At 35.0% G+C, this 50,821-nt stretch carries 47 protein-coding genes and 1 other annotated feature; of the genes, 7 read left to right on the top strand and 40 right to left on the bottom strand.

Annotation, left to right across the window (positions count from 1 at the left end; translation table 11 throughout):
• Window positions 1-455 (top strand): transposase (locus ACFOZZ_RS12435; RefSeq protein ID WP_376815342.1); only part of this gene is annotated, 455 nt, incomplete at its 5' end.
• A 325-nt stretch (window positions 456-780) separates the two neighbouring features.
• Here ACFOZZ_RS12435 and ACFOZZ_RS12430 read toward each other — a convergent pair.
• On the bottom strand, window positions 781-1,107 hold the full coding sequence (locus ACFOZZ_RS12430; RefSeq protein WP_376815341.1) for a cyclic-di-AMP receptor: 327 nt from the start codon (window positions 1,105-1,107) through the stop codon (window positions 781-783).
• A 98-nt stretch (window positions 1,108-1,205) separates the two neighbouring features.
• Here ACFOZZ_RS12430 and ACFOZZ_RS12425 point away from each other — a divergent pair, with 98 nt between their 5' ends.
• Window positions 1,206-2,207, top strand: a complete 1,002-nt coding sequence (locus ACFOZZ_RS12425) for an A/G-specific adenine glycosylase (protein ID WP_278780718.1) — start codon at window positions 1,206-1,208, stop codon at window positions 2,205-2,207.
• A 16-nt stretch (window positions 2,208-2,223) separates the two neighbouring features.
• Here ACFOZZ_RS12425 and ACFOZZ_RS12420 read toward each other — a convergent pair whose 3' ends face one another.
• From ACFOZZ_RS12420 to gmk, 21 genes are all read right to left on the bottom strand, one after another.
• Complete coding sequence (locus tag ACFOZZ_RS12420; RefSeq protein ID WP_055234563.1) at window positions 2,224-3,165, bottom strand: PhoH family protein; 942 nt, start codon at window positions 3,163-3,165, stop codon at window positions 2,224-2,226.
• A gap of 57 nt (window positions 3,166-3,222) precedes the next feature.
• Window positions 3,223-3,408: a 30S ribosomal protein S21 gene (gene rpsU, locus ACFOZZ_RS12415; RefSeq protein WP_055234561.1), complete on the bottom strand. Its 186-nt coding sequence runs from the start codon at window positions 3,406-3,408 to the stop codon at window positions 3,223-3,225.
• Window positions 3,409-3,519: 111 nt separating this feature from the next.
• Window positions 3,520-4,998, bottom strand: coding sequence for a UDP-N-acetylmuramoyl-L-alanyl-D-glutamate--2,6-diaminopimelate ligase (locus ACFOZZ_RS12410; protein ID WP_055234560.1), 1,479 nt, complete (start codon window positions 4,996-4,998; stop codon window positions 3,520-3,522).
• Complete coding sequence (mtaB, locus tag ACFOZZ_RS12405; RefSeq protein WP_376815340.1) at window positions 4,985-6,292, bottom strand: tRNA (N(6)-L-threonylcarbamoyladenosine(37)-C(2))-methylthiotransferase MtaB; 1,308 nt, start codon at window positions 6,290-6,292, stop codon at window positions 4,985-4,987. Before mtaB ends, ACFOZZ_RS12410 begins: the two co-directional genes overlap by 14 nt.
• A 4-nt stretch (window positions 6,293-6,296) precedes the next feature.
• A complete protein-coding gene (locus ACFOZZ_RS12400) occupies window positions 6,297-7,070 on the bottom strand; it encodes a hypothetical protein (RefSeq protein WP_055234556.1) in 774 nt (257 codons plus the stop codon).
• 1 nt (window position 7,071) lies between these two features.
• A complete protein-coding gene (locus ACFOZZ_RS12395) occupies window positions 7,072-7,806 on the bottom strand; it encodes an RsmE family RNA methyltransferase (protein WP_055289835.1) in 735 nt (244 codons plus the stop codon).
• A gap of 97 nt (window positions 7,807-7,903) precedes the next feature.
• Complete coding sequence (clpB, locus tag ACFOZZ_RS12390; protein WP_055289837.1) at window positions 7,904-10,471, bottom strand: ATP-dependent chaperone ClpB; 2,568 nt, start codon at window positions 10,469-10,471, stop codon at window positions 7,904-7,906.
• A gap of 164 nt (window positions 10,472-10,635) precedes the next feature.
• Window positions 10,636-11,841 carry an ATP-binding protein gene (locus ACFOZZ_RS12385; protein WP_055289134.1) on the bottom strand — a complete coding sequence of 402 codons (1,206 nt, stop codon included), beginning with the start codon at window positions 11,839-11,841 and terminating at the stop codon, window positions 10,636-10,638.
• A 22-nt stretch (window positions 11,842-11,863) separates the two neighbouring features.
• Window positions 11,864-12,073 carry a helix-turn-helix domain-containing protein gene (locus tag ACFOZZ_RS12380; protein WP_279078931.1) on the bottom strand — a complete coding sequence of 70 codons (210 nt, stop codon included), beginning with the start codon at window positions 12,071-12,073 and terminating at the stop codon, window positions 11,864-11,866.
• A 216-nt stretch (window positions 12,074-12,289) separates the two neighbouring features.
• Window positions 12,290-13,672 (bottom strand): transglutaminase-like domain-containing protein, encoded by a 1,383-nt coding sequence (locus ACFOZZ_RS12375; RefSeq protein ID WP_376815339.1) that lies wholly within the window; start codon window positions 13,670-13,672, stop codon window positions 12,290-12,292.
• Between the two features lie 623 nt (window positions 13,673-14,295).
• Entirely contained in the window at window positions 14,296-15,024 is a 729-nt protein-coding gene (locus tag ACFOZZ_RS12370; protein ID WP_278780360.1) for a GTP pyrophosphokinase, read from the bottom strand.
• Window positions 15,025-15,090: 66 nt separating this feature from the next.
• Window positions 15,091-16,449: an MATE family efflux transporter gene (locus tag ACFOZZ_RS12365; protein ID WP_286696856.1), complete on the bottom strand. Its 1,359-nt coding sequence runs from the start codon at window positions 16,447-16,449 to the stop codon at window positions 15,091-15,093.
• Window position 16,450: 1 nt separating this feature from the next.
• Complete coding sequence (locus ACFOZZ_RS12360; protein WP_006505128.1) at window positions 16,451-17,050, bottom strand: thiamine diphosphokinase; 600 nt, start codon at window positions 17,048-17,050, stop codon at window positions 16,451-16,453.
• Window positions 17,047-17,691, bottom strand: a complete 645-nt coding sequence (rpe, locus tag ACFOZZ_RS12355; RefSeq protein WP_055234631.1) for a ribulose-phosphate 3-epimerase — start codon at window positions 17,689-17,691, stop codon at window positions 17,047-17,049. Before rpe ends, ACFOZZ_RS12360 begins: the two co-directional genes overlap by 4 nt.
• Window positions 17,684-18,550 carry a ribosome small subunit-dependent GTPase A gene (gene rsgA / locus ACFOZZ_RS12350; RefSeq protein ID WP_055234633.1) on the bottom strand — a complete coding sequence of 289 codons (867 nt, stop codon included), beginning with the start codon at window positions 18,548-18,550 and terminating at the stop codon, window positions 17,684-17,686. Before rsgA ends, rpe begins: the two co-directional genes overlap by 8 nt.
• 8 nt (window positions 18,551-18,558) lie before the next feature.
• Entirely contained in the window at window positions 18,559-20,361 is a 1,803-nt protein-coding gene (gene pknB, locus ACFOZZ_RS12345) for a Stk1 family PASTA domain-containing Ser/Thr kinase (RefSeq protein ID WP_270468253.1), read from the bottom strand.
• Between the two features lies 1 nt (window position 20,362).
• Complete coding sequence (locus ACFOZZ_RS12340; protein ID WP_055233558.1) at window positions 20,363-21,091, bottom strand: Stp1/IreP family PP2C-type Ser/Thr phosphatase; 729 nt, start codon at window positions 21,089-21,091, stop codon at window positions 20,363-20,365.
• 1 nt (window position 21,092) lies between these two features.
• On the bottom strand, window positions 21,093-22,121 hold the full coding sequence (rlmN, locus tag ACFOZZ_RS12335) for a 23S rRNA (adenine(2503)-C(2))-methyltransferase RlmN (RefSeq protein ID WP_055233559.1): 1,029 nt from the start codon (window positions 22,119-22,121) through the stop codon (window positions 21,093-21,095).
• Window positions 22,121-23,410 carry a 16S rRNA (cytosine(967)-C(5))-methyltransferase RsmB gene (gene rsmB / locus ACFOZZ_RS12330; RefSeq protein ID WP_329967536.1) on the bottom strand — a complete coding sequence of 430 codons (1,290 nt, stop codon included), beginning with the start codon at window positions 23,408-23,410 and terminating at the stop codon, window positions 22,121-22,123. The genes rlmN and rsmB overlap by 1 nt, the downstream gene beginning before the upstream one ends.
• Window positions 23,367-25,553 (bottom strand): replication restart helicase PriA, encoded by a 2,187-nt coding sequence (gene priA, locus ACFOZZ_RS12325; RefSeq protein ID WP_278860344.1) that lies wholly within the window; start codon window positions 25,551-25,553, stop codon window positions 23,367-23,369. The genes rsmB and priA overlap by 44 nt, the downstream gene beginning before the upstream one ends.
• A gap of 38 nt (window positions 25,554-25,591) precedes the next feature.
• A complete protein-coding gene (gmk, locus tag ACFOZZ_RS12320) occupies window positions 25,592-26,155 on the bottom strand; it encodes a guanylate kinase (protein ID WP_006505120.1) in 564 nt (187 codons plus the stop codon).
• Window positions 26,156-26,246: 91 nt separating this feature from the next.
• Here gmk and ACFOZZ_RS12315 point away from each other — a divergent pair, with 91 nt between their 5' ends.
• Together ACFOZZ_RS12315 and pgeF are read left to right on the top strand one after the other, a co-directional pair.
• Window positions 26,247-27,887, top strand: a complete 1,641-nt coding sequence (locus tag ACFOZZ_RS12315) for an Rqc2 family fibronectin-binding protein (RefSeq protein WP_278780352.1) — start codon at window positions 26,247-26,249, stop codon at window positions 27,885-27,887.
• The gene (gene pgeF / locus ACFOZZ_RS12310; protein ID WP_376815338.1) at window positions 27,884-28,645 is read left to right on the top strand and encodes a peptidoglycan editing factor PgeF; all 762 of its coding nucleotides are present in this window, start codon (window positions 27,884-27,886) and stop codon (window positions 28,643-28,645) included. Before ACFOZZ_RS12315 ends, pgeF begins: the two co-directional genes overlap by 4 nt.
• Before the next feature lie 32 nt (window positions 28,646-28,677).
• Here pgeF and ACFOZZ_RS12305 read toward each other — a convergent pair whose 3' ends face one another.
• The 8 genes from ACFOZZ_RS12305 to ACFOZZ_RS12270 form a co-directional block, all read right to left on the bottom strand.
• Complete coding sequence (locus ACFOZZ_RS12305) at window positions 28,678-30,150, bottom strand: NAD(P)H-hydrate dehydratase (protein ID WP_279148099.1); 1,473 nt, start codon at window positions 30,148-30,150, stop codon at window positions 28,678-28,680.
• Between the two features lie 67 nt (window positions 30,151-30,217).
• Entirely contained in the window at window positions 30,218-31,657 is a 1,440-nt protein-coding gene (locus ACFOZZ_RS12300) for an NlpC/P60 family protein (protein WP_278780348.1), read from the bottom strand.
• 193 nt (window positions 31,658-31,850) lie between these two features.
• Window positions 31,851-32,558 (bottom strand): ABC transporter ATP-binding protein, encoded by a 708-nt coding sequence (locus tag ACFOZZ_RS12295; protein ID WP_147556433.1) that lies wholly within the window; start codon window positions 32,556-32,558, stop codon window positions 31,851-31,853.
• Between the two features lie 2 nt (window positions 32,559-32,560).
• Window positions 32,561-33,337, bottom strand: coding sequence for an ABC transporter ATP-binding protein (locus tag ACFOZZ_RS12290; RefSeq protein ID WP_376815337.1), 777 nt, complete (start codon window positions 33,335-33,337; stop codon window positions 32,561-32,563).
• On the bottom strand, window positions 33,334-34,281 hold the full coding sequence (locus tag ACFOZZ_RS12285) for a branched-chain amino acid ABC transporter permease (protein ID WP_055289149.1): 948 nt from the start codon (window positions 34,279-34,281) through the stop codon (window positions 33,334-33,336). The genes ACFOZZ_RS12290 and ACFOZZ_RS12285 overlap by 4 nt, the downstream gene beginning before the upstream one ends.
• Window positions 34,282-34,284: 3 nt before the next feature.
• Window positions 34,285-35,154 carry an ABC transporter permease subunit gene (locus ACFOZZ_RS12280; protein WP_147556437.1) on the bottom strand — a complete coding sequence of 290 codons (870 nt, stop codon included), beginning with the start codon at window positions 35,152-35,154 and terminating at the stop codon, window positions 34,285-34,287.
• Window positions 35,155-35,218: 64 nt separating this feature from the next.
• Window positions 35,219-36,361: an ABC transporter substrate-binding protein gene (locus ACFOZZ_RS12275; RefSeq protein ID WP_278780344.1), complete on the bottom strand. Its 1,143-nt coding sequence runs from the start codon at window positions 36,359-36,361 to the stop codon at window positions 35,219-35,221.
• A gap of 124 nt (window positions 36,362-36,485) precedes the next feature.
• Window positions 36,486-37,598: an NAD(P)/FAD-dependent oxidoreductase gene (locus ACFOZZ_RS12270; protein ID WP_376815336.1), complete on the bottom strand. Its 1,113-nt coding sequence runs from the start codon at window positions 37,596-37,598 to the stop codon at window positions 36,486-36,488.
• Between the two features lie 117 nt (window positions 37,599-37,715).
• Between ACFOZZ_RS12270 and ACFOZZ_RS12265 the strand changes: the two genes are divergently transcribed.
• Window positions 37,716-38,456 carry a YebC/PmpR family DNA-binding transcriptional regulator gene (locus tag ACFOZZ_RS12265; protein ID WP_055233565.1) on the top strand — a complete coding sequence of 247 codons (741 nt, stop codon included), beginning with the start codon at window positions 37,716-37,718 and terminating at the stop codon, window positions 38,454-38,456.
• A gap of 57 nt (window positions 38,457-38,513) precedes the next feature.
• On the opposite strand, the gene ACFOZZ_RS12260 is transcribed toward ACFOZZ_RS12265, so the two are convergent.
• From ACFOZZ_RS12260 to ACFOZZ_RS12245, 4 genes are all read right to left on the bottom strand, one after another.
• The gene (locus tag ACFOZZ_RS12260) at window positions 38,514-39,692 is read right to left on the bottom strand and encodes an NAD(P)-dependent malic enzyme (RefSeq protein WP_055289154.1); all 1,179 of its coding nucleotides are present in this window, start codon (window positions 39,690-39,692) and stop codon (window positions 38,514-38,516) included.
• Between the two features lie 89 nt (window positions 39,693-39,781).
• A complete protein-coding gene (locus ACFOZZ_RS12255) occupies window positions 39,782-40,717 on the bottom strand; it encodes a type I phosphomannose isomerase catalytic subunit (RefSeq protein WP_376815335.1) in 936 nt (311 codons plus the stop codon).
• A gap of 83 nt (window positions 40,718-40,800) precedes the next feature.
• The gene (locus ACFOZZ_RS12250) at window positions 40,801-41,235 is read right to left on the bottom strand and encodes a DUF523 domain-containing protein (RefSeq protein WP_278860739.1); all 435 of its coding nucleotides are present in this window, start codon (window positions 41,233-41,235) and stop codon (window positions 40,801-40,803) included.
• A complete protein-coding gene (locus tag ACFOZZ_RS12245) occupies window positions 41,219-41,872 on the bottom strand; it encodes an HAD family hydrolase (protein WP_278780336.1) in 654 nt (217 codons plus the stop codon). The genes ACFOZZ_RS12250 and ACFOZZ_RS12245 overlap by 17 nt, the downstream gene beginning before the upstream one ends.
• Window positions 41,873-41,987: 115 nt before the next feature.
• Here ACFOZZ_RS12245 and ACFOZZ_RS12240 point away from each other — a divergent pair, with 115 nt between their 5' ends.
• Entirely contained in the window at window positions 41,988-42,182 is a 195-nt protein-coding gene (locus ACFOZZ_RS12240) for a hypothetical protein (protein ID WP_055233568.1), read from the top strand.
• Window positions 42,183-42,302: 120 nt separating this feature from the next.
• Entirely contained in the window at window positions 42,303-42,851 is a 549-nt protein-coding gene (locus ACFOZZ_RS12235; RefSeq protein WP_376815334.1) for a hypothetical protein, read from the top strand.
• Between the two features lie 248 nt (window positions 42,852-43,099).
• Here the strand turns inward: ACFOZZ_RS12235 and ileS are convergent, their stop codons facing one another.
• From ileS to ACFOZZ_RS12205, 6 genes are all read right to left on the bottom strand, one after another.
• Complete coding sequence (ileS, locus tag ACFOZZ_RS12230) at window positions 43,100-45,859, bottom strand: isoleucine--tRNA ligase (RefSeq protein ID WP_279068763.1); 2,760 nt, start codon at window positions 45,857-45,859, stop codon at window positions 43,100-43,102.
• Between the two features lie 35 nt (window positions 45,860-45,894).
• Window positions 45,895-46,095, bottom strand: a binding site (T-box leader).
• Window positions 46,054-46,518, bottom strand: a complete 465-nt coding sequence (locus tag ACFOZZ_RS12225; protein WP_006505100.1) for a DivIVA domain-containing protein — start codon at window positions 46,516-46,518, stop codon at window positions 46,054-46,056. (Overlaps the previous feature by 42 nt.)
• A 10-nt stretch (window positions 46,519-46,528) precedes the next feature.
• A complete protein-coding gene (locus ACFOZZ_RS12220) occupies window positions 46,529-47,275 on the bottom strand; it encodes an RNA-binding protein (RefSeq protein ID WP_376815333.1) in 747 nt (248 codons plus the stop codon).
• Between the two features lie 34 nt (window positions 47,276-47,309).
• Complete coding sequence (locus tag ACFOZZ_RS12215; RefSeq protein ID WP_055233572.1) at window positions 47,310-47,738, bottom strand: cell division protein SepF; 429 nt, start codon at window positions 47,736-47,738, stop codon at window positions 47,310-47,312.
• A gap of 41 nt (window positions 47,739-47,779) precedes the next feature.
• A complete protein-coding gene (locus tag ACFOZZ_RS12210; RefSeq protein ID WP_376815332.1) occupies window positions 47,780-48,721 on the bottom strand; it encodes a 3'-5' exoribonuclease YhaM family protein in 942 nt (313 codons plus the stop codon).
• Window positions 48,714-50,684 carry a glycosyltransferase gene (locus tag ACFOZZ_RS12205; protein ID WP_376815331.1) on the bottom strand — a complete coding sequence of 657 codons (1,971 nt, stop codon included), beginning with the start codon at window positions 50,682-50,684 and terminating at the stop codon, window positions 48,714-48,716. The genes ACFOZZ_RS12210 and ACFOZZ_RS12205 overlap by 8 nt, the downstream gene beginning before the upstream one ends.
• Between the last annotated feature and the right edge of the window lie 137 nt (window positions 50,685-50,821).

Raw genomic sequence — 50,821 nt, 5'->3', positions numbered from 1 at the left:
AAAAGGCTAGAATTCGAATCGTTCAGAAACATATGGAATATCTAGATTCTCTACTTGATGAAATACAGCATCATATCGACTTGATGGTTGCCAACTACGAAGAATACATACAGCTTCTTTGTACAATACCAGGAATCAATAGAAAATCTGCTATTACCATTATCTCTGAAATCGGCACTGATATGTCTCAGTGGTCCTCTCATCGCAAACTTGCTGCATGGGCTGGATTAGCTCCTGGATGTAATGAATCAGCCGGCAAAAAGAAATCAGTTAAGATTTCAAAAGCTGGTGTTTATCTTAAGCCTTGCCTTGTTCAGGTTGCACATGCTGCCGTAAAAGATAAGAACTGCGATTACTACGCAGACAAATTTAACAAGATAACTAAAAGGCGCGGTAAGAAACAGCTATCATTGCGATTGCGAGAAAAATACTTATTGCTGTCTATCACCTTTTAAAAACTGGTGAAGTATTTAACCCAACAGATATGGCAGATGTTGAAACAACAAAGAAGCAACGAATCGAATACGTAAAAAACAATTTACGAAATGCCTTCAATCAGCTCAGCCGCACTGGCTTGTCTGAAGCAGAGATTCTACAACTCATCAGAAAAGAATCTACGAACTCACCTCAAATAGAATAGCCATCCATTTGGGGAAAGGGGCTTTATGCACTTTTTTAGGGTAAAATTTGTTTTCTCTTTCAATTTTTATTCAGATTAATCACCTGTTGACTATATTAAAGTAAAAAGGATGGTTTGACCATCCTTTTTTTTCTCAATTATTAGATTTTCTCGAAACGATCAACATCAACTACAAATACTGTAGCACCACCAACAAGTACATCTACCATGATTGGTGTAAAGAATTCACCCATTTCTGTAGGTGGAACTGTAGGTTCTTTTTCGACACGCTTCTTGGCATTTGCTTTAATGATTTTAATTGCGCCATCTACCTTATCATCATTTGTTCCTACGAAGAATGTTGTATTTCCCTTCTTCAAGAAGCCTCCTGAAGTGGCTAATTTTGTAACAAAGAAACCACCTTCAGTTAAAGCGCTCTGAACAGTTGAACTATCATCATTATTCACAATCGCAATTATCAGTTTCATACTATTGACCTCCTAATAAGAATTAGTTTGTACCTATATTCTAGCATATTTGAAGACAAAAATACACCTATAATATATAATGACTCATGGTGATTTAAATGAATATACAAGAAGAATTAATAAACTGGTACAAAGAGAATAAACGTGTTCTCCCTTTTAGAGATATAGACGACCCTTATAAGATATGGGTGAGTGAAATCATGCTGCAGCAGACAACCGTCACTGCAGTGATTCCCTACTACAATCGCTTTATAGAAAGATTTCCAGATGTTAAAACTCTATCTGATGCCTCAATAGAAGAAGTCTATAAATACTGGGAGGGATTAGGCTATTATCGTCGCGCATTACATCTTCATAAGAGCGCACAGATGATTGAGAATCATTTTCCTAAGGATTATGAAGATATTCTCTCACTTGTTGGTGTAGGCCCCTATACCGCAAGTGCTATTATGAGTTTTGCCTATCATAAACCTTATATTGCAGTTGATGGGAATGCTTTAAGAGTATTGAGCAGATTATATGCGATAGAGGATAATATTGCCTCAAACAAGACTGTAAAGAAAATTACGGAGATAGGAAATAAGCTCGTCGTTGGTTATGATTCAGCTCAAATTAATCAAGGTATTATGGATTTAGCGAATGCAATCTGTCTCCCTGTTCATCCTCATTGTGAAGAGTGTCCACTTCAAGGTCATTGTCAGGCTTATTCAACAAATAAGCAGGAAGTTCTTCCTATCAACATCAAGAAAGTAAATAAGAAGAGTATCTCTTATATTACAGGTATAGTTGTTTATGAAGATGAAGTCATGCTTATTAAAAATAAAAATGGTTTACTAGAAAATATGTATTTACTCCCGCAATATGAGGTGGAGAGTCCTTATTCCTTTATAGAGGCATTTAAAGAAGATTATGGCATAGAATTAGAAGTATTATCTCATTTAAAGGATTTTAAGCATGTGTTCACCCATCGTACATGGTATATGCATGTTTATATTTTTAGAGCGAATAAGCACTCAATAAATTTCTATACAAATAAAGAGCAGGAGGAAATCACAATTCCTACTGCTCATAAGAAAATACTGAAATATTATAAAGACTGATCAGAAACAATCAGTCTTATTTGTTCATATCGTATTTTTCAATAATTCTAGCAACAACCGGATGTCGAACAACATCAAGTGCTGTTAAGTAAACAAAAGAGATTCCTTTAACACCCTCTAGGATCTTCATGGCGTGCTTTAAGCCATTTGTTGTCTGTTTAGGTAAGTCAATCTGTGTAATATCCCCTGTAATACACATCTTAGAATTGAAGCCAAGACGTGTTAAGAACATCTTCATCTGATTGTCTGTTGTATTTTGCGCTTCATCTAGAATAACATAAGCATCTTCTAGTGTACGACCACGCATATAAGCAAGTGGTGCAATTTCAATAATACCCTTTTCAATCAGTTTTTCTGTATTTTCTGCACCTAACATATCATAAAGTGCATCATAAAGAGGTCTTAGATAAGGATCAATCTTTTCTTTTAAGTCCCCTGGAAGGAATCCAAGATTCTCTCCTGCTTCTACGGCAGGTCTAGTTAAAATGATTTTCTGTACTTCATGATTCTTTAATGCCTGTACAGCAAATACAACAGATAAATATGTTTTACCAGTTCCAGCTGGACCAATCGCAAATACAACATCATGATCCTTTAAGGCATGATAATATTCTAATTGACCCATAGTCTTAGGATAGATGATCTTACCATGGCTTGTACGCGCAATATGAATATCAAAAAGTGAATCCATTTCATCAAGTTTTCCATTGCGTCCTAATTTAATAGCATATACAACATCTCTTTTAGAAATACGTACATCTTTCTTAGTCAGTTTGAGAAGTACATGAATTACTTTTTCTAGTGTTGGATCACTATGATCAAGATAAATATCTGTACCACGTACATTGATTGCATTTTCAAACTCATCTTCTAATAATGCGATATTTTCATCATGCGGACCACATAACAATTGCATGGCATCTAAACTGTATCCATTCAACTGAATTACCTTTTCCATAAAATCATCCTTTCATTGAAAAAAAGAAGAGTCAGATGACTCTTCTAAAAATAAATCTTATCTATGACGTTTCTTCTGGTTCTTTCTAGCTGCTTCTGATTTCATTTTTCTCTTTAAACCAGGTTTAACATAGAATTCTCTTTTACGAGCTTCAGCAAGGGTTCCTGTTCTAGAAACTTGTCTCTTAAAACGACGTAAAGCATCATCTAAAGATTCATTTTCTCTTACTACTGTCTTTGCCATTGAACTTTCCCCCCTTTACCGCTAAATTCGAATATGATTATACACAATGATTTTAAATAATGCAAGTCTTTTTTGACTTTTATTCATGTAATTTGATAACTCATTTTAAATCTATAATTCTTCTTCCAATTCCTGATTATATAACTGTTTCGCATACTCCTGTGCAATGAATTTATCTCCAGGATAAGGTGTGTTACCTACCAGAGATGTCATGAACTGTTCATGACCTTTTCCTAGGATAAGAATAACATCTCCTGCACAGGCTGCATCAATAGCCTGCTGAATAGCAAAACGACGATTGGTGATGATAACAGAAATTGGATCTACAATCTGTTCTTGAATCTGCTCACAGATTCCTTCAATATCATCATCTCTTTCATCCTGCTCTGTCAAAATGACATAATCACAGTACTTATTAGCCAAAGCACCAATCTTGCTTCTTTTATGAATATCTTTACGACCTGGTGCACCAAATACCGCAATTAAATGACCATTTCCCTTTACACCATGTACAAACTTAAATACTTCTTCAAAGTTATGTGCATGCTGGCAATAGTCTACAATAATATGGAAAGGCTGTTTAACAGGTACAACCTCCATACGCCCTTCTACTGGCTGAATATATTTAATCGCATTGACTATTTCTTCAGGTGTCATCTCTAAGGCATAAAGTGTTGTTAATATTGCAAGTGTATTTGAAATATTAAAAGGTGCAATGATTGGAACTTCTACATGAAATAAACGATTCTTAATACATATATCAAATGTTGAATGATCAATAAAGTATTCAATATTACGAGCCATAATATCTGCTTTATGATGAATACCATAGCTTAAGATTTTTGCATGTTCTGACAAATCTTTATAATTCATTGAAAGAAAATGATTAAAACGCACTTCATCTGCGTTTAAGATAGCATAACCACCTTCTTTTAATAATCTAAAGAGTTTTTCATAAGAAACCATCAGATTATCAATCGTACCATGAAATTCCATGTGTTCTTCATAAGCGTTTGTAAAAACCACAATACTGAAATTAACAGAATCAACACGCTTTAAAGCTAAACCATGAGACGATACTTCAAGAGTAAAGCCTTTTACATTCTCCTTAACCATGTTGTAGAAATTACGATGAAGGCAGATTGGGTCAGGCGTTGTTCCTGTCATCTGCATCATAGTGGCTCCATATTCTATGCCGTTATTTCCTACATAGCCCATCTTTAAATAACGACCTAATAAGCGTGCAACAACACGGGCCACTACCGTTTTGCCACTTGTACCTGTTACTCCAATACCTGTCATCTTATAAGAGGGATGATCATAGAAAAGATCTGCCACACGATTGAGTTCATCTAGAACATCAGGTACTTGAATATAGACAATACCCTGGTAATAACGACGCAATGGTTTAGAATGGACAATACATTTAGCTCCTTGGAAAATAGCATCATCCACATATTTATGACCATCTGTCACAAGTCCTTCAATACAAAAGAAGATAGAATCTTTTCTTACATAACGAGAATCGCTATGTATAGATTCAATCTTCAAATCACTTTCAACTTTAAAAAGCTCATTAAGCCTCTTCACTAGAAACCACCCCGATTAAATCATAACCTCGATGATCTGTTACTTTCACTTTATAAATATGTCCTTCTTTTAAAGAAGTATCTGCCACAAGAACCTTTAAGTAATTAGATGCATGACCAACCATATAGCCATCTTTTTCTTCTTCAATCAATACTTCTAGTTCCTTATTCATTTCAGATAATGCGAATTCAGTTTTTAATTCATCAGATAACTGTAATAGTCTTCTAACACGTTCTTTCTTAACGTCACCTGGGACCTGACTTGGCATACCGTCTGCAGGTGTGCCTTTTCTTCTTGAATAAGGGAAAACATGCAACTGATTGAAATGAAGCTTCTTGATCCAGTTATATGTATCTGCAAAGTCTTCTTCTGTTTCTCCTGGGAATCCTACAATAACATCTGTTGTAATAGAGATTCCTGGTAATGCTTCCTTTAATTCAAAATATTTCTTTTCAAATTCAGCTGTATTATAATGTCTTGCCATTCTTCTTAAAATAGAATCTGTGCCAGACTGAATTGGAATATGAAGATGATCAACAATAATAGGACTCTTTCCAATAAGTTCGATAATCTCATCACTGACCTGACTCATTTCAATAGAAGAAATACGTAATCTCTTCAATCCCTTAATCTTAGTTGTCAAATCTACCAATAGGTCATAAAAAGAATAATTCTCTAAATCCACACCATAACCTGCTGTATGAATACCAGTTAATACGATTTCTACAAATCCTCTGTCTACTAATTCCTGAGCCTGTCTTAATACATCTTCCTTAGGACGAGAACGTACGCCTCCACGTGCATAAGGAATAATACAATATGTACAGAAGTTATTACAGCCATCTTGAATTTTCAAGAAAGCTCTTGTTTTATTTTCAAATGCATGAATACTTAAGTCTTCAAAACGAGACACCTTCATAACATTTTCAATTTTAACTATCTGTTTATGTGTACTCTTATATTCTTCTACAAAGTCCACAATGGATGCACGATGCTGAGTTCCTAGCACAACAGAAACACCTTCAATTCCTGTGATTTCTTCACTCGCAACCTGTGAATAACAGCCCACAACGCAGATGACTGCTTCAGGGTTTGTACGATGTGCCTTACGGATCATCTGTCTTGATTTAGAGTCTCCTGTATTTGTGACTGTACAAGTATTAATAACATATACATCTGCAGGAGATTCGAAGTCGATTGTTTTATATCCTCTCTTTTTGAATATTTCTAACATCGCCTCTGATTCATAGCTGTTTACTTTACAGCCCAATGTATGAAAAGCAACTGTTGCCATTGTCTCACTTCACTTTCTTATTTAATTTCTTATATGTATGATCACTAATCAACTGATGATCATGCATGTACTCAATGAACTGTGTATATTCACCACGTTCATAATAACTAACTAATTCTTTCGCATCTTCGATAGACACCTTATTAGAATGACGATTATCATCACCTATGACCATACGGCAGATTAATGAGAAATCTTCTTTCACAAATAAATAGATTGTCCCCAATTCTTCATAATAGTAGGCAATGTGAGATTCATTTTCATAAATCTTTTCTAAACTTGAAAAAGGTGTATCTAATAAAATAGGTCCATAATATCTATAAGCGGTATCTAATGTGATTTTTTGACTCTTTACAAATTCAGCATGCTGCTTCAATAAGAGAATCTGATAATCGTTGATATACCACCCATTAATATCAGGAGAATAGACAGGAATATAAATGTCTCTTGAACTTTCTTCATCATAAAAATGAGGGAGCGTTTCTAAAACATTCTTGAGATCATTGTTGAACATCTTTCGTTTTTCTTCATAAGTGATATATTCAAACATATCATAATGACCTGCCGCAAAAAGATCATAAGACCCTTCAATAGCATCTCTACCTTCTAACGAACGTAGGACAATTTCCATATTGAATAAATCAATTTCAGATTTGATCTTAAAACGAATATCCATTGATTCTAGTTCTTTTTTATGTTCTTCACAATAATGATACAACTTTGTCTTAGTATACTTTGTATCCCTGCTGTATTTATTAATGACTGCAATAAAGTTCATATTAATCCCCCAATTCTCTTCTATACCCAATAACACTTAGCATATATAAAGGTGCTGTTTCACTTCTTAATATACGATTACCAATAGAACATGGCACAACACCCATTGCCTGCATCTTTTCTACTTCCTGAAGATCAAAACCTCCTTCAGGTCCTACAATAATAGTAATAGAAGTATGAAGTGCATCAAGTGCTTTCGTGAAAGCACGGTGTTCACCATTCTTACTTTCTTCTTCATATGCCACAACATTAACTTCAGATAAATAATCTTCAAGCTGTGATAATTGAATAGGAGGCGTAATTTCAGGAACAATCTGTCTATGACATTGTTCACTTGCTTCCTGAGCAATACGTTCAAAACGCTCTTTTTTCTTATTAAAACGTGTTTCATCCATCTTCACAATACTTCTAGAAGCACGTAATGGAACAATACGTGTAACCCCTAGTTCTGTTGCTTTTTGAATCACAAATTCAAATTTATCACTCTTAGGTAACCCATAGACTAAAGTCACTTCAACATCCAATTCATTATCTTCCTGAAGTTCTTCCTTAATCTGTAATAAGCCCTGTTTTAAATCTATGATTTCACACAAACATACATGCTTATCTTCATCAATGCAAATAACATGTTCGCCTTTTTCCATGCGCATAACCTTAGTCATATGCTTATACATAGAATCATCAGCGATAATAATATCATTTTGTCTATAATTGTTTTTAATAAAATATCTCTGCATAGTCATCTCTCCTCTAGCATTCTAACATTTTTATGAAACATTGAAAAGACAATAGAAAAAAAAGAAGATAGAGGGGGATTCTATCTTCTTTTACACTTTATGATTCTCTCGCAACAAATCCATTATCATAATCAATGATTACATGACTATTGGCATGAATTGTACCTTTGATAATTTCTCTTGCAAGCATTGTCTCAATATGAGACTGGATATAACGCTTGATTGGACGAGCACCAAATGTTGCATCAAATGCATCCTGTGCAATTCTATTTTCAGCCGCATCAGTGACTTCTAAAGTAATCTTCTTTTCTTCTAGACGACCTTCAAGTTCATGAATAAATTTATCAATAATCTTATAAACAACACTTGAATCAAGTGAGTTGAACATAACGATTTCATCAATACGGTTTAAGAATTCAGGTTTGAAGTGCATCTTTAATTCATTATCCACTTCTTTACGTGTTTCTTCATTATTACCCTGCAACAAGTACTGAGAACCGATATTAGAAGTCATAATGATAATTGTATTCTTGAAGCTAACTACATTACCTTTAGAATCTGTTAAACGACCATCATCAAGAATCTGTAATAAGATATTGAAGACATCTGGATGGGCTTTTTCAATTTCATCTAATAAAACAATACTATATGGAGCACGTCTAACCGCTTCAGTTAACTGTCCACCTTCTTCATAACCTACATATCCTGGAGGAGCACCTAATAAACGAGAGACACTATATTTCTCCATATATTCACTCATATCGATACGTACAATATTCTTTTCGCTATCAAAGAGCTGTTCTGCTAAAGTTTTCGCTACTTCTGTCTTACCTACACCAGTAGGACCTAGGAATAAGAATGAACCAATTGGTCGGTTTTCATCATTGATACCAGCACGGCTTCTAAGTATTGCATCAGTGACCTTAGTAATTGCTTCATCCTGACCAATAACTCTCATCTTCATAATATCTTCAAGATTCAATAGTTTTTCTTTTTCTGATTCCATCAGCTTAGAAACTGGAATATTTGTCCATCTAGAGATAACTTCAGAAATAGTATCTACAGTAACTTTTTCCTGTAATAGAGCATCATCATTTTCTTTTGCCTGGTATTCTTCTATTTCTTTATTAATAGCTGGTATAGTCTGGTATTTGATCTTAGAAGCTTCTTCTAGGTTGCCCTGAGATTCAAATTGTGCCATCTGTGTTTCAAGACGAACCTTCTGATTCTTTAAGTCCTTGATATGATCGACCTGAGACTTTTCTGATTTCCACTGTTCAGTTAAGCCAGAAATCTTTTCATTTAATGAAGCAATCTTCTCTTTGATTTCTTCTAGTCTCTTTTCATTGTCTTCTGTTGAATCTTCTTTTTCAATTGAAATTCTTTCCATCTCTAGACGATTCTTATCACGTGTAATTGTATCTAATTCTTCTGGCATAGAATCAATTTCCATACGTACTGAAGCGCATGCCTCATCAATTAAATCAATGGCTTTATCTGGCAAGAAACGATCAGTAATATAACGGTCACTCATATGAGCTGCTGCGATAATCGCACTATCCTGAATCTGAACACCATGATGAGATTCAAATGGTTCCTTTAAACCTCTTAGAATCGCAATAGTATCATCAATATCAGGTTCCTGTACCAATACTTTCTGGAAACGTCTTTCTAAGGCTGCATCCTTTTCAATATACTGACGATATTCATCAAGTGTAGTTGCACCAATACAATGTAATTCACCACGGGCCAACATTGGTTTTAATAAGTTAGCCGCATCCATAGCACCATCTGTCTTACCTGCACCAACTAACTGATGGATTTCATCAATAAACATAATGATTCGTCCTTCAGATTTCTTGATTTCATTTAAAACAGCTTTTAATCTTTCTTCAAATTCACCACGATATTTAGCACCTGCCACAAGTGAACCTAAATCAAGTTCAAATAAAGTTTTATCTTTTAATGTTTCGGGTACATCGTTCTTAACTATACGCCAAGCAAGTCCTTCTACAATCGCAGTTTTACCTACACCTGGTTCACCAATTAAAATTGGATTATTCTTTGTCTTACGTGATAAGATCTGAATCACACGTCTGATTTCTTCATCACGTCCTATAACTGGATCAATCTTGCCATCTTTAACATCTTTTACAAGATCACGTCCGTATTTTTCTAATACTTCATAATTATTTTCTGGGTTTGGAGTATCCACTTTATGTCCTCCTCTCATTTCCTTAATGATTTTTTCTACTGCTTTCTTATCTAGATGATAACGAGATACAAAGTTTCGGATAAAGGTACCTTGCGAATTAAACAGTGCGAGAATAAGATGTTCTACACTCATATAGTCATCTTTATACTCTGTCTTAATTCTTTCCGCATTCGCAATCCAGCTATTCAAATCATAACTTAAGCGTAACTGATCCTGTGTGACCTGTCCCACACTCGGTTTCTTATTTATCTCATCATTGAGTAAATCCTGTACTTCTGGTATAGAAATATTGAGTTTTGTAAGTACTCGATAGAAAATACCAGAACTATCTTCTAATAATGCATACATGAGATGTTCAACATCTACAATCTGCTGATTAAGAGATAAAGCACTCTGCGCCGCACGTCCAAATGCTTCCTGCATGGCTTCTGTCCATTTTTCACTATTCATCGCAATCACTCCTTTTAGCACTCTTCTTTCTCTTGTGCTAATGCTAGTATATCACTTTTATTAGCACTGTCAATAGATGAGTGCTAATTTCTATAAAGATTTTGTGACTTGTTGTGACTACTAATTGAAAAAAGTAATTACAGTCTTAAAGCATTTTGCTTTGCTCAGTCTACAATCCCCAATAACCAGTCTCTTGCATTTATACGTCGAATTCCTTCATATTGTTCTTCTGGTTCTTCATCCATTGTTAAGATAATCTTCGGATAATGATCTCGTATTGCTTGTAATGGTCTTAATTCTCTCAAAAGTGTATTTTCATCTCGTACAGTCAGTGCTACCTGGAAATATACTGTTCCCTTTTTATTCTGTGCTACAAAATCGACTTCATATGAATCGATTTTTCCAACATACACATCATATCCTCGACGCAACAATTCCAAATAGACTATATTTTCCAGAACATGTCCTGCATCTGCCTGCCTTGAACCTAAAAGCATATACCTCATTCCAATATCAACTATATAATATTTTTCAAGAGTCTTTAAATATTGTTTTCCCTTTATATTATAACGTTTTGCCTGATATATAATATAGCTCTCGCTAAAAGCCTCCAGATATTTTCCCACCGTTTTGGTATCAATTTTTCGCCCTTCTGAGGTCATCGTATCTGCAATTTTTTTTGAGGACAATGGATTTCCTATATTATCAAACACAAATCTTAAGACACTCTTAAGCATCATGGTATCTGTGATTCTTTTCCTGTTTATAATATCCTTCACAACAATCGTATTATAGATTCCTTCCAGATAATCTCTAATCTCATCTGGCTGATTTTTTAATTCCAATGTAAACGGAAATGAACTATTCTGCAAATACTCAGCATATTTAATTCCTCTGTCATTCATGCTACCAGTACTTTCCATATATTCCTTAAAAGACAACGGCAACATTTCAATCTGAATATATCTTCCTGAAATCATAGTCGCAATCTCACTGGACAACATATATGCATTAGAACCAGTCACATAAATATCTATGTTTTTTTTAATATAAAGACTGTCCAGCACTTTCGGAAAATCTTTTACATTCTGAATTTCATCAAGAAAAATATATGTCATTTTCCCATTAATCAAACGTTCCTTTAAATATTTATATAATTTTCTGTAATCTGTCAGTTCTTCATAATCAAGATCTTCAAAATTAATAGAAATAATCTGTTCTTCCTCAACCCCATGCTCTTTTAAATAATTGCGATAAATTTCCAGAAGCATAGATTTTCCACAACGTCGTACACCTGTAACAATTTTAATCAACTGCTTATCTTTCCATGCAATCAGTTTTTCTAAATATTCTTTTCTTTCTATAATCATAATAATGCTCCCTTCGTTTTTACTAATTATATTCCAAAAATAACAAAATATTCAATAGTTTTAGGATTACATTCCAAAAACTATTGATTTTCATATCTTTTTGGGAACAAAAGTTAACTTGATAGCTGTTTCTGTGTGAATCAATATTACTCGTCTCCATATAGACAATATATCCGGCATAGTGGTCAAGGACAGCCTGTATTGCTATGGAGTCTCCCTCATATGCCTTTATAATCGTATCATAGTGTTGAGCATCACTTTATTTACTACTAAAAGACACATAATTATTCAAATTAAATGAAAAAGGCATTACAGATAATATGAACTCTTTCTATTCACATAATTTGTAATGCCTTTTTAATGTTTTGTGTGTAAAAAAGAAAAGGGAAGGAAACATTTGAACCCCTCTTCAAACATTTCTGTCCCTAAGAACGAGACTTATGATAATTTATTTTTCAATATCTTCCATAGAAATCAGTTCCTGTGATACATCCACCTGAGAGAAGCGAAGACCATGATCCTCGTACTCAAATTCTCCTCTCTGATTATCAATCGGATCGATGCGGAGCCATTTTTTCTCCGGTATGAATTCTTTTTGGATTTCAGAGTTAGCTGGCATGCGGAAAATGTCGAGATTACCAAAGTAATAGTTCCAACGCTCTTTGTCTCCTTCACGCCATGCACTTCCACCAAAGGAGACGTCTGCAAATACCCATCCATAAGGTGCTACATAGAATTGTGCCCAATCATGGCATCCTGTATAATACTTTGTTGCATATAGACCTGACTGCCAACGTGCCGGAATTCCAGACATACGGCAAAGTGTGATGAATAGTAGTGCTTGTACACCACAATCACCTTTCAGATTGATTGCACAGTATTCTGGAATACACTCAATTGTAAAATACTCTCTCATGAAAGAATACATAACTTTTGTTGTCACAAAATCATAGAATCGACGCGCCAAAATAATTGGATTTGTCTCATTTCCTGCAAGCTCATCTCTTAGTTCTCTTAAGTAAGGAGTGAATACGATATGTGGTGCCTGCTCTTTCAGACAGAAATCTGGCTGTTCTTCAGATACCTTGGCAGGATCTAACTCCACATAATTTACATGGTAATCAAATGAATAATCTACCATAAACTCCTGATTCTCTTTCAGTTCAGTTTCAAAATATACTGTTCTCTGTGGTGCATCAGCAGGTGCTATATATGTAATCTCTGGATTAGATGCGTGAATCTCTACATTAGAAACCTGCTCATATACCTTAGGAATCGGAAGATGTACACGAACCTTGCGTCCTATCTCTTCGAATTCTTTCTTAACTTTTATTGTTGAACGTATACGAGTGTGTACAGTTCTTCCACCATGTTCCTTCATGTAATGTATATTTTCGTTCAATAGCTTCTGATTCAGGTTGTTTTCTTTGTTATTCTCTGGATTTTCTACAATTACACGCTTGGCAAAGTCTGGACGTGTCTTAATTAGATTTTCATAGAATCGACGCTGAAAATGTACCTCGCCGTCCACATAAACCCAATCTGCTGCACCGATTTCTTTTAAATGATCTAACTCTTCTTTTTTGAAATCACGCAGATGGCTCGTCATGATTTCCAATGCTTCATCATAAGTAAATGGGTATTCATTTCCACCCATAACACCAATGACTTCCTGTTCAATTTCCAGACGTTTTCTAAGCGCCTGCGGAATATCCTTTTCTTTCAGAAAATAACGAATCATTTTCTGGGCTCCAGCATAATCACCATAAATTTTTAATTTCAAAATGTCCTCTGGAAGCGGAACCTTCATAAAAGATAAATCCTGATACATGAGTTATACCTCCAATTTATATTACTGTTCGTTTTCAAAACCAATGAACTAAGCTGACTTGAATAGCATATCTGTTAATGTTAAGATTGCCTCCATATTTGCACAAGTGATGTTATTTGCTGCTAAGTAATCCCCAGATCACTCTCAATCCATAATTTATTCCTGAAGTCACTAAAATCAATATCATGCACAAAGCAGAATAATCCTATTCCTCATCTACTGACAATTGAGTATGATACACATAATGCTTTCGCAAATTCCGTCTGACTTATAAGCTTTGTTTTCGAACTTCTTTTATATATTTCAAAAAACTCATCTACAATCTTTTTTCAAAATATAGTAAAAATTATAGCATGTATGCAAATAACTTGCTGTATTTTATAATACATTTTCTCGTTCTCTAATGATATCCTGAAGAAACATCATCTATCGCCTTATTACGATGTTTAGTGCACATGATAGGCTGATAATACAATAAGACCACAGAATGGTTGTTATCATTCAATTGTGTAATATCTATTACCTTATTTTTGATTATATATAATACCGCCCGACAATAAAGGCAAAATTAAATGCCGTGTTTACCGCATATTAAAGTTTCATTTCCTCCAACAAAAAAGAATCTATTCAGACTCTCCCTTATTCATCATTGAACGTATCTTCTGCATACGTTTGTCTAATTTAGCACTTTCTACTGAACAGTCATAAAGTTCCTGAGCAATAAGTTTTGCTTCATCTTCAGGAATATTCTTCTTATAGCGTAATTTATGTTCCAAACTTGCCCAGAAATCCATCGCAATAGTACGAAGCTGTACTTCTACATAAACATACTTCTTTGTCTTCTGTAAGAAGATTGGTACCTGTACAATTAAGTGTAAACTACGATAACCACTAGGTTTAGGATTTTTAATATAATCCTTCATCTCAATCAAAGTAATATCATCCTGTCTTAAGAAGCTATCTGCAAGTTCATAAATATCTTGAGGAAATGAACAAACAACTCTGACTCCTGCAATATCTCTTATATTTTCTTCTAATGATTCCATAGTCATCGGAATATTCTTGCGTCTTACTTTTCTCGCAATACTGTCATATGATTTAATACGTGACTTGATGCTTTCAATGGGATTACCATCATATTCTAAAGAATATTCCTGATCTAATACTCTAAATTTTGTTTCTATCTCCATTACCGCGCAACGATAATAGGACATTAAAAGATCAAATGGCTTTTTATTCTTATCTAATAAATCTAAGAACTCATCAGAAAGAATGCTCTGTTTCACAAATTCTTCTCTTTTTTGTTCAATGATTTTAAATCCACTTCTTTTTATATCTTCTAGGTCTCTCATATATTCATCCTTCTTTCAATCTCTATCATTATAATCTATTTCTACGAAAAAAAGAACTGAGAAACCTCAGTTCATATGTTCAAGTGCTTTCTTGAATTGTTTTCTAAACAATAATACTGTAAATGTAATCGCAAAAAGATCTGCCACTGGTTCCGCTAAGTAGACAGCCATTGTCTTATCCACAAGTAATGCTGGCATAATATAAATAAGTGGTATTAAGAGAATGAATTTTCTAGTAACTGCCACAATAACTGATGCTTTCGCATTACCTAAAGCCACAAATGTCATCTGACAGGCAATCTGAATTCCAAATAATCCTACAACTGCCATATAGATTCTAAGTGCTTTTGTGGTAAAGAGAGAGAGTTCTTGTGCATTTGTAAAGAGTCCTACAAACATCTGTGGGAAGATCTGAATCAAAATCCAGATTGCCATTGAAAAGATAAGGGAAACCTTAAGTAATAATTTAAATGTCTTTTGAACACGTTTTTTATTCTTAGCCCCATAGTTGTAACTGATAATAGGCTGTGCCCCCTGTCCCAATCCCTGTAAAGGAAGCATCGCAAACTGCATAACACTAGTCAATATAGTCATTGCGCCTACTGCTATATCTCCTCCGTATTTTAATAAAGAAGAATTAAAACAGACCTGGATGACACTTTCACTTGACTGCATCACAAAGGTAGAAAGACCTAAAGCAAGACAGGGTAAGATGACTGAGTTATCTAAAGATAAGTTTTTCTTTTTTATTTTAAGTTTTGTTTTTTTGCCAAACAGGAAACGAAGAACATAAAAACATGAACATCCCTGTGAGATGATTGTCGCAAGAGCCGCGCCTTTGACACCTAGATTGAATCCAAAGATCAAAATAGGATCGAGGATGACATTACATAATGCACCAATTACAACAGAAATCATCCCATTCTTCGCAAACCCCTGGGCCGTAATAAACATATTCATCCCCAGTGTTAATTGGACAAAAAGCGTTCCTATCGCATATATATTCATATAATCTACTGCATAAGAGATTGTATTACCACTTGCACCAAACGCAAGTAGGAAGGTACGATTTCCAAAGAATAGAATAAGTGTTAATACAATAGAGACAATAATCTGTGTAATAAAACAGTTTCCTAAAATCTTTTCTGCATGATCATGATTTCCCTGTCCCATATAAATAGAAGCACGTGGTGCCCCACCATTGCCTACTAGAGAGGCAAAGGCTGTCACAATCATAATAAGAGGCATACAGACACCAACTCCTGTTAAAGCAAGTGCACCAGTATGGGGAATATGACCAATAAACATACGGTCTACAATATTGTAAAGCATGTTGATTAATTGCGCTATGACTGTAGGTAAGGCAAGTTGTCTTAATAGTTTACCTACTGGTTCAGTTGCAAGAAAGTCTTTATTTTCAGCCATATTATCCTCCTATTCTTTGTGATTCAATAAAGATGAGATCTTCACTATTTTCTATTGTCAAAATACCATGACATTGATTAGAGATACACAACGGATCATGAGGTTCTAATGTATAACCATCAAGTGGATAATCACAATTCTTTAATGTAAGAATACAAGTCTTTTCAGTAAAGCAAGAGAAGTATTTATATTCAGTACAGTCTATCTGATGTATTCCTTTAGGCAGCAAATAGATTCTATTGATATCATCATAGAGTGTAATCTTAATATCTGGATGCTGTCTTAAATAAATGAGTACTCCTAGAAAATGATCAATACGTCCACCAATGACGCCATAAAGATCTATTTCATCATAACCTCTATTAAGTGCTTCGCTAATGGCTAGTTCTGTATCTGTTTCATCCTTGTGTGTAGGAAAGCTCAAAACTTCTAGCCCCTCAAGGTATTCTTTATGTTCTAGAGAATCAAAGTCTCCAATTGCGAATAATGGTTTAATAAATTGACGGTGCAGATGTTCCAAACCACCATCAACCGCAATATAAGGGATGTCTTTATTAAAGACATCCCCATTATTCATGCTTGCGTATAAGCCTATTTTCATTTGAGTGAATCAATAGCTTCCTGTCTATTTTCTGCCTTGAAGACATAGCTTCCAGCCACAAGAACATCTGCCCCAGCTCCACGGCATAGGTTGGCTGTATTTTCATTGATACCACCATCTACTTCAATAAGATAGCGTCTACCATTTCTAATTTCTTTTAATTCAGTAATCTTATCTAAGGCTGAAGGATTGAATGACTGACCTCCAAATCCTGGTTCAACACTCATTACAAGAACCATATCTAAATCATCTAGGAATGGTTTAACAGCTTCTACGTCAGTTCCTGGTTTAATAGAGATAGAAGCAAGACATCCTGCATCATGAATACGCTGAATAAGGACACGTGCTTCCTGCACGCTTGATACAGCTTCAATATGGAATGTAATGAGATCTGCACCTGCATTGATGAATTCATCTAAATACTGACCAGGATCAGTAATCATTAAATGAACATCAATAAACAAATCAGTGACAGCACGGACATTACTCAAGATACTATAACCAAATGAAATATTTGGTACAAAGTGTCCATCCATGACATCATAATGAATCCATGACTTTCCTCCATCATAGATTGTATCAATATCTTCTTTAAGATGCGCAAAATCAGCGGATAATACTGAAGGTGCAATTTTAACCATATCGTTTATCTTTCCTTTCTTTTACCTGCTTTAATAACTGCAGATAATCTTCATATCTTGTTTGATCTATGTCTCCTGCTTCAACAGCTTCTTTCACAGCACACTTTGGTTCACTATCATGAAGACATCCTCTAAACTTACAATGATGAGATAATTCTCTAAAATCATGATAAGTAGTCGCAAGTTCTACGGGTTCCATCTTCAGTTCCAAAGAAGAGAAGCCAGGTGTATCGGCAATATAGCCACCATACATCGGAATCAGTTCAACATGTCTTGTCGTATGTTTTCCTCTTCCTAATGCCTGTGAAATTTCATTTGTCTCAATATTCAATTCAATGTTTAAGGCATTCAAAAGACTTGATTTACCTACACCACTCTGTCCTGTCACGACTGTGACACGATTCTTTAGAAGTGGTTTGATCTCTTCAATACCCTCATTTTCTTTACTTGATACAAAATATAGATCATATGCATTGTACTTCTTTTTGATAACCGGAACAAGTTCTCTATTAAGATCTATCTTAGTAATAATGATAATTGGCTTAATCTTCTCATATTCAACCATTGCGAGGAACTGATCAAGAAGCATCTGATCAAAATCCGGTTCAGCAATAGAAAATACAAGGAGAGCTTGATCTATATTACAAATAGGAGGTCTTTCTAACTGATTATGTCTTTCATCAAGAGAAAGGATATAACCTGAACCATCCTTTTCTTCCTTGAAGCTGCAGAAGTCTCCTACAAGAGGCTTCTGTCCTCTGTTTCTAAATTTACCACGTGCCTTGCAGCTTACTACTTTTTCGCCTGTATCTACATAGTAGAATCCTGCAAGGACTTTTATAATCTGACCTTTAGGCATATCTTCTCCTATTCTGATTGTGCATTCTGACTGGCGTCATCACCATCATCATCTTCTGGTAAATCAGGCTGAGAAGGTGGTGTTGGTGGAGTAGGTTTCTTATCATAGTAATATAAGATAATTTCAGTGCCCTTGCTTGTTACCTGAGTATAAGGTGCAACAGACTGTTTAACGACTGTATTAACAGACATTGAGTTGATTGTTGCACTGTCAGTAGGTGATGGAAGAACAGATAATTTTACATTGGTGAAGCCCTGGCTTTCCAATGTTGATTTTGCAGCATTGATGTCCTGACCATAAAGTGATGGAACAGTAATAGTAACACCCTTAGAAACTGTTAAAGTGATAATCTTGCCTTTTTCATTAGGATCCTGTTTTTCTCCTTCAGAAATAGACTGTCCAATAACAATACCTGCTTTATATTCATCATCAGACTTTTCATACTTCTTCACCTTATATCCAAGCTTGGTAAGTTTCTTATAAGCTGTGTCATAAGACACACCTGTATAATCTTCCATGATAATATATTTACCCTTAGAAAGAGTTAATGTCACAGTATCACCTTTATTAATAGCATGTCCTGCTTCAGGATCTGTGGCTACTACAAGACCTTTTTCATATTTATCACTTAATTCATAGTTAACATTATCAGAAACCTTATAGCCTTTATCAATCAATAAAGCTGTTGCTTCTTTTTCAGTCTTACCTACTAAATCCATCATCATGCCATCTTTATTACCACCAAGTAAGAAGAAACCTGCCACAATCGCAAGACATACAATGACAGCACCAATCGCTGCACCAATCGCAATCTTCTTTTTCTTATCCATTGGTTCTTTCTTCTTCTCATCCTGAGGCTTGATTTCTTCAATTTCTGTCTGTGTTGTTTCAGGATCAATAGGTGCCGTTTTAGTAAAGAACTGTGAATCGCTCGCAATAATAGTTGGATCAGTATTAACCTGGTCAAAAGTAAGCTTTTCTTCAGCTAAACGTTCTAAACATGTGTCTAAATCATCTAACATATCATCCGCACACTGATAACGATTATTTGTATTCTTAGCAGTCGCTTTGATAATGATATTTTCTACTGACTGAGGAATCGCTGGATTATAAGCACGTACTGAAGGAATTTCATCACGCATATGCTTTAATGCGATATTTACTGGAGACTCACCATTAAATGGTACATCTCCTCTTAGTAATTCATAGAAGAGAACACCTAAGGCATAAATATCACTCTGTGGTGTTGCTTTTTCACCTCTTGCGATTTCTGGCGCAAGATAGTGAAGTGAGCCCATGATCGTATCAGTCTGAGTCACCTGTGATAAAGATTGGATTGAGGCAATACCGAAATCCGCAATCTTTACAATGCCAGAATCAGTGACAAGAATATTCTGAGGCTTCAGATCACGATGTACAATACCCATAGAATGTGCAAGTGCAGTAGCTGAAGCAACCTGCTTCATAATGTCCACAGCTTCAACGTAATGAAGTGCACCACGCTTGTTAATTAATTCTTTTAAAGTCTGACCACGTACATATTCCATGACAATATAGTAAAGATCATCTTCTTCACCTACATCATAGATTTCTACAATATTACGATGACATAATGCAGCCGCTGCACGCGCTTCACGATGGAAACGAGTGATATAAATAGGATCTCCTGTCAAAGAAGAACGAAGTATTTTGACTGCTACTTCTCTTTTTAATATGTCATCATATGCAAGATAGACATCGGCCATACCGCCCTGTCCAATAAGTTCTTTTAATTCATAACGATCAGCAAGAACACGCCCTTTTTCACTCATCTTATGCTTCTCCCTTCTCAATTAGTAAAACACCAATATTATCTAATCCGCCAAATTCATTGGCTGATTGAATGAGGCATTCAGTTTTTTGATCAACTGATGCATTTTTTTGTAGTATTTCTTCAATCTGTTGAGATGAGAGTGAATTATATAATCCATCTGAACAGAGCAATATTGCACGATAATCTTCTTCAATCTTATAAAAAGAAATACGTAAAGCTTCTTTAATACCAATAGCCTGCACTAAGACATTTCTTTTTGGATGATGTGAGGCTTCTTCTGCATTGATCAAACCTCTTTTTACAAGTTCATTCACAAAAGTATCATCTGCTGTAATCTGCTTTAATGTATCTTTATATAAATAAGCTCTAGAATCACCCACATGGGATATATAAGTATTCTTACCATCCATATAACAGATGACAATTGTAGTCCCCATGCCTGCATATTCACTATGCATGTCACTTTCCTTATTCACAAGATCATTGGCAGTTAATAGTAAAGATGAAATCCAGGCATGAATAGATTCATCGTCTAGAAATGGTGAATGATCAAAGAAATGTTCAATCACATAACGACTCACAAGTGTTGAAGCAACTTCACCTGCAAGATGACCACCCATTCCATCACACAATACGCCAACGATTTCATGATTCTTAATTTTATAGACTGCTCTATCTTGATTTACTGACCTTTTTATTCCGATATCAGTCATCGCGGAGATAGCCATATTATGCTCCTTTCTCTCTCTTTGCACGTAACTGTCCACATGCACCATCAATATCACGGCCATGTTCTTTTCTTAAAGTACAATTAATATGTAAACGAATAAGTTCATCCTTAAATGCAGTAATTGTATGACTTAGAGATTGTTTATAGCCATGTTCATCTACAGGGTTATAAGGAATTAAATTGACATAGACATTTAATCCACGAAGATAATGCGCTAACTGACGTGCATATTTGATATCATCATTAACATCCTTCAATAAAATATATTCAAGAGTGACACGACGATTTGTACGTTCAATATATGTCTTGATTGCATCTCTTAAATCATCCATATTATAGCGTTTGTTGACAGGCATCAATTCATTACGGATTTCATCATTAGGTGCATGTAAGCTGATTGCTAGATTCACCTGGATTGGTTCATGAGAGAAACGTTCAATTCCAGGAATCAAACCACATGTAGAGATAGTGAGATGCCTTGCGCCAATAGCTAAACCATGAGGTTCATTGACTGTATAGATGAAGTTCATGACTTCATCATAGTTATCAAATGGCTCACCTGTTCCCATGACGACTACATGAGTCACTCTTTCTTTTAAATCATTCATAACAGTCAAGACCTGTTTCACAATTTCACCACTTGTAAGGTTACGCTGTTTCTTTAGTAAGCCTGAAGCACAGAAGGAACAGCCCATATTGCATCCTAACTGGCTTGTGACACATAATGAACGACCATAAGTCTGAATCATCAATACTGTTTCAATGAGTCCTCCATCTTCTAATTCAAGAAGATATTTAGTCGTACCATCACGTGCGACCTGCTTTTCCTTGATAGTTAAAAGTGCATCACTGAAATGGTTGGAAAGTGTTTCCTGAAGTTCTTTAGAAAGATTAGTCATCTGATGAAAATCATAGACATTCTTTACATAAATCCATTCATAGATCTGTTTTGCACGGAAAGGCTTCTGCCCCATCGCTTTTAATTCTTCTTTTAATTGTTCAAGTGTTAAGTCATAAATTGATTTCATCATACATCCTTTTCTAACAGACACATATAAAAGCCATCACTGTGATATTCAAATGGAAGTATAGTACGCTCTTCCACTACATGCATATCGGGATGCTTCTTTATGAATTTTTCAATCTGTTTTTCGTTTTCTTTTTTATTTATAGTGCACGTACTATACACTATATTACCACCTTTTATACATAAAGAATATGCATTTTCTAGTAATTTTGCTTGAATAAGAATGATTTCATCCATTGCATCAGAATCATGGTACTTGATTTCAGGTTTTCTGGAAAGAACACCAAGTCCAGAACATGGACCATCTAAGAGTATTTTTGTATACTGCTTATCAAATAATGAAAGGTCTGTACTATCTCCTGTATGAACATGAATATTGGATAATCCAAGTCTTTTCGCATTGTCTTCAATAAGCTTTGCTTTATGTGGATAAAGATCATAAACGTCAATCAAGCCTTTATTATTCATGAGTATACCAAGATGTGTTGTTTTAGAACCTGGTGCCCCGCACATATCCAAGACAACATCTTCTTCACCTGGATTTAATAAACGAGCTACCATCTGTGATGATTCATCCTGAATAGTGACTAGACCTTCTTTAAAAGCTTCAGTATGCGCAATATTGCCTTCTTTTAATAACACACTATCTGGTGATAAATAGCCTGGAGTAAACTCTAGATACTTCTTTAAGAATTCCTCGCGAGACATCTTATATGTATTCACACGGCCGCTTTTTAAAGGAACTTCATTATCAGCATGAAGAATCTTTTCTGTTGTTTCTTTGCCATATTGCGCATTGAACATCTTGACCATCCATAATGGATGACTTGTAGAAATAGATAAACGTTCATCATGATCCAAATCATCTAAAGATCTTGTTTCTTTAAAACAACTATGCAAAATCGCATTAATCATGCCTCCTGCTCTTTTATTTCTTCTTTCTTTAATAATTTCTACTGCCTCATTCACTATCGCATAATCTGGTGTATCTAAATAAAAATGCTGGTAAAGGCTCATTAATAGAAGCATTCTCTCTACAACTTTTAAGCGAGTATGGATGTGTGGTTCTAATTGATATTCTAGATATAAACGATTCTGAATAGTCCCATAGACGAGGGTTGTAATAAGTCCTCTTTCTGATGATGAGAAATCTTGAGTAAGAGTATGATTTAAAGTGATATTTAAATAACTCTCATTCTTTTCATAATCAATGAGTATGTCTAATGCTGTATCTCTTTCTTTCATATTAATATGTGGAATACGGATTAAAATCGCATGCCACAATGACACCTCCTTTTCTTGTACGGTTATAATAATCATCGATGAGACTTAATTGTTCATAGATTGGCTTAGATTCTATATATTTAATCAAAATTCTTTCACGATAGATATCCTGCATCTTAAAGGCGGGCTGAGGGCCGATAATGCGTACCTTTTCTAAATGTTCCTTTAAACACTTGCTGATATCCAAGGCTGTCAAATGAACATTCTTTGGTGTACGGGATTGTACAATGACTGATACAAGGTGGCAGAATGGTGGATATTTTGCTTTCTTTCTAAATAACATCTCTTCCTTAAAGAAAGCTTCGTAGTCCTGCTTCACAGCTGCCTTGATTGCATAATGTTCAGGATTAAATGTCTGAATCATGACAGTCCCCTGCTTATCTCCTCGTCCACTCCTTCCTGCCACCTGACATAATAACTGGAATGTGCGTTCAGAAGCTCTAAAATCCGGTACCATAAGAGACAGATCAGCCATAAGAACCCCTACAAATGTGACATTGGAGAAATCAAGCCCCTTCGCAATCATCTGTGTACCAAGCATAATATCTGCTTTATGTTCTTCAAAATCTTTAAGTAATTTTAAATGTGTATTCTTATTACGGGTTGTATCAAAGTCAAAACGAATAATACGTGCATCTGGATATTTCTTTTCTAATTCTTCTTCTATTTTCTGTGTACCATACCCTATCTTTTTAAGATGCGTACTACCACATTCAGGACAGACTTGAGGTACAGAAGTGAAGTATTCACATAAGTGACATTTTAATCTGTTTTCAGCTTTATGATAAGTAAGTGTCACATCACAATGCGGACAGCGGATTGGTTTACCACATGATTCACATTTAATAAAAGACGCATAGCCTCTCTTATTTAAAAGAATCATAGCCTGTTCTCCTTTATTCAGAGTTTCTTCTAGTCGCTGCTGCATTCTTTGAGATAATAGTGAATAGTTACCCTGACGCGCTTCGTTACCCATATCTACCACTTCACAATAAGGTAATGGTTTCCCATTAATTCTTTCTTTCATCTCAAATAAGCCATAGATTCCTTTTTGTGCTCTCGCATATGTTTCTACAGATGGTGTCGCACTGCCTAGGACAATCTTCGCATTATTTTTCTCTGCACGCATCTTCGCAATAGATAATGTATGATAACGTGGTGTATTATCCTGCTTATAGCTCATATCATGTTCTTCATCCATAATGATGAGTCCTAGATTCTCAACTGGCGCAAAGATTGCAGAACGCGCACCTACCACAATACGAGCTTCACCCTTTTTTATACGACGATATTCATCATATTTTTCTCCCTGTGATAAACGGGAATGAATGATTGCCACTTCGTCATGAAAACGTTCTTTAAAAATACGTTCCATCATCGGCGTCAAAGATATTTCTGGCACAAGCATAAGTACTGTCTTATTCTTTTCTAACATCTTTTTAGTGAGCGCAATATAGACTTCTGTCTTCCCAGATCCTGTAACCCCATGAATAAGAGAAATAGTATGAGAGGTTTGAAGGATTCCCCTTACAACACTTTCTTGAAGTGGTGTTAAGGTAATTTCATTATTGACCTTTAAATCATTTCCTGCATAAGGGTTGCGCTGTACTTCTTTATTATAAATCTCTATCAATCCCTGATTTTCAAGAGATGAGATGACACTTCTAGAATAAGGGATATCCTTAAGAAACATTTCTCCCTGATTCAAAAGCATACGAAAACATTCCTTCTGTTTCACTGTTTTAGGTGTTCCTGTATTGATTACTTTTACACATTGTCTCGTCTTGATACCGACCATTTTATGTGTAGAGGGTTTTAAAGTACCTGGCAGCATTGCCTGGAAACAAGCAATAAGTGGGCAAAGTGTCATCTTAGACATACGATGAGCCAGTGTTATTAATTCATTGTTTAAGAGTGGTGCTTCATCTATGACAGAATAAATATAGGAGTATTTAAAGCCATCTCTTTCTTCTAGTTCTTTCTGCGTTAATTGAACTTCTTCAACCGATAAGACATAACCAACCACCTGACGATGATTAAATGGAACTTTTACACGGATTCCTGTAAGAATTGGTTTCTTAGATAAATAAGAAAAACCACGATCTAATGCCTGGACAGGATGTTCTATTAATACTTCTACCTTAAACATAAAATCACCTCCGTAAAAAAGAAAAAGCAGCCAGATGGCTACTTCATGTTTTCTTCGATAATCTTGACAATATCATCTTTAGCACGCATAACATCATCGTTCACCACTACATGCTTATACTGATCTTTTGTCGCAATTTCTCTTCTTGCTTTATCAAGACGTTCTTTAATAACATCTTCAGCTTCTGTTCTACGTCCACGAATACGTTTTTCTAATTCTTCCATTGAAGGTGGTACTAAGAAAATTGTAAGTGCGTCTGGTACTTTCTTCATAACCTGAAGTGCACCTTGTACTTCGATTTCTAGTACAACATTCTTACCTTCATCTAGTAGCTGATCTACATAGGCTTTAGGTGTTCCATAGTAATTACCTACAAACTGTGCGTATTCTAGTAATTCACCCTGCTCAATCTTTTTCTTAAATGTATCAACATCCACGAAGAAATAATCGATTCCTTCTCTTTCGCCAGGTCTCTTATATCGTGTAGTCATTGAAATTGAATATGCAAGGTTTAATGATTCTTCTTTAAATAGTTGTTCTCTGACTGTTCCTTTGCCTACGCCGCTAGGTCCACTCAGGATAATTAGAAGGCCTCTTTTCACTTATCTACATCCCCTTTTTAAGATATCCTACATGAATAAAACAGTGATGTCAAACACTTTTAAATATGTTATACTAAGTCGGGTGATGAATATGGCATTTGATGGAATTGTATTGTCACGTGTTACAGAATTATTAAATGAAACAATCGTGACAGGACGTATTTCAAAATTATATCAGATATCGAAATACGAATTATTAATGACTGTACGTGCACAGAATGAAAATAAGAAACTCCTTGTTTCTATTCATCCAATGTATGCCCGTGTTCAGTTAACGCAATTGAATTATCCTACACCTGATTTTCCTAACGCTTTGACTATGTTTCTAAGAAAACATATTGAGGGGTCTTTTATTGAGCGTATTGAACAGGTGGGACTTGATCGTATATTAAAGATAACTTTAAGAGGAAGAAATGAATTTAAAGATCTTGTAGAGTATCATCTCTATATAGAAATCATGGGTAAGCACTCTAACTTTATTCTTACAAATAAAGAAGATAAGATTCTTGAATGTTTAAAGCGTGTTTCTCCGAGCGATAGTATTCGTATTATGCAGCCAGGGATTACTTATACCTACCCTCCACTTCTCGATAAGAAGAATCCATTTGAGAATACCCCTGAGACAACTCAGCTTGTAAAAGAGTTTGAAGGATTCTCTAAGGACTTAGCTGAAGAAGTGGCTGTCAGAATAGAACAGGGGACTGATTTCAAAACAATTATGAATGAAATACAAAATAGTAAAGAACTCTATATCACACGAGGTGATAAAGAGAAGTATCATGTAATTCCTTTGACTTGTTTTGGAAAAAGAATTGATCACTATTCTCTTTTTGATGGATTAGATGCGTATTATCAGTTTATTGATCAGAAGGATCGTATTAAACAGCAGACTTCTGATATTCTTCATTTTATTCAGAAAGAATATACAAAAAACGTGAATAAGCTTGATAAGCTAGAAAAGACATTATTTGATTCTCATAATAGTGATGAATATCGTATTAAAGGTGATCTCTTATATGCTTCTTTACATCTTATTCAAAAAGGAATGAAGGAAGTGACTGTGGATAATTATTATGATGGAACAAAGATGACTATTGAACTTGATGAGCGTTTTGATGGAAAAACAAACGCCAACCATTATTATAATAAGTATCAGAAAGCAAAGAATTCCTTAAAGGTTCTAGAGGAACAGATTGAAAAGACGAAAGAAGAAATCAATTATTTTGATACTTTAAATACCTTGATGGATAATGCGGATTATTATGATGCCATGGAAATCAAGGAAGAGCTTGAAAACATGGGATATATCCGTAAGAAGAATGTGAAGAAGTTAAAAAAGAAAACACATCCTCATTATGATGTCTATCGTACTCGTGATGGTATTATTATTTATGTTGGTAAGAATAACTTGCAGAATGATTATCTGACATTCAAAATGGCATCACGTAATGATATGTGGTTCCATGTGAAGGATATGCCTGGTTCTCATATTATTGTGCATGCAGAAAATCTGGATGAGTATACTATGAGACTTGCTGCAAATATTGCGGCATATTTCTCTAAGGGGAAATATAGTTCAAGTGTTCCGGTGAATTATTGTTTAGTGAAGAACTTAAAAAAACCTCATACAAATAAGCCAGGTTTAGTTCTTTTAGGACATTATAAAACAATTTATATTGATCCTGACGATTCTTTCTATGATGAATTAGAGAAAGTGGAGGATGCTAGATGAAATTAATACCTTGGAAATTTAATAATGATATGGTAGAAGGCTATACAGTACCAGCTCATATTGATGGTAGGCTGTTCAATATGAGCTATAACGGCTTGGATGACAAGCAGGTGCTAGAAAACCGTAAAGAACTTGCACAAATGCTTCATACTGAGCTTGATCATATGGTTGCACCTTTACAGCGTCATACAACACATTATTTGAATGTAAATAAAAATGATGGCGGTAAAGGGATATATAGCCAAAAGGATGCCTATTTAGGTTTTGATGCATTATATACAAGAGATACAAATCTCACTCTTTTTACTTTTCATGCAGATTGCTGTCCTGTTCTTTTATATTGTGAGAACCAGCATCTAGTGGCTGCAATTCATTCAGGATGGAAAGGTACGGTTACTGAGATTGTAGGCAAGGTAACACGTCATTTAATAGAAGATGAAGGATGTGATCCTAGTCATATTTATGCTTATGTAGGACCTTCTATTGAGGCACGAAACTTTGAAGCGATGGATGATATTATTGATCGTGTTAAAAGTATGAGTTTTGATACATCTTCTTTCTATACTAAAAAAGATGAAACACATTATCTTCTTAATTCTAAAGGACTTATTAAACAGCAGTTACTTAACTGTGGTGTTTTAGAAGAACATATCGAAGTCAGTCCTTATTGTACAATGGAGAATGATGATTTATTCTTTAGTTATCGTAAAACACATACTAAAAATCGTAATATTTCTATTATCAGACTAAAAAAATAGCTGGAGAGCAATTTTTGCTTTCCAGCTTTTTCTTATTCTATTTCACCAGCAAGTACAGCCATTGTATGTGGTATTTCTTCAATAAGTTTTTCAGGGATAACTGTATAAGCCTGTTTTGCGACTTCATCTCCAGCACGTCCGTGAATATAAACACCAAGTACTGCCGCTTCTAATGCTTCATAACCCTGTCCTAGAAGTGATGTAATGATTCCAGCGAGTGTATCACCCATACCACCAACCGCCATGGCTTTATTACCAGACGCAATACGATAAGATGTCTTACCATCAGTCACAATAGTATGAGGCCCTTTTAAGACAAGAATACAATGATACTTTGAGGCAAAGCTCTGTGCTGCCATCATCAAATCAGGATAATCCTCTACATGACATAAACGTTTGAATTCACCAATATGAGGCGTAAGAATAACACTACGATTCTGTTTTTCTAATAAATGCATATTTCTAGATAGAATTGTAAGTGCATCTGCATCAAGGACAAGTGGGCAGATAGAAGCTGTCATAATATCAATAACGGCTCTAAAAGCCCCCTCTTCAAGTCCTAAACCACATCCGACTAATAATGCATCATAACCATCAAAATCATCATAATGGAAAATCTGTGGTCTTGTAACTGGAATGGCTTCAGGAATATAAAGAGGTAATAGTGCTGTCACTTTTTCTGAAGTAATTGTCTTCACAATACCTGCACCAGTATAATAAGCTGCTTTAGTCGCAAGTAATGGTGCACCTGTATATTGGTTACTTCCTACAATTAAACCATCTACCCCATAGATATTCTTATAACCATTATAGACTCTCTTTCTTAAATGTGCTTTCGCATATTCTTCTCCTACATATTCAAATAAGCCTGCTTCCTTGAAACAATCATTCACAGCCAATGTTTCTAAAATCACTTCACCTGTATATTCGAGTGAACGTGGATCTAAGAAGCCTTGTTTTAAAGCAGTTAAAGTAACTGTGAAATCTGCCTTTAATGCTGCTTCATACGCTTTACCTGTATTACAGTCAAGTCCTGTAGGGATGTCAATAGCCCCAACAATACCTTTATAAGTATCATTAATAGACTCAATCATAATCTTGTACATGCCTCTAGGGGCGCTATTTAATCCAAATCCAAATAATCCATCGACAATACAATCATAGTCATTCCAGTTAATTGCATTAATATTATCTTCATCTACATAAATAAGATGATTATCTTCACATTGATCACGATAATAGCGATTAGCCTGTGATACCTTGCCTATATCCCCACTGTAATAATAGTTGACTTGTTTTCCTAGTTTCTCTAGTTTTAATCCTAAAGAATAGCCATCTGCCCCATTATTACCTGGTCCTATTAAAATAGCCAACTGATTATATTTTGTGAAATGATTGAGTAATGCATCACTTGCAAGATTAACAAGCTCTTCTATTTGATAACCATGTTCTAATAAATAAGCATCATACTGCTTGAGTAAATCCTGTGTTCCTATATACATCATAAACACTCCCTTCACTCTTTTATTTTATCATAAAAAAAGAGGAAATCGAAACCGATTTCCTTAAAGATCAAACTCTTCCTCCGCCTGCATAATGAGCAGCATAATAAGATTCACCTAGAGAAGAAGTAATAACACCCTTCTTTTCATTGGCAGCATGTACGAATCTTCCTCCACCTAGATAAATACCTACGTGAGAGATGCCTTTCTTATATGTATTCTTAAAGAATACAAGATCACCGGGCTTTAATGCATTTCTATCTACTCTTTGAGTTGTATTATACTGCACAGCAGCTGTACCACTTAACGAACGTCCATTCTGTCTATATACCCATCTAGTAAAGCTTGAACAGTCAAAGACATTAGGTCCTACAGCACCCATTCTATAACGGCATCCAATCTTACCTAATGCAGTCTGAATAAGAGCTGTATTTCTAGATTTTACTTCTACAGGAATATTAACAACTGTTGTGTTACCAGTCTTATCAGTTACAGTATAAGTTGCTGTATAGCAACCTTCATTATTTACATCTACATTACCACTGATTCCAACATATTTAGTTAAATCACCATCTAAATTATCAATAGCTGAAACGATGAGTGAACGCCAGTTCACAGATGTTCCTTCAGTAATAGAAACTTTATTTGTATTCAACTTGATTTCAGGACCTTTGATATCCTTAATATTGAAAGTACATGTCTGTTTTGTTTCATTACCACTATTATCAGTTGCAATAATAGTTGCTTTCTGTTCGCTATTTAATTTCTTAGTATCAATATCACCTTTAACAGTTAATACTGGAGATGGATCAAAATTATCTGATACATCAAAATAATCAGCAGGATTGAAAGGTTCACCATAGTTTACATCAAATGACTGTGTCTTTTGAGTAAGTACTGGTGCAATAGAATCCTTTACATTAAATGAAAGTGTTTTTTCAGCTTTGTTTCCTGCATTATCTTCTACATGAGCAACAACCTTCTGTTCCCCAATAACAGCTGTATCAATACTGCCATCAAAAGTGATGAAATCACTGACGTCACCATCTACATTATCTGTCGCTTTCACATAGTCAAATAAGTTATTTGATCCATTGGCTTCTACATCTATGATATAACCGCCGTCAACGCGTGCTGAAATAACAGGTGCTTTATTATCAATAACCTGTACTTCGACTTCTTTATTAGTTGTATTCTTGAATGTGTCGGTAACAGAAACTTTCACTGAATAAGTACCTAACTGTTTTGATTCATATGATCCTGATTGAATAGAAACATCCATGATATCTAAATTATCACGGTTATCTGTAATTTCAAAATCAGATGCATTTAGCTTTGTACCATAAGGAACAACAATCTTATTTGAATGAATAACAGGTGCCTGACGGTCAGCCGCAGCATAACCTACGAGGGCAAATGCAGAGATTGCAACTGCTGGCAGCAGCATTGTTTTCTGAGTTCTGATTCTCTCTACAATTGCATTAAAAGTTGTGGGGGCATTTTTAGTCATAGTTATTCTCCTTTGCTTTTCAACAAATGCGATTATAACACCATGACTTATATCTGTCTACTATTTTCTTAAGATATTCTTAAGTATTTATATTTTATACTGTATATATCACTCTTTTTTTGATTAAGAATTTTTTAATATTTTAGAAATAGTGGTGTATATATAAAAAAAGTCCTCCCTTTGGGAGGACTTGTTATCCAAGATATGCTTCTCTAACACGTGGATTATTTGCAACATCTTCAGCTTTACCTGATACAGTAATATTACCTGTTTCAAGTACATAAGCATGATCTGCGATAGAGAGTGCTTTATTCGCATTCTGTTCTACAAGTAGAATAGTCATATTTTCTTTTTCATTAACTTCTTTAATGATATCAAAGATTTCATTAACAAGGATTGGAGAAAGACCCATTGATGGTTCATCTAGTAATAATAGTTTTGGTTTAGACATCAAAGCACGGCCCATAGCAAGCATCTGCTGCTCACCACCAGATAATGTACCAGCCAACTGTTTTTTTCTTTCTCTTAGACGTGGGAATAATGTATAAATATGTTCAATATCATTCTTGATGCCATCTGCATCATTACGAAGATAGGCACCCATTTCTAGGTTATCTTCTACACTCAGCTGGGCAAAGATACGACGTCCTTCAGGAACCTGTGCAAGACCTTTAGAAACAATCTTATGAGCAGGCGTCTTCATGATGTTTTCACCATTAAAGATGATTTCACCACTCTTGCCATTTAATAAGCCAGAAATAGCATGCATTGTACTTGTCTTACCCGCACCATTGGCACCGATAAGTGCAACGATTTCACCTTGTTCAACATTAAATGAAATCTTCTTAATCGCATTAATGACACCGTAGTGTACTTCAAGATCCTTAACTTCTAATAACATCTTTAGCCCTCCTCTTCATTGCCTAGGTAGGCAGCTACAACATCAGGGTTGTTTCTAATTTCTTCAGGTGTACCAAAAGCAAGTACTGTACCAAAGTTTAATACAGCAATCTTTTCACAGATTCCCATAACAAGCTTCATATCATGTTCAATAAGAAGAATTGCGACTGAGAACTTTTCTCTTACTATTTTAATAGTTTCCATTAATTCAGCTGTTTCTGTAGGGTTCATTCCTGCAGCAGGTTCATCCAGAAGCAATAGTTTAGGAGCAGTCGCTAGTGCTCTCGCAATTTCAAGCTTTCTCTGTTTACCATAAGGTAAATTCTTTGACTTAGATTCTGCAAATTCTTCTAGATGGAACACACGTAATAAAGATAAAGCCTCTTCCTGCATAGCTGCTTCAGCCTTCTTATATTTAGGTGTATGGAATAATGCATCAAATAATGTATATGGGTGAGAGTAATGTAATCCTACTTTTACGTTATCAATAACGCTCATTTCCTTAAATAAACGGATATTCTGGAAAGTTCTTGCAATACCTGCTTTAGTAATCTTAATAGTGTTTGCTTTTTTAATTGGCTGTCCTTCAAAAAGGATACGACCACTTGTAGGCTGATAAACACCTGTTAATAGGTTGAAGACAGTTGTTTTACCTGCACCATTTGGACCAATTAAACCAAATAACTGGTTCTTATCGATTTCAAAGTTAAATTCATCTACGGCCTTTAATCCACCAAACTGAATGCCAAGACCTTCCGCTTTTAATAATGGTGTACTCATTCTGGCTTCACCTCATCTTTCTTTTTAAAGAATGGAAGACGTTCCATAATCTGTTCGCCTTTACCTGTTCCCTTTAAAATCATAGCGGCAATTAATACAATTGCGTATAACAACATTCTGTACTGTGAGAATGAAATCAATAGTTCTGGAATTATAGTAAGAACAATAGCTGCAATAATAGAGCCCTTCAAGTTACCCATACCACCAAGTACAACCATGACTAGAATTTCAACTGATTTGTTGAAGTCAAATCCTTTAGGAAGGATAACTGTATAATAGTGAGCATATAAGCCTCCTGCTAGTCCAGCAAAAATAGCACTCACTGCAAAGGCCAATACTTTATAATAACCAACATCAATACCTGTTAGTTCTGATGCTGTTTCATCTTCACGAATTGAGATGATGGCACGTCCATGTCTAGATTTCACAATTGAATATACTACAAAGATTGTGATAATCATAGCGATAAAGACATAAACAAGATTTGTATTCATAGGAATACCAATTAACCCTTTTGCTCCATTAGTGATTTCAAGGTTGTTCATAATAACACGGATGATTTCATTGAAAGCAAGAGTGATAATACAAAGATAGTCACCTTTTAATCTTAATACTGGAATACCGATAATTAAACCAATAATGCCAGCAGCAATCGCACCAATAAGTAGTGATACAATAAATGGAAGATTTAAATAAATACTAATTAAAGCGGATGTATAAGCACCTACTGACATGAAACCAGCATGTCCTAAGGTAAGCTGTCCCAAATAACCAGCTGCTAAGTTAAGTGATACAGCGAGGATAATATTAATACCACAAAGAATTAATACACCTTGCCAATAAGAGTTAATAACAGATGTAGCTGTTCCTATCATCAATACTGCAAAGATCACAATTGAAAGAATGAATGATCTGAATAGTTCGTTTTTTATTAGTTTTTCCATAGACTACACCTTCTCTCTTACATTCTTACCAAATAAGCCTGCTGGCTTAACTAATAAGACAATAATAAGAATACCAAATACAACTGCATCAGAGAAATCTGAAGAAATATAGGCAATTGTAAGTGATTCAGCAACACCAAGCATTAAACCACCAACCATAGCTCCTGGTACACTACCAATTCCACCGAGTACAGCCGCAATAAATGCTTTAATACCTAACATCAAACCGATATATGGAGTGATTAATGAATAAGCACATCCATAAATAACGCCTGCAATAGCACCAAGACCTGAACCAATCGCAAATGTAAGAGATACTGTTGTATTTACGTTTATACCCATTAACTGGGCTGCACCCTGGTCTTCTGATACAGCACGCATTGCTTTTCCTAATTTTGTCTTATTAATAAAGAACAATAAAACAGCAGTACAAACAGCTGTTACTACTAGAGTAATAACAGTGATATATTTAATAGAAATAGCTCCAAGATTAATTGTACCTTTTGGCATGATCTGCGGGAATGTACGAGCCGCACTACCAAAGATTAATAAGAATACATTTTCTAATAAATAGCTGACACCAATGGCAGTGATCAATACTTCAAGTGAACCTTTACCTCTCAAAGGTTTATAAGCTACTTTTTCTGTTAAAACACCTAAAGCTGCAGTCACAACTATAGAAAACAAGATAGCTGGAATAGGTCCTACAAAGCCTATTGCGATTAATGCGAAATAAGCCCCTGCCATGATGATATCACCATGGGCAAAGTTGATCATTTTCGCAATACCATAAACCATTGTATAACCAATTGCAACTAAAGCATACATACTCCCAGTCGAGAGTCCGTTGATGATTTGGTTGATAAAGTTAATCATAATTACTTCTCCCCTCTAAAAATAAAAAAATAAGGAGAGATGAACTCTCCTTTATTCATCGTTATTTTGCAGTTACATACTGACCATTTTTAATAGTTACGATATTTAATTCCTTAACAGGATTGTGGTTCTTATCATAAGTGAATCCACCACAAACTGCTTCATCATCAGATACTTTGATCTTTTCTAATGCAGCATTTACCTTTTCAGGATCAGTTGATTTAGCTTTGTTGATAGCTTTCATCATAACAGTAACTGTATCATAAGCCATACCAGCGAACATACTTGGAGTTGTTCCATATTCTTTTTCGTAAGCTTTTACAAATTCATATGTAGGACCGCTAGTTGCATCTTTGTTGTAACCACTTGTGAAGAAGCAGTTTTCAAAGTCTGCAGTGTTAACACCCTTAACACCAAGAACACCATCCCAGCCATCAGCACCAAATATTGGAGCCTTAACGCCAGAGTCTCTTAACTGTTTTGTAATAGATACAACTGTTTCATAGTAATCTGGTAAGAAAACAGCATCAGGATTAGCCTGTTTGATCTTAGAAATGAATGTTGAGAAATCTTTAGTATTTGCATTGTATGCTTCATAGAATGAAACATTAACGCCCTGCTTCTTTGCTTCAGCTTTATAAGCAGCTGCAACACCTGTAGAATAATCAGATTCCTTGTTGTAAAGAACAGCTACATTCTTATAGCTATATTTAGTTTTAGACTGCTTAGCTAAGTAACTACCAGCATAAGAATCGTTTGTACAGATTCTGAATACGTTCTTATAAGCTGTTTTACCATTCATAGTGAATTTGTCACCTGAAGCAGATGGTGAAAGAATTGGTGTGTTGTTCTTGCTTGCAGCACTTGCTACTGAAAGTGCAGAACCAGTTGTTACTGGTGAAAGAACCGCAGTGACCTTATCATCATTATATAACTTGTTATAGTCATTTACGGCAGTAGTTGGATCAGCCTTATCATCATAGTAAACGCCTGTAATCTTAGTGCCATGTTTCTTGTTATAATCCTTAATAGCCATCTTCATAGCATTCTTTACAGCACTACCATACTGAGAAGCTTCACCACTTAGTGGGCCGATAAAACCAAATTTAGGTGCTTTGATATCTGTTGTAGTAGAATTCCCATTACTACAACCTACTAACATTGCTGCGACTGCACCAGCTGTCACGATTGTTTTGAATTTCATACATTATCCCTCCAATTTGTATATGCTCCTTATTATACAATCTCATTTTGGTTTGTCAATATAATATCTTCACCTTTTTTATACCAAAACAAATATTTTTGATTATATTTGCCTTTTTCCTAATTTATTGTGTTGTTTTTGAAACCTCTTCAAAAACAGAATAAGCACTTGCTAATGCAAAATGAATGTTATAACCACCACAATCCCCAGTGATATCTAATATTTCACCTGTTGCATAAAGATGAGGATAGTTAATGAATTCAAAAGATTCATTAAAATTAGAAATCATCAATCCCCCAAGATCAGCCTGGGCAAATTCTTCGCCTCTTAAAGCTTTGACAGTGAATTCTAGATGTTTAAGGAAAGAGACCGGATTTTTCTGATTTTCTACTATTGACACTAATTTTGGATGAACCAGACCATCATAAGGACCACTCATTTTTTTTAATGTACGAATAATTGAATGTAGTTCTTGATCTGTAAATTCAGGATAGAAATCACATATAATTTTATCTCCAGGACACGCATAACGGCTTAAAACCATTACTGCAATTCCACTGATGCCATAATCAGTAAAAAGAAGTTCTCCTTTTTCTTTATGTCCTTTTAAAGTAAATTCCCCTTTCATTCTGACACCCTTTAATTTCTTATAAACAGGTTCAGTCATCAACTGAGTAATAGTAGGCCTCATAGGACGATAATCCACTTCTAGAGAGTTAAAAAGCGTTCTTCTATCTTTCGTGCCAGATAACTTACCAGCAGGTGTTCCACAAGAGATAGTGACATAATCTGCCTGATAATCCTTATTGACTGCATGTATTAAATAGCCGTGCTTATTCTTTTTAATAAATAAGACTTCTTCCTCACAAATAATTTCTACACCATATTCTTCTGCTCTATTTAAGAATAATGTCTGAACAGCTTTAGCTGATTCACTATAAGGATATAAGAGATTACCCATATATTTTGTATAAAGACCAATATCCTTTAATGCTTCCACAATATCAAAGTGATGAATAATATCGCTCACCCATGGTTTGATTTCTCCATCATAATGTGACTTGTCAAGATCCTTGTTAGAAAGATTACAGCGACCATTCCCTGTCGCAAGAAGCTTCTTTAATGGCTTGTCATTAGCTTCTAGTACAGCAACATCGATATCAAGATATTTTTTTAATAAAATAGAAAGATATATACCTGATATACCTCCCCCAATAATAATCATTTTCTTTTTCATTTTTTTGCACCTCGATACAATAGTAATGCATTTCTAGTGTATTTTCCAATTCTTTATTGAAATAATTAGTCTTTGTGTTTATAATGTGTAAGGAAATTTACAAGGAGGAATTAGATTATGGGTAGAGCTCATGAAGTACGTAAAGCCGCAATGGCAAAGACTGCTGCTAAGAAAACTAAACTTTATTCTTACTATGGTAAAGAAATCTATTTAGCAGCAAAGGCAGGCGGCCCTGAACCGGACGGTAATCTAAGCCTTAGAAGATTAATTGAGAAAGCAAAGAAAGATCAGGTTCCTGGAGATGTTATCAAACGTGCGATTGATAAAGTTAAGAACGGTGCTGTAGAAGATTATGAAAGCGTACAGTTTGAAGGTTTTGGTCCTTCAGGATCAACTGTTATTGTTAAATGTTTAACAGATAACATCAACCGTACTATTTCACAGGTACGTCCTGCATTCACTAAATCAAAAGCTAAGCTTGGTGCTGAAGGTTCAGTATCTTATTTATATGATGTAGAATCTGTTGTTCAGTTCAAAGGAATGGACGAAGAAACTGCAATTGATGCATTAATCGAAGGCGAAGTTGATCCTAAAGATATCGAAACTTTAGAAGATGGCAGTTTAAAGATTACTGGTGAACCAACTGATTACAATGCCATCAAGACAGCGATTGAAAATAAGCTACCTGATGTTGATTTTGATGTTGATGAAATCCAGACTAAACCACAGGAAACAGTTGAACTTGAAGGTGAAGATATGGTTTTATTTGAAAGACTAATGAATCTTCTTAATGACTGTGATGATGTTGACCAGGTTTATCACAATGTTTCTAACTATGATGATGGAGAAGAAGAATAGCGAGAGCTATTCTTTTTTTTTTGTAAAAAAATACGGTTCTTAAGAACCGTATCTGTGTTATTTATGGGCAATTACATCTTCTTTAATAGCCTGGTCACTTACTGCTTTTGCAACAGTCACTGCTACACGCGCGTCAGTTGCACGAGGGATGATATAATCCTTATTTAATTCTTCATCACTTACAAGACTTGCTAAGCCCTTTGCAGCGGCTAATTTCATACCTTCAGTAATCTTAGTCGCATGAACATCTAAAGCGCCTCTAAATAAGCCTGGGAAGGCTAATACATTATTGATCTGGTTAGGGAAGTCTGAACGTCCAGTTCCTACGACTGCAGCACCTGCATCTACTGCATCATGATATTTAATTTCAGGTTCTGGATTAGCCATTGCGAATACAACAGGCTTTTCTTTCATTGACTGTACCATTTCTTTAGTAAGAAGTCCTGGAGCTGAAACCCCGATAAAGATATCTGCTTCTTTCACTGCTTCAGCCATAGTCATACGTTTATTAGATTTGTTTGTGATTTCTGTTAATTCCTGAGTTAAGAAGTCATACTTGTCATAGTCTTCTTTGATCACAATACCGTTGATATTAAAGCCATAGATTTCTTTAACACCTAAATCATGAATCATATGGATAATAGAACTTCCTGCAGCACCTGTACCACTGACTACAACAGTCACGTCTTCTGGCTTCTTACCAACAACCTTTAAGGCATTGACTAAAGCAGCAGTAACGACAATAGCTGTACCATGCTGATCATCATGGAATACAGGAATATCTAATTCCTTCTTTAGTGTTCTTTCAATTTCTACGCAACGTGGTGCACTGATATCTTCTAGGTTAATACCACCAAAAGTAGGAGCAATCTGTTTACAGAACTTAATAATTTCTTGAGGATCCTTTGTATCAATACAAAGAGGAACAGCATCAATATTCGCATATTTCTTAAAAAGGATAGATTTACCTTCCATTACTGGTAGCCCTGCAGCTGGTCCGATATCACCAAGTCCTAGTACAGCAGTTCCATCACTGACTACTGCCACACTATTACCCTTCCATGTATAATCATAAACAGTTTCTGGATTATTGTGGATTTCACGGCATGGCTGAGCAACACCAGGTGTATAAGCCATAGACAAATCTTCCATTGTTTCCATAGGTACCTTCACATTGATTTCCATCTTACCATGATGTTCTTTATGAAGTGCTAATGCTTTTTCATATATACCCATAATTTTCCTCCTTATCATTTTTATACCAGAATTATACGAAGCATTTCATTTAAAGTCAACAAAAGAGCACTTACGTGCTCTTAAATGAATTATAGTGTTGTCACCATTAATTCTAGTCCACCTTCATAATGTACTAAATCAACATCAGAACAGATGATAAACTGATCACCTTTTTTAATAGGCATATCATTGACTGTACCTTCACCATCAATGACTGATACTAACTGGAATGGATCATCATTTTTAATTTCTGTACTTCCTTCAATTAAGTAATGATCAACAGTTAGGTATTCACATTTTAAATATCTAGTCTTAGAACCATGGTCTAATTTAGTATTTACAAATATTTTATTCTGTTCTAAATCAGCTGGCACCTTTGTACAGTCGATTGACTGCTGTACATGTAATTCTCTTTCTTTACCATCATCACCCTTACGATGATAATCATAAACACGATAAGTAACATCTGAAGACTGCTGTGCTTCATAGATTAATGAACCACCACAGATTGCATGTAATGTACCTGCCGGGATATAGAAGAAATCACCCTTATGGATTTTAAAACGATTGAGTAATTCATTATACTTATCTTCTTCAATATCCTTAATAAATTCTTCTTTAGTTTTAGCATAATGACCCATAACCATATCTGTACCAACATCCGCCTGTAATACATACCATGATTCAGTCTTACCTAAAGAATTTTCATGAATCTTTGCATATTCATTATCTGGATGTACCTGTACAGATAAATCCTGTTTAGCATCGATGATCTTTACAAGTAATGGGAACTGATCACCTTCTACATTACCAAATAATTCGCGATGATTTTCAAACATCCATGATACTGTTTTTCCTTTATATTCACCTTCAACGATTGGGCAATCGCCACTCTTATGACCTGAAATAACCCATGCTTCTCCTGTATGATCACTAGGGATATCATAGCCATAAACATCTCTTAGCTTAGTTCCACCCCAGATTTTTTCTTTTAAAACTGGCTGGACCTTTAAAATATGTCCCATTATATATTCCTCCTATTTCATATACTCATATTCTAATATATTCATTCCTATTTTTCTAGTCTAGCGCCTACTTTGTATGTTTTTTACAATTTACCTGGATAGTTCTCCTCTGTATAAATCTTATATCCCTCTTTTTTAAGTAAACGAACAAATATACCATCTGCATCAATAACATTGTGAGAGAATGTACCATCATAAATATGATTGAACCCACAGCTAGGAGAACGGCTCTTTAAGATGACATATTCAATGTCATGTGCTTTTAGTATTTCAAGTGCTTTCTGTGCTCCTTCTACATATTCCTTTGTAACATTTTTTCCATTTACTGTCTGCACACATAATGGCTCTTCTGAAACTATTTCAGCAGGATCTCTAGGAATAGAAAGTCCTCCTAATACTTCAGGACAAATAAGGACTGCTTCACCTTTCTTATCAATAAGTTCTAATGCTTCTATTCTATTAGAATCGCCTCGATAAGTACAATCATAGCCACATAAGCATTTACTTATTCCAATCATCTACATACTCCTTGATATCATGCGCCTTATAAGCGATTTTAGTGGCACCTGCAGCCTTTAACTCTGCCTCTCCTCTAAATCCCCAGTCACATCCAATTGTCTTCATAGAAGCGTTAATTCCTGTTTCTATATCAACATTAGAATCACCAATAAAAACACATTCATCCTTAGTCAAACCAATATCTTTTAATGCGAGATTTAAAGAAGTGATATCAGGCTTTTTAGGATAATCTGAGCATCCCCCGTATGTAGTAATAAAACGATTGCCAAATAACTTAGGTACAATCACTTCAGCCACTGTATGTGGTTTATTAGTAACACAAGCAAGTTTAATACCTTCTTTATGTAAATCTTCTACTAATTCCTTAATACCAGCATATGGTGCTGTATAATCAAAACAATGTTCCTTATAGTAGTCCATGAATTCTTGTAAACACTGATCAAACAAATCCTGATGATCTTCTCCAAGTGCACGTTCTACTAGTTTTAAAACACCATTACCTACATACTGTTTATACTTTTCAATAGGATGTGGTGCTAACCCACATGCCTCCAAAGCATGATTTGTACTTACTGCGAGATCCTTTAAAGAATCAACTAATGTTCCATCTAAATCAAATATACAACCTTTTATCATAACTGCCTCCATAATTACACCCATTATAGCATTCCTACCACGCAAGTTTAAGAGTAATTCTGCAATTGTTTTCGCTTACAGAGAATGATATAATATCCTAGAATGAGGTGAAATTATGAACGGATTAAAAGAACATAAATATATGGATTTCTTAACAACTGTTGGCTATATCGTATTTGCGTTATGCTGTGTGATTGGCTTCTTTGCACATTTATATATTCTATTTGCGGTAGGCTTTGTTTTAATCTTCGTATTAAGATTAATTGGCTACTCTTTAGACCGCTTTGAAGAATATAAACGTGGTTATTAATTAATGGCGAAAAAATCATGGGCTTGCCTATGGGATGAAAGCCACATAATTTTTACTTAAGAATTTTGTATAGAGTAAATATATAATGTATGTATAAAAGCTGAAAGAACTCTTTACTCAATGGGAAGACCAAAATCAAATAATGTTCAGGTAAACATAACTATTCCTATGGAGTGGAAAATAGAACTTGAAAACCTTGTACGTATCTATTCTGTTGAGGATGGCGAAACTATTACATTTCTTGACCATATGCGTAAGTTTAATAAGAAAAAACGTTTTGGTAAGTCTATAAAGAATAGATGCCCTTCTGGGTTTCAGATTGTTGTAGAAGAAAAGTTCAAGACCACAGGTGGTACATATATAGAAGTGCCTACTGATTATAGAGCATCACAATATGACCATACCGCAGATGATTACATAAAGAAGAAATTATCCGACAGGATGTATCATTTAGCAGATGGAACTCTAGTACAAAGAGGCTGGTATTCATCATTTCTGTTGTACTGCTATGAGTATAGGACTAAGAATATAGATAGAGACAGATGTATTTCAGAATTTGAAAAGTGTTACAGTAAGGAAGAAGCCTTAATTAAAAGAATTAAGACTAATAGAATCAAAGTATTGAATAGTAGAATCAAAATAGCAGAAAATAAACATAAGGGAGATTGATTATACTTCCATATCGCAAGATAGAAACTTACCGTTAATGTGGTCGTTGGACCACTTGGTAATAGAAGTTCTTACTCAAATAGATTTATACTTGTATTCCAAACTCTGAAAATGATGTACGATTACAAGCTAAACTTGACAGTAAGAACCCCATGGGCTTGCCCGTGGGAGTAGTCAGTAGTCTAGATTTCTAGACTTTTTTTATTGCATAATAAAAGGATATAGGAACGCTCCCATATCCTATTTTTTTATTCTTCTTCTGTAGCTGGTAAAGTTTCTACAACTTCATGACATCTTGGACATAATCCATCTACTAATTCGCCTTCTTCGAACCAGTTCCAGCATCTTGGACACTGAACACCATGGAATTTTTCAGCCTTGATGAAACAAGTTTCATATTCATCTTTACCTTCAGCATTGTCATCTAAAGTAACCTTTGCAACGATGAATAACTGCTTCATAGAATCTTCTAATGCAGCTAAAGACTTATATTCATCCTTAAGAGTGATAGTAAGCTTACCTTCCATGTTAGAATTGATTACTTTTTCAGCTCTTAAGTTTTCTAATGACTTCATTACATCAGTACGTAAGTTCATGAATAAGTCGAACTGTGCTTTTAATGCATCCTCATTTTCAATTTCGAACTTTTCAGGCTTAGCTTCTAGGAATACAGATTCTTCCTGTTTTGCATCACAATGGAAGTGATCATGTAATTCTTCTGCAGTGAAGACTAAGATTGGTGAGATTAACTTCATCATTGTCTTTGCATGATGATAAAGAACTGTCTGTACCTGTCTTCTTCTTGTAGAATCAGCCTTTTCGATATAAAGGATATCCTTTGTGAAGTCCATATAGAATGCACTTAGTGTATTAGTGAAATAGTTTAAGATTTCCTTATTTGCTTCTGAGAAGTTATAAGAATCCATAGACTTATGATATGCATCCATCAAGTCATTTAACTTAGCTAACATATACTGATCTACTGGTTCTAATTCATTTACTGGTAATACATCAGTATCCTTGAAATCATTTAAGTTACCAAGCAAGAAACGCATAGTATTTCTTACCTTACGATAGCTTTCAGATACTTTCTTTAAGATATCATCAGAGATACGTACATCTGACTGGAAGTCTACAGTAGTAGCCCATAATCTTAAGATATCAGCACCCCATTTGTTGATTGTCTTGATTGGATCAACAGCATTTCCACCAGACTTACTCATTTTTAATCCCTTACCATCAAGAGTGAAACCATGAGATAAAACTGTCTTATATGGTGCTTTACCATGTACTGCAGTACCAATGATTAATGAAGAATTGAACCATCCACGATACTGGTCACTACCTTCAAAGTAAAGATCAGCCGGATAACCAAGTCCTCTTTCTACTAATACACCAGTATGTGATGAACCTGAGTCAAACCATACGTCCATGATATCTTTTTCTTTCTTGAAGATACCATTTGGTGAATGTTCGTTTGTATAACCTTCTGGAAGAAGGTCCTTTTCATCTCTTTCAAACCATACGTTTGAACCGAATTCTCTAAACAATGCAGATACATGATCAAATACTTTCTGATCAATAACAGGGGTACCATCTTCACAATAGAAGATTGGAATTGGAACGCCCCAAGTTCTCTGTCTTGAGATACACCAGTCTCCACGGTCTTTAATCATGTTATAGATTCTAATATGACCCCATTCATTGATCCAGTTAACGCTATCGATTTCACTTAATAATTTTTCTCTGATCTTATCGATAGAACAGAACCACTGGTCAGTTGCTCTGAAGATGATAGGCTTCTTAGTACGCCAGTCATGAGGGTAACTATGTGTTATCCAAGTAAGATTTAGTAAAGCACCTAATTCTTCTAGTTTTACTGTAACAGTCTTGTTTGCATCATCAACATACTGACCTGCAAGCCATTCACCACATGATTCCATCATGCAGCCATGTTCATCAACGTTTACAAGAACTGGTAATTTATATTTCTGACAGATGTTAAAGTCGTCTACACCAAATCCACTTGCTGTATGAACGCATCCAGTACCTGAATCAGTTGTAACATGGTCACCCATGATGACTAATGATTCTCTTTCTGGATAAAGTGGATGAGTACATGTGATGTATTCTAATTCTTCACCCTTGAAACGCTTTAAAATTTCTTTTTCTTTTAATCCAAATGTTTCCCATAATGAATCAACTAATTCTTCTAAGACAACAAGATTGCCTTTTTCAGATTTAACTAATGCATAAGTGAAACGTGGGTTTAAACAGATTGCCTGGTTTCCTGGAATTGTCCAAGGAGTAGTAGTCCAGATTACAAAATAGTTATCATCACCTTCTAAGATACCTTTACCATCTTTTACCTTAAAACGTACATAGATAGTAGGTGATTTTACATCATGGTATTCTACTTCTGCTTCAGCTAATGCTGATTCAGATGAAGGTGACCAGTATACTGGCTTTAATCCTTTATAGATTAATCCATCTACAGCCATCTTCGCAAATACATCAATCTGTCTTGCTTCGAATTCCTTATTTAATGTTAAATATGGATGTTTGTAGTCGGCAAATGTTCCAACACGGATACACTGCTGCATCTGACGTTCTACCTGCTTTAATGCATATTCATAACATTTTTCTCTGAACTTTGCAGTAGACATAGATTTTCTATCTACACCCTGCTTCTGAATCGCATTTTCGATAGGTAAACCATGAGTATCCCAACCTGGAATATATGGTGTATAGAAACCTTCCATATTCTTATAACGACAAATAACGTCTTTAATAACCTTATTTAACATATGTCCAACATGCATATTACCATTTGCATATGGAGGTCCATCATGGAAAATGAAATGTTCTTTTCCTTCATTCTGCTTGATGACCTTTTCATACATGTTAGCGTTCTGCCATCTTTCTACGTAAGCTGGTTCCTTAGTAGGAAGCTTACCACGCATCTCAAAATCAGTTTTTGGCATTAAGAGTGTGCTTTTGTAATTCATATATATCCCCTTTCACAAATAAAAAAACGTCCTTCATAAAGGACGTTTGCACGCGGTACCACCTTTGTTCATATCATTCGATATGCACTTAAGATTTTAACGCAATCAACGGCATTCCCTACTTATTTCAGGATGCAGCTCCAGAGTGATTCCTGACCAATACTCCTTCACCGTTTCCACCACCCACGGCTTCTCTATAAGTTCTCTTGATCAGCGCTCTCTTTCTTCGCTTTTTTTTCTTCTTCATTAATTAAACTAAAAATTTCTGATTTGTCAATAGTTTCTAACAATTCTGTGCTGATTTTTACAATTTCAGCCCTGAAATCTTTTGCTTCATCCTTGAAACCATCCACTTCATCACTTAAACCTTTCACATAATTCATTGATTCTTTCAGAATCATATTCGCATTATGCTTTGCCTTTGTAATCAGTTCACTGGCTTCTTTTAAAGCAAGACGAGAAATCTCCTCATTGGTCTTTCGTTCAATAGATTGACGATTTGCCATCGCAATATTCTCTTTTTTGATTTTTTCTAATTCTTCTTCAAGTCTTCTAATCTGCAGTGATCTATCCTGGATATTCTTTTCTAGACTCGCAATAGTTTCATCTACTTCTTCCGTATTATATCCACGAAACTGCTTATTGAACATGTATCCCATAATCGTTCCCTCATCGATAATATTGGCCTTCTATCACATAATTATCTTGCTTTGTTCTTCTATCTGTTATGAATATCTTTACTCGGCCATGATGACGCAAAGATATTATAGCGTTATTATCGCATATTTTTGAAATATCTTCAATAACTTTGTAGTTAAGCTTGACATACTGCCCATGAATAGCGTCAACTGCTTTATTGCGAGAAATACCAAATAATGCAGCTACCATCTTATCTAGACGCAAAGAAGAAACAATCAATGTTTTAGTATAAGTGTCTGCATGAATAGAGAGACGTTCTTCCATTTCCACAAGATGAATAGAAGAACGTTTAATACGTGTTAAATTCATACGAATATAATCACTGTTTTCTTTAATGCAGGCAAAAGAGAGTGGTTCTTCATTGATATCACCAATACATTGACGCTTAATGCCTAAATGCATAAGGGCCCCTAATACATCAGAATGTTTTAGTTTTCCAAATGTATCATTATAATCTACTCTAAAAACAGTCACTTTAAAATCTTCAGGTTCAAATTCATAGAAATCAGGTGCAATTAATACTCTCTTATTCTCCGCACCATCAAATCCACCATCCGCTTCTACCTTAAGTTCATGTCCAATAACACTTTCTACAATTGACTGCTGATGAGGATCAAGAAATTGTGTAAGAATCATACGCTGTGAATAAAGTGCCTGATCCTTGTAATCTAATGTTTTTGAAACGAATTCTTCATCGCCTTTAAAATGTTCTAACATCTTTCATAAAAAAAGTATTAGCCTATGCTAATACTTATTCCTCCGCAGCTGCTTGTGGTTCATCATCTAGAGTGATTGAACCAGTTACGCCGATATTCTTAGGTGTACATAAGAAAATTTTAGGACCGATTACCTGAATATCACCATCAATCGCAAAAATAACACCAGTTAAGAAATCAACTACACGCTTCTGCTGTTCTTTCTGTAAACGATGTAAGTTAACTACAGCAGCCTTATTCTTCTTTAAATAACCACCAATTTCCTGAGAATCAGAATAAGCGCGTGGTTCGAATAATACAAGACTCGAGTTAGCATCAAATGGCTTCAACATCTCACTTGTCTTTTTAGTCTTATTGTTTTCAAAAATATTAGATTTTTGTTCCTGTCCGTTTTGTGCTGTATTGTAATCTTCTGTATATCCTTCTTCTTCTTCACCGAATAACCAATCTTTTACCTTATCCATACACATGTCAAACCTCCTGTCGTTTTTTTTATTATATCACATCAATTACGAGATTTGTATACATTTCTATTCTCTAACCCAAAGATACGTGCAGAATATGATCCTGGCTCCGTATCATGAAGTGCCTTTTCAAACATATTCATACGTGCATCTACATTATCAATAAGTGTTAATGCTTCTGCTTCAGGAATCTGTGGTAATATTGGAGAACCAAATTCCTGTTTGCCATGATGAGAAAGAATCATATGTTCTAGCAGATAAACTTCTTCTCCCTCAATATGTAATTCTTCAGCCATTTCTTTAACCATTGCATGACCAATAGAAATATGTCCTACAAGACTTCCTTCGATAGAATAGACAGGGACAATAGGTCCGGTGAACTCCTTAACTTTACCGATATCATGTAAAATAACACCTGCATAGAGTAAATCAGCATCTAGATAGCTATATATTTCAATAAGCTGATCTGCAAGTTTCAACATACATAAAGTATGGTAAAGAAGACCTGATGCAAAATCATGATGATTTTTAGTTGCAGCGGGATAGTTCACAAAGGCTGTATAGTGTTTCTCAATAAGGCCATGAACAATCGCATAAAGACGAATATTATGGATTTTCTTCATGTACTTATCTAATTCCTTCTGCATCACTGCTTTTTCAACAGGAGGTTGAGGTAAAAATAAAGCCTTCTGTTCATCATTCATTTCAATAGGCTCAAGCTTAACGATTTTCATCTGTCTCATGCCCTTATAGTTGATGATATCCCCTTTTCCTCTTACAACCTGTCCTCTTTCAAATAAACGAATCTGTTCATCTGTTGCAGACCAAAGTTTTGCATCTATCGTGCCTGTCGCATCCTGCAAAACTATATTTAAATAAGACGATTTATTAGCGCCATTGGTTTTACCTACAGTCACAGAAATAATAATAGCCTCAAATCCAACAGTTTCTTTTCCTGGCTGCATTTCATTAATTTTAATCATTCAATTCACTCCATATTTCATCCATCACAATCAAGATATCTTCATAATCATACCCCTTCTGCTTAAGAAAACGGCTGATACGCATCTTTAGTTCCTGACCATGATATTTATTTTTATAACGTTTATATGTCTTTTCAAATTCCTGTCTTAATAAAGACAATGTACGTTCATGAGAAAATTCAAAGTCATAAGTACTCATAACTGATTCAATCGTACTTTGACTAAATCCTTTATTGAATAGGGTTCTCTTTATTTTTTGAATTAACCCCTGTGGAGACAGCTTACTATTGTTTGAATAAAGCTGATCCACAATATTTAAAGCATAGTCTTTTTCTTCAGTTTCGTCAAATTTCTCTATTTCTTCTTCAATGAGATGTTCAGGTATGTCTTTATTCTTCAAATCAAGAATTGCTCTTTTAAAGCCGTTTCCCTTCTTCAAAGTCGCTTCAATATAGTTTTTCACATATTTTCTATCATCTATCAAATGACGATCAGTTAATAAAGCCATACATTTCATGATTTCTATCTCATTGAAGTCACCATATGTTTCTAATCTTTTGACTAAATCATGGAAACAATAATCATGATAACTAAGAAGTTTAATTGCTTTAAAATAAAGTTGTCTGACATTCTGCTTTTCTTTAAGAATATCAATCATATCATGATTGATACGTGCTCCTTTAACAAGATGGAATGATTCAACATCTTCTAAAGAACATTCAAGTGCAACTCTTCTTTTACCGCTAGTCAATTCAATAGAGACCAACTTATCATTCGGTGTTATTGAAGAGACAATGAAACAATTTTCAAAATGATCTATAGATGTATCATACACTTGCATCACTCCTTCATAGAAAGTATGAGAGTCAAATTGTTGAGCATGCTTGACTGCATACTCTTTAAAAGGCGTTAAATCCTTATGAGATAGTTCTACTACTTTTTCAATATATTCTTCTTTAGAATAGAAGAAATGACCATTTTTACCTTCTACAATAACAGGATCTAAATTCGAATCATATCTTGCTAAAACAGGTAATGAGGAAGCCATCGCTTCTATAAAGGTTAAACCTTGTGTTTCTGTTAAGGAAGCAGAGACAAAGAGATCTCCTGAATAATAGAAGTCTGGAATAACATCAGCACTTTGACATCCTGCAAAACGGATATAGTTATCCATTTCCAAATCATGTGTCAACTGCATCAGGCTATTCTTTGCAGGCCCATCGCCAATTATAAACAAGCGGATATCAGGATTTCTTTTGATAATATCAGGCATGGCCTCAATGATGAGATCTAATGACTTTTCCTCTGCGAGTCTTCCTAGAGAGATAAGATTAAAATGATTAGAAAGATGATATTCTTCTTTAATCTGTTTAGTATGTTCTTCATTATGTATTCTAAAGCGTTCTAATTCGAGTCCTGTAGGAACAATATTAATTTCTTTCTTTATTCCAATAGATTTCATCATAGAAGCAGTTTTAACACTAGGGACAATAAGAGACGTTGTATGGGTTGTATATATCTTCATCAGTTTCTTGACAATCTTCTTCGCAATTGAATCAAATGGTTCGATTCCTTTAGTGACATAGTAAGTGTAGTCATAAAGATTGGTATGAAATGTATATACTGTAGGAATATTAAGCTTATAACCACATAATCTTCCAAATAAGCCTACGCCATATTCAGTCTGCGTATGAATGATATCTGGATTAAATTCTTTAATCTGATTAAATATTTTATGATTATAAATACCTGCCATACGATATCCATAAATACTTTTAAGAGAGATTCCATTCATTCTAATTATAAATGGATCATCTTCCATATGAACACCAAGAGGAGGGATTGTAGTTATAATCAAGACTTGATGACCATGTTTCATTAATTCGTTTCTGAGTATACCAATTGATGAAACAACGCCATTAATATCAGGATAATAAGTGTCTGTAAATATCGCAATACGCATGATGAATCTCCTTTGACTTGCACTTACATTATACTGAATATAATAGAAAAATAAAACATAAAAAAAAGACCTGGCAGCTTGCTATTGTCGCGTCTTCACACTATCGTCGCCGTTATGATGCTTAACTTCCGTGTTCG

This window comes from Catenibacterium sp. GCM10023432 (genome assembly GCF_042651925.1).
GTDB classification, from domain to species: domain Bacteria; phylum Bacillota_I; class Bacilli_A; order Erysipelotrichales; family Coprobacillaceae; genus Catenibacterium; species Catenibacterium mitsuoka.
Note: the sequence above shows the minus strand (reverse complement) of the source record. Positions and strands in the feature narration are given on the sequence as shown.

What these genes read in the sequence shown, in the direction of transcription:
- ACFOZZ_RS12220 (WP_376815333.1), bottom strand. Translation starts at nt 47,275, where the DNA reads ATGTTAGAACATTTTAAAGGCGATGAAGAATTCGTTTCAAAAACATTA.
- ACFOZZ_RS12420 (WP_055234563.1), bottom strand. Translation starts at nt 3,165, where the DNA reads ATGGAAAAGGTAATTCAGTTGAATGGATACAGTTTAGATGCCATGCAA.
- rpe (WP_055234631.1), bottom strand. Translation starts at nt 17,691, where the DNA reads ATGGTTAAAATTGCACCTTCAGTATTATCCGCTGATTTTGCGCATCTT.
- ACFOZZ_RS12215 (WP_055233572.1), bottom strand. Translation starts at nt 47,738, where the DNA reads ATGGATAAGGTAAAAGATTGGTTATTCGGTGAAGAAGAAGAAGGATAT.
- ACFOZZ_RS12305 (WP_279148099.1), bottom strand. Translation starts at nt 30,150, where the DNA reads ATGATGTATATAGGAACACAGGATTTACTCAAGCAGTATGATGCTTAT.
- ACFOZZ_RS12365 (WP_286696856.1), bottom strand. Translation starts at nt 16,449, where the DNA reads ATGGCTGAAAATAAAGACTTTCTTGCAACTGAACCAGTAGGTAAACTA.
- clpB (WP_055289837.1), bottom strand. Translation starts at nt 10,471, where the DNA reads ATGAATAGTGAAAAATGGACAGAAGCCATGCAGGAAGCATTTGGACGT.
- ACFOZZ_RS12425 (WP_278780718.1), top strand. Translation starts at nt 1,206, where the DNA reads ATGAATATACAAGAAGAATTAATAAACTGGTACAAAGAGAATAAACGT.
- ACFOZZ_RS12360 (WP_006505128.1), bottom strand. Translation starts at nt 17,050, where the DNA reads ATGAAAATAGGCTTATACGCAAGCATGAATAATGGGGATGTCTTTAAT.
- ACFOZZ_RS12210 (WP_376815332.1), bottom strand. Translation starts at nt 48,721, where the DNA reads ATGATTAAAATTAATGAAATGCAGCCAGGAAAAGAAACTGTTGGATTT.
- ACFOZZ_RS12375 (WP_376815339.1), bottom strand. Translation starts at nt 13,672, where the DNA reads ATGTATCAGGATTTATCTTTTATGAAGGTTCCGCTTCCAGAGGACATT.
- ACFOZZ_RS12205 (WP_376815331.1), bottom strand. Translation starts at nt 50,684, where the DNA reads ATGCGTATTGCGATATTTACAGACACTTATTATCCTGATATTAATGGC.
- ACFOZZ_RS12245 (WP_278780336.1), bottom strand. Translation starts at nt 41,872, where the DNA reads ATGATAAAAGGTTGTATATTTGATTTAGATGGAACATTAGTTGATTCT.
- ACFOZZ_RS12430 (WP_376815341.1), bottom strand. Translation starts at nt 1,107, where the DNA reads ATGAAACTGATAATTGCGATTGTGAATAATGATGATAGTTCAACTGTT.
- ACFOZZ_RS12240 (WP_055233568.1), top strand. Translation starts at nt 41,988, where the DNA reads ATGAACGGATTAAAAGAACATAAATATATGGATTTCTTAACAACTGTT.
- pgeF (WP_376815338.1), top strand. Translation starts at nt 27,884, where the DNA reads ATGAAATTAATACCTTGGAAATTTAATAATGATATGGTAGAAGGCTAT.
- ACFOZZ_RS12270 (WP_376815336.1), bottom strand. Translation starts at nt 37,598, where the DNA reads ATGAAAAAGAAAATGATTATTATTGGGGGAGGTATATCAGGTATATAT.
- ACFOZZ_RS12385 (WP_055289134.1), bottom strand. Translation starts at nt 11,841, where the DNA reads ATGATTATAGAAAGAAAAGAATATTTAGAAAAACTGATTGCATGGAAA.
- ACFOZZ_RS12340 (WP_055233558.1), bottom strand. Translation starts at nt 21,091, where the DNA reads ATGGCTATCTCCGCGATGACTGATATCGGAATAAAAAGGTCAGTAAAT.
- rlmN (WP_055233559.1), bottom strand. Translation starts at nt 22,121, where the DNA reads ATGAAATCAATTTATGACTTAACACTTGAACAATTAAAAGAAGAATTA.
- ACFOZZ_RS12315 (WP_278780352.1), top strand. Translation starts at nt 26,247, where the DNA reads ATGGCATTTGATGGAATTGTATTGTCACGTGTTACAGAATTATTAAAT.
- ACFOZZ_RS12275 (WP_278780344.1), bottom strand. Translation starts at nt 36,361, where the DNA reads ATGAAATTCAAAACAATCGTGACAGCTGGTGCAGTCGCAGCAATGTTA.
- ACFOZZ_RS12370 (WP_278780360.1), bottom strand. Translation starts at nt 15,024, where the DNA reads ATGAGAGACCTAGAAGATATAAAAAGAAGTGGATTTAAAATCATTGAA.
- ACFOZZ_RS12295 (WP_147556433.1), bottom strand. Translation starts at nt 32,558, where the DNA reads ATGTTATTAGAAGTTAAGGATCTTGAAGTACACTACGGTGTCATTAAT.
- ACFOZZ_RS12260 (WP_055289154.1), bottom strand. Translation starts at nt 39,692, where the DNA reads ATGGGTATATATGAAAAAGCATTAGCACTTCATAAAGAACATCATGGT.
- pknB (WP_270468253.1), bottom strand. Translation starts at nt 20,361, where the DNA reads ATGAGTGAAAAAGGGCGTGTTCTTGCTGATCGTTATGAATTAAAAGAA.
- ACFOZZ_RS12250 (WP_278860739.1), bottom strand. Translation starts at nt 41,235, where the DNA reads ATGATTGGAATAAGTAAATGCTTATGTGGCTATGATTGTACTTATCGA.
- mtaB (WP_376815340.1), bottom strand. Translation starts at nt 6,292, where the DNA reads ATGGCAACAGTTGCTTTTCATACATTGGGCTGTAAAGTAAACAGCTAT.
- ACFOZZ_RS12285 (WP_055289149.1), bottom strand. Translation starts at nt 34,281, where the DNA reads ATGGAAAAACTAATAAAAAACGAACTATTCAGATCATTCATTCTTTCA.
- priA (WP_278860344.1), bottom strand. Translation starts at nt 25,553, where the DNA reads ATGTTTAAGGTAGAAGTATTAATAGAACATCCTGTCCAGGCATTAGAT.
- ACFOZZ_RS12290 (WP_376815337.1), bottom strand. Translation starts at nt 33,337, where the DNA reads ATGAGTACACCATTATTAAAAGCGGAAGGTCTTGGCATTCAGTTTGGT.
- ACFOZZ_RS12235 (WP_376815334.1), top strand. Translation starts at nt 42,303, where the DNA reads ATGGGAAGACCAAAATCAAATAATGTTCAGGTAAACATAACTATTCCT.
- rpsU (WP_055234561.1), bottom strand. Translation starts at nt 3,408, where the DNA reads ATGGCAAAGACAGTAGTAAGAGAAAATGAATCTTTAGATGATGCTTTA.
- ACFOZZ_RS12395 (WP_055289835.1), bottom strand. Translation starts at nt 7,806, where the DNA reads ATGCAGAGATATTTTATTAAAAACAATTATAGACAAAATGATATTATT.
- ACFOZZ_RS12225 (WP_006505100.1), bottom strand. Translation starts at nt 46,518, where the DNA reads ATGGGATACATGTTCAATAAGCAGTTTCGTGGATATAATACGGAAGAA.
- ACFOZZ_RS12265 (WP_055233565.1), top strand. Translation starts at nt 37,716, where the DNA reads ATGGGTAGAGCTCATGAAGTACGTAAAGCCGCAATGGCAAAGACTGCT.
- ACFOZZ_RS12400 (WP_055234556.1), bottom strand. Translation starts at nt 7,070, where the DNA reads ATGAACTTTATTGCAGTCATTAATAAATACAGCAGGGATACAAAGTAT.
- ACFOZZ_RS12255 (WP_376815335.1), bottom strand. Translation starts at nt 40,717, where the DNA reads ATGGGACATATTTTAAAGGTCCAGCCAGTTTTAAAAGAAAAAATCTGG.
- ileS (WP_279068763.1), bottom strand. Translation starts at nt 45,859, where the DNA reads ATGAATTACAAAAGCACACTCTTAATGCCAAAAACTGATTTTGAGATG.
- ACFOZZ_RS12300 (WP_278780348.1), bottom strand. Translation starts at nt 31,657, where the DNA reads ATGACTAAAAATGCCCCCACAACTTTTAATGCAATTGTAGAGAGAATC.
- rsgA (WP_055234633.1), bottom strand. Translation starts at nt 18,550, where the DNA reads ATGCCTAAAGGTCAGATTATAAAAGTCCTTGCAGGATTCTACTATGTA.